Below are 46,187 nucleotides of genomic sequence, written 5' to 3' on the forward strand. Positions count from 1 at the left end.
GTCGCGGCCGCGAACAAGAAGTAGCCGCACGCACGACGACGCCGGGCCGGCCCGAGGAATCGGGCCCGCCCGGCGTCCGGGGAGCGTGAGCCTTACGCCAGGTCCGCCACGAGCTCGGCCACGGCCTTGCGGCGACCCGTGTAGAACGGGACCTCCTCGCGGACGTGCATGCGCGCCTCGGACGCCCGCAGGTGACGCATGAGGTCCACGATGCGGTAGAGGTCGTTCGCCTCGAAGGCGAGGATCCACTCGTAGTCGCCCAGCGAGAAGGACGCCACCGTGTTGGCCCGCACGTCGGGGTAGCCGCGCGCCATCTTGCCGTGGTCCGCGAGCATCCGGCGGCGGTCCTCGTCGGGCAGCAGGTACCAGTCGTAGCTGCGGACGAAAGGGTAGACGCTGACGTAGTCGCGCGCCGTCTCGTCGGCGAGGAACGCCGGGATGTGCGACTTGTTGAACTCCGCCGGGCGGTGCAGGGCCATGTTGGACCACACCGGCTCCAGCGCGCGGCCCAGCCGGGTGCGGCGGAAGCGGTTGTACGCGTCCTGGAGGGCGTCCGAGGTCTCGGAGTGCCACCAGATCATCACGTCGGCGTCGGCCCGCAGACCCGAGAGGTCGTAGGTGCCACGCACGGTGACGTCCTTCTCGGCGAGCTGCGCGAACAGCTCCTCCACCTCGTCGGCGTAGCCGGAGCGGTCCTGGGGCAGGACGTCGCGGAGCTTGAACACCGACCAGAGGGTGTAGCGGATGACCTCGTTGAGGTCCTTGGCCTTCTTGCCGGCGTTCGGGATCTTCTCGGGGGCGTCAGTCATGTCCCTATTGTCACTCGCCGCTTCCGGGGCCCTGAGCCAGGGGGGTCAAGGCCGCCAGGATCTCGTCGGCCGCCCGGTGCGCGCTGGAGACGCACGCCGGGATGCCCACGCCGTCGTAGGCGGCACCGCACACCCGCAGGCCGGGGAGGGCCGCGACGTGCTCGCGGATCCGGGCGACGCGGGCGAGGTGGCCGACCGGGTACTGCGGCAGGCCGCCGTCCCACCGGTCGACCCGGGCCTGAAGCGGAGCCGCGGACAGGCCGACGGCGTCACCGAGGTCCTTCAGCGACATGGCGACCAGCTCGGCGTCGTCGCGCTCCAGGTCGGCCTCCTCCTCGAACCGGCCGATCGAGGTGCGCAGCACGAACGTCCCGGGACCGGCGTCCGCGATCCAGCCCCACTTGTTGCTCGCGAAGGTGGATGCCTTGATCTTCCGGCCGTCGACCGGCGGCACGAGGAAGCCGCTGCCGGACGGCAGCCCCTCGGCGTCCGCGCGGCGGAAGGCCATGGTGACCAGGGCCATGGAGGCGTACCGCACGCTCGCGAGCTCCCCGGCCGCGGCGGGCGCCAGGTCGTCCAGGAGGCGGGTCGCGGCGGGCGCCGGGGTGGCGACGACGACCGCGTCGGCCGCGAGCCGTTCCGCGCCGAGGCCGACCCACCAGCCGTCGGCGTCGCGGCCGATCGCGCTCACCGGGGTGTCCGTGCGGATCTCGCCGCCCGCCGCGCGCACCGCGTCCGCGACCGCGAGCGGCAGCCGCCCGATCCCGCCGGCGATGCCCATGAAGACCGGCCCGGGCTGCTGCCGTCCGGCGGCCCGCTGCTGGGTCTCGTGCACGCCGTCGAGCAACGACCGGTGCGTACGGGCGAGTTCGAAGAGCTGCGGCACGGCGGCGCGCATCGAGATGCGGTACGGGTCGCCCGCGTAGACGCCGCCGAGCAGGGGCTCCACCAGCCGGTCCACGAGCTCGCGGCCCATGCGCTCCGCGACGTAGGTGCCGATCGCGACGTCGTCGCCGATCTCGGTGGGCGGCAGTTCGGCGTCCCTGGCCACCCGGGCGAGGCCCTCGTCCGAGAGCACGCCGGAGGCGGCCAGCGGGGCGAGGTCGCCGGGCACGCCCATCATGTGTCCCTTGGGCATCAGCCGCAGGCTGCCGCGCGTCCAGATGCCCGCCGTGGCGGTGGCCGGTGGCTGGAGGCGGTCCGCGAGGCCGACCGCGCGGGCCAGTTCGACCGCCTCGGGCCGCCGGGCCAGCATCGATTCGGCGCCCAGGTCGACGGGGACGCCGGCGATCTCGCCCGCGCGGAGCTTGCCGCCGAGCCGCCCTGACGCCTCCAGGAGCGTGACCCGCGCACCGCCCGTCACCAGCCGGTGGGCCGCCGCGAGACCGGAGATCCCGCCGCCGATGACCACCACGTGACGGCCCGGTCGCCGCCTGGGAATGTCGCTCATGCCCCCACTCTCTCAAACGCTCCCCCGGCACCGGGGGCCCGGTCAGCCGATGGGCAGAGCGCGGTGCGTCGAGGCCGTGCGCAGGTCCGCCTCGATGCGGGCGGCGGTGTCGCGGAGCGCGGGCAGGACATCCCGGCGAAGGCCGTCGACGGTGCCGCGGGAGGCGTGGGTGGCGACGTTGAGCGCGGCGACGACATTCCCGAGGCCGTCCCTGACGGGCACCGCGATCGAGCGCAGCCCTTCCTCCAGCTCCTGGTCGACGAGCGCGTACCCCTCCCGCGCCACCTCGGCGAGGAGGGCGGTGAGCTCGGCGGGGGACGTCACGGTGTACGGGGTCAGGGCCCGGGGCGCGGGCCGCGCCCCGCCCCGGTCGGTCCCGGCGAGCAGCACCCGGCCCATGGAGGTGGCGTGCGCGGGGAAGCGTGTGCCGATGGTGATGTCGACGCTCATGATGCGCACGGTGGGGACGCGCGCGACGTAGCGGATGTCGTCGCCGTCGAGCACCGCCATGGACGCCGACTCGCCGACGCGCCGGACGAGTTCGCGCAGGTGGGGCCGGACGAGGTCGGTGAACGTGAGCTCGCCGAGCGGGGCGTGGCCAAGAGCCAGGACGCTCGGGAGCGGCCGGAAGCGGCTGCCCTCGGCCGTGACGTGGCCCAGCGCGGTGAGGGTGAGGAGCGCGCGGCGGGCGGTGGCCCGCGCGAGCCCGGTGGCGGCGGCGAGCTCGGCGAGGGTGGCGCCCCGCCGCGGTGCCTCGCCCGCGACGCCGAAGGCCCGCAGGACGGCGAGCCCGCGGGCGAGCGACTGGAGGTAGGCACTGCCGAGTTCGCGCTTGGCCGCGGGCGAGGGGTCCTCGGCGGGCGCGGCCCGGGGCCGGGTGCCGGGCGGTGCGGCCAGTGCCGCCTCCAGCGCGGGGAGCGCGGCCCGCAGCCGGGGCAGCGCCGTCTCCCGCAGCGAGTCGGCGGAGTGCCGGCCGGCGTGGCTGGTGACGGTGACGGCGCAGGCCGGGTGCCCGTCGGGGCCGTGGACGGGCACGGCCACGGCGACCAGGCCGGGTTCGGCGCCCTGGTCGTCGACGGCCCATCCGGCCGGGCCCTGCGGGGCGGCGGCGAGGAGGGCACCGGCGGCGCAGCGGTCGCCGGGGAGGAGGTCGCCGATCCGGACGGCGAGGGAGACGGTCCGGGGCCGTCCGCAGCGGGCGACGACGCGGACGCCCCCGGCGTCGGCCACCCCGACCGAGACGGGCTCGTCCAGCTCGGCGGCCAGCCGCTCGATGTGCGGGCCGAGCGCGTCGGGCACCCCGCTCGCCGTGAGATAGGCGTTGCCGAGCTCCATCAGCCCCACGGCGAGGCCGACGTCCCGGCCCTCGAACCGTACGTGGCCGAGGTGTTCGAGCGTGGCGAGTACCCGGTCGACGACGGAGCGGGCGAGGCCGGTGGTGCGGGCGAGGTCGGCGGGGCGCACCCGGGCCGTGGCGTCGTGCTCGGCGAGGGCGCGCAGCACCGCGAGTCCGCGCGCGAGCGGGCCCGTGCCGGGAGAGGCCGCGGTGATCGGTGCGGGGCCGTTGACAGCGGATGGCGGCGGCCCGAGACTCGGCATGAGTTCGATTATGAACGAAAGTTCACCGGGCGAACGCCCCTGGGAGCGCCGAGGAGCAGCCATGAACGACCGGGTCCGTGATGTGTTCGTCGTGGATGCCGTGCGCACCCCGGTCGGCAAGTACGGCGGCGCTCTCGCCTCCGTGCGCCCCGACGACCTCGCGGCGCACGTCGTGAAGGCCGTGGTCGGCCGCTCGCCCGGCCTGGACCCGGCCCGCGTCGACGACGTGGTGCTCGGCAACGCCAACGGCGCGGGTGAGGAGAACCGCGACGTGGCCCGGATGGCGGTGCTGCTGGCCGGGCTGCCGGTGTCCGTGCCGGGCGTGACGGTCAACCGGCTGTGCGCCTCCGGTCTCGAGGCGGTGGTGCAGGCGTATCGCGCCATCGCGCTCGGGGACGCGTCGGTGGTGGTCGCGGGCGGCGTCGAGTCGATGAGCCGGGCCCCCTTCGTGCTGCCCAAGCCCGAACGGGCCTTTCCCGCCGGCCACCAGGAGCTGTTCTCCACGACCCTGGGCTGGCGGATGACCAATCCGGCCATGCCCCGGCGGTGGACGACCCCGCTGGGCGAGGGCGCCGAGCTGATCGCCGACAAGCACGGCATCACCCGGGAGCGGCAGGACGCCTTCGCGCTCGCCAGCCACCGGAAGGCGGCGCGGGCGTGGAAGGAAGGCGCGTACGACGCCGAGGTCGTGCCCCTGCCGGATGTGGTGCTGCCGCGTGACGAGACCATCCGGGACAACACCTCCGCCGAGGCGCTCGCCCGGCTCAGGCCCGCCTTCCGCAAGGAGAACGGCACGGTCACCGCGGGCAACTCCTCGCCGCTGAACGACGGCGCGGCGGCCCTGCTGCTGTGCGACGAGGAGGGCCTGCGGGAGATCGGCCGGGAGCCGCTGGCGCGCGTGCGGGCCTCGGCCGTCACGGGCATCGAGCCGGATCTGTACGGCCTCGGGCCGGTCGAGGCGGTGCGGCGCGTCCTCGCCAAGGCGGGCCGGACGTTCGCGGATGTGACGCACTTCGAGCTCAACGAGGCGTACGCGGCGCAGGTGCTGGGGTGCTTCGCGGAGTGGCCGGAGCTCGATCCCGGTGTGGTCAACCCGCGCGGCGGGGCGATCGCGATCGGCCATCCTCTGGGGTGCTCCGGCGCCCGGCTGGTGGGGTCGGTCGCCCATCAACTGGCGGCGGCCGGCACGGGCGTGGGGCTGGCGGCGCTGTGCATCGGGGTGGGGCAGGGGCAGGCGCTGGTCCTCGAACGCTGAGCCCGCCCCGTGGCCGGGAATCATCCACAGGCGGAACCGGTCCGACCGGGCGGCCGACAGGCAGGGATCACCCGTGATCCCGTGGGGTAGGGGTTGCCCATGGCATCAGAACCCCTCCAGGAACAACTGAGCCGTCCGATAACCGACTTGACCGATCTCTCGGCCGCGGCCCCTGCGAACGGCGCGCCCGCGTACGACTCCGCCCCCTACCGGGGCCTGCCGCTGCGGCAGCCCGCCCGGCCTCCCGTGCCCGTCGTCGAGCCCGGCGCCGTCGAGCTGACCGGCCCCGTCTTCGGACCGGCCGACGTCGGCCCGCTGGACTCCGATCTGACCCGGCAGCACCGCGGCGAGCCACTGGGCGAGCGCATCACCGTCTCCGGCCGGATCCTGGACCGCCACGGGCGTCCGGTGCGCGGCCAGCTCGTGGAGATGTGGCAGGCCAACGCGGCCGGCCGCTACGCGCACCGCGCCGACCGGCATGACGCGCCCCTGGACCCGAACTTCTCCGGTACGGGCCGCTGTCTCACCGACGACGAGGGCCGCTACCACTTCACCACCGTCCGCCCCGGCGCCTACCCCTGGAACCACCACCGCAACGCCTGGCGCCCGTCGCACCTGCACTTCTCCCTCTTCGGGACGGCGTTCGCCCAGCGCCTCGTCACACAGATGTACTTCCCGGGCGACCCGCTGGTGCCGTACGACGCGCTGTGGCGCGCCATCGACGACCCCGCGCGGGCCCGGGTGATCGCCGCCTACGACCCGGCTCTCAACATTCCCGAGTGGTCGCTCGGCTACCACTGGGACATCGTCCTGGACGGCCCCGCCGCCACCCCGGCCGAAGGAGGCCGCTGATGTCGTCGCTGCCCGTCACGCCCTCGCAGACCATCGGCCCGTTCTACGGCGAGGCGCTGCCGGTGCCGGGCGGCAGTGAACTCGCGCCCGCCGGGCACCCGGACACCGTCACCTTGCACGGGCGGGTGTACGACGGCGGGGGCACGCCCGTGCCCAACGCGCTGCTTGAGTTCTGGCAGGCGGCCCCGGACGGCTCGCTCGCGGGCGCGCCCGGCAGCCTGGCCCGCGACGGTGTCGCCTTCACGGGCTTCGCCCGTGTGCCCACCGGCAGGGACGGCCGTTACGTCCTGCGGACGCTGCCGCCCGGCGGTGCGCCGTACCTGTCCCTGTGCGTCTTCGCGCCCGGCCTGAGCCGGCACCTGTTCACCCGGGTCTACTTCGCCCTCCCCGAGGACGACCCCCTGCTCTCGGCCCTCCCGGCCGGGCTCCGGGCGACGCTCCTGGCGACGGAGGACCCGGGGACACACCGGGGGTACCGCTTCGACTTACGCCTGAGCGGCGAACGGGAAACGGTCTTCCTGGAGTTCCCCTGCGCCGGGCGTACGGAAGAATCGCGCCCGTCCGGAAGTTGAGGACACGAGGGCAGACGAGAGGGGACACGGTGGTCGCGAACACGCGCATGGTGGTCATCGGCGGGGACGCCGCCGGCATGTCGGCCGCCTCACGGGCCCGGCGGTACCGGAAGCCCGACGACCTGGAGATCACCGCCTTCGAGCGCGGCCACTTCACCTCCTTCTCCGCCTGCGGCATCCCCTACTGGGCGGGCGGGGAGGTCGACGGCCCGGACGCCCTGATCGCCCGCACGGCAGAGGAGCACCGAAGGCGCGGCATCGACCTGCGGATGCGCACCGAGGTGACCGAGATCGACCTGGCGGGGCAGCGCGTGCGGGCCCGCGACCTGGAGGGCGGCACGGACCGCTGGCACGGCTTCGACCACCTGGTCGTGGCGACGGGCGCCCGCCCGGTGCGCCCGCCCCTGGACGGCATCGACGCCCCCGGCGTGTACGGCGTGCAGACCCTGGACGACGGGCAGGCCCTCATCGACGGGCTCACCGGGACGGACGGCCGCCGGGCCGTGGTCATCGGCGCCGGGTACATCGGCGTGGAGATGGCGGAAGCGCTCGTGCGCCGCGGCTTCCAGGTCACCGTGGTCGACCGCTCCCCGCAGCCGATGACGACGCTCGACCCGGACATGGGCACGCTGGTGCACGAGGCGATGTGCGGGATGGGCATCGAGGTGGTGACGGGGGCCGAGGTCACCGGGATCGTCACCGGCCCGGACGGCCGGGTCGCCGCGGTCGCGACCGCGGCGAAGGAGTTCCCGGCGGACGTGGTCGTGCTGGGCCTGGGCGTACGCCCCGGGACGGCGCTCGCCGAGGCGGCCGGGCTCCCCCTCGGCGAGTCGGGCGGGCTGCTGACGGACCTCGCGATGCGGGTGCGCGGCCACGAAAACGTCTGGGCGGGCGGCGACTGCGTGGAGGTGCTGGACCTCGTCTCCGGCCGCACCCGGCATATCGCGCTGGGCACGCACGCGAACAAGCACGGCCAGGTCATCGGCACCAACATCGGCGGCGGCTACGCCACGTTCCCCGGAGTGGTGGGCACGGCCGTCAGCAAGGTGTGCGACCTGGAGATCGCCCGCACGGGCCTGCTGGAGGCGCAGGCGACGGCGGTCGGCCTGCGCTTCGTGACGGCCACGATCGAGTCGACCAGCCGGGCGGGCTACTACCCCGGCGCGCGGCCCATGCGCGTGAAGATGCTGGCCGAGCGCGGTACGGGGCGGCTGCTCGGGGCGCAGATCGTCGGCCGGGAGGGCGCCGCGAAGCGGGTGGACGTGGCGGCGGTCGCCCTGACGGCCCGGATGACGGTGGATCAGATGACGGCGCTGGACCTGGGGTACGCGCCGCCGTTCTCGCCGGTGTGGGATCCGGTGCTCGTCGCCGCGCGCAAGGCCGCCGCCGCGGTGCGGGACGCGGGGGCGTAGCTCCTCCGCGTCCCGGTGCCCGGGCTAGCGGGCCGTCTGCTCGTGGACGAACTCCACGAGGCGGGTCAGGGCCTCCGGGTCCGTCGTCGGCAGGACGCCGTGGCCCAGGTTGAAGACGTGGCCCTCCAGGTCGCGGGCCGCGGTGAGGACCTCGCGGGTCTTGGCCTCGACCGCCTCGCGGCCGGCGAAGAGGACCGCCGGGTCCAGGTTGCCCTGGAGCGCCTTGCCGGGGCCGACGCGGCGCGCGGCCTCGTCCATGGGGATCCGCCAGTCGACGCCGACGACGTCCGCGCCGGCCTCGCCCATGAGGCCGAGCAGCTCGCCCGTGCCGACACCGAAGTGGATGCGCGGCACGCCGAGGCCGGCGACGGCGTCGAAGACCTTGGTGGAGGAGGGCATGACCGAGCGGCGGTAGTCCGCGGGGGCGAGCGCGCCGACCCAGGAGTCGAAGAGCTGCACGGCCGAGGCGCCCGCGGCGATCTGCACCTTCAGGAAGGAAGCGGTGATGTCCGCGAGCCGGTCGAGGAGGTCGGCCCACAGCTCGGGGTCGCCGTACATGAGCGCCTTGGTGTGCTCGTGGTTGCGCGAGGGCCCGCCCTCGACCAGATAGCTGGCCAGGGTGAAGGGCGCCCCGGCGAAGCCGATGAGCGGGGTGGCGCCGAGCTCGGCGGTGAGCATGCCGATGGCCTCGGTGACGTAGGGCACGTCGGAGGCGTCGAGCGGGCGCAGCCGCTCCAGGTCGGCGCGGGTGCGGATCGGCTCGGCGACGACCGGGCCGACGCCGGGCTTGATGTCCAGGTCGATCCCGATGGCCTTCAGCGGGACGACGATGTCGCTGAAGAAGATCGCGGCGTCGACGTTGTGGCGCCGGACCGGCTGGAGGGTGATCTCGGTGACGAGGTCGGGCCGCATGCAGGAATCGAGCATGGGGATGCCCTCGCGGAGCTTGCGGTACTCCGGCAGCGAGCGCCCCGCCTGGCGCATGAACCAGACCGGTGTATGTGGCACGGGCTCGCGTCGGCACGCCCTCAGGAAGGCCGAGTCGTACGCCGCGGTGCGGCCGGTCTGCTGCTGGCTGGCGGGCTGGCTGGGCTCCCTGCGCTCACTCATGCCCCAAATCTTCGCACGGGCCGAACGAGTGACCCGCCCATGTGGGTGTCCTACCCGGAACGGGGCCACCTTCCGCCTAGTCTTCCGGGCATGGTTGCGGCGCAGGGACACCTCTCGGACGGTCCGGACGACGAGGATGGGGAGGGCTCCCCGTCCGTCTTCCGGCAAGCGGTCGCGGGACTGCAAGGAGTGCGCCTGCGGCCGGAGATCGAGCTGGACGCGACCCCGCCGCCCCAGCGGCTCGCCCCCTTCTCGTACGCGCTGGAGGCCGCGGTCGTCGTGGACGACGAGGAGCTGGCGGACGGCCGGCTGATCCTGCTGCACGACCCTGCGGGCCACGAGGCATGGGGCGGTACGTTCCGGCTGGTCACGCTGGTGCACGCCGATCTGGAGCCGGAGATGGCGGCGGACCCGCTGCTGCCGGAGGTGTGCTGGTCCTGGCTGACGGGCGCGCTGGAGGCCCGGCGGGTGCCGTACGGGGCGCCGAGCGGGACGGTGACCCGGGCGAGCTCGCACTACTTCGGGGGGCTGCGGGACCGGGAGCCGTCGACCCGCATCGAGATCCGGGCGTCGTGGTCGCCGGCGGAGCCGCCCGCGGGCCCGGCGGGGCAGGCCGCGGCGGGGTCCGGCGGCGGGGTGCCGGACACGGCGGCACACCTCGCCGCCTGGTGCGACCTGCTGTGTCAGATCGCGGGGCTGCCGCCGGGCGGGGGCCCGGAGGCCGGGGTGGTGACGCTTCCCCAGCGGCGCGATCCGCAGAGTCGTTGATCGACCAACCTTCCGAATTGTCCGAATTGTTACTCATCAATTCGTGATCATTCCCTAAAGCCGGGACGCTTCGCTGCCGAAGAGGCTTGTGACCCTTCCCATACGGATCGCCCCGGCTTACCCCCCACGCCGGCACCCGTCCCCCGCCACTCCCCCATGGAGGCTTGGTGTCCGTTCTCCTCGAGCAACCTGCGAGCCTCGCCTACCGCCCCAACAAACCGACGGCCATGGTCGTCGTCGCCGACCCCCGTGTCCGCTCCACCGTCACCCGCCACCTGTGGGCGCTCGGCGTGCGAGATGTGATCGAGGCGTCGTCCATCGCGGAGGCCCGCCCCCGCGTCGGCAACCCGCGCGACATCTGCGTGGCCGACGTCCACCTTCCCGACGGCTCGGGGCTCACCCTGCTGTCCGAGACCCGCGCCGCGGGCTGGCCCAACGGCCTGGCCCTGTCCGCCGCCGATGACATCGGCGCCGTGCGCAACGCCCTCGCAGGAGGCGTCAAGGGCTATGTCGTCACCGGCACCCGCACCAACCTGGGCCTCCCCGGCCGCCCCGGCGCGGCACCCATCGGCTCCGCCGCCGCGGCCCGGATGCACCGCCGCCCGCCCGGCGCCCCCGGTCACCCCGGCGGCTACCGCGAGCTCTCCGGCCGGGAGGTCGAGGTGCTGCGACTGGTCGCGGAGGGTCAGTCCAACAAGGCCATCGGCGTCTCGATGGGCCTGTCCGCGCTCACCGTCAAGAGCCACCTCGCCCGGATCGCCCGCAAGCTCGGCACCGGCGACCGCGCCGGGATGGTCGCCGTCGCCCTGCGCACGGGCATCATCCACTGACCGCTCCCAGCGGGCGCTGCACGCCCCTGGAAACGGCACCACGCCCGTCGAGGGGACATACCGTCGGCGGGCGCTTGCCATACACAGATACCCTTGACCGGTGACCGACGCCCAAGAGACCGCAGAAGACACGACACTGCGAACCACCGGGGGCGCTCCCCCGGACGACGTCGATTCGGCGCCGATCCCCCTGCTGGAACCACGCGAAGGCATCCCGCCGGTCGTCGCTGACAACGATGCCCTGGCCGAGATCGTCGCGGCGTTCGCAGCGGGTACGGGCCCCGTCGCCGTCGACGCCGAGCGCGCCTCCGGCTACCGCTACGGCCAGCGCGCCTACCTCGTGCAGCTCCGCCGCGAAGGCGCGGGCTCCACGCTCATCGACCCCGTCGGCTGCCCCGACCTGTCCACCCTCGACGCCGCCATCGGCGACGCCGAGTGGGTGCTGCACGCCGCCACACAGGACCTGCCGTGCCTGCGCGAGATAGGGATGACGCCGTCGCGGCTCTTCGACACGGAGCTGGCGGGACGGCTCGCCGGATTCGCCCGGGTCGGGCTCGGCGCCATGGTCGAGAACGTCCTCGGCTACGCCCTGGAGAAGGGCCACTCCGCCGTCGACTGGTCCACCCGCCCGCTGCCCGACCCCTGGCTGCGCTACGCCGCGCTCGACGTGGAACTGCTCGTCGACCTGCGGGACGCCCTGGAGGAGGAGCTGGACCGGCAGGGCAAGCTGGAGTGGGCCCGCGAGGAGTTCGCGGCCATCGCCGCCGCGCCGCCCGCGCCGCCGCGCAAGGATCCGTGGCGCCGCACGTCCGGCATGCACAAGGTCCGGCGCCGCCGGCAGATGGCCGTGGTCCGCGAGCTGTGGACCGCGCGCGACCTGATCGCGCAGCGGCGCGACGTCTCGCCCGGCAAGGTGCTCGGCGACGCCGCGATCATCGAGGCAGCCCTGAACACGCCGGCCAACGCGCACGCCCTCGCGGCGCTCCCCGGCTTCGGGCACCGCATGAGCCGCAAGCAGCTCGAACAGTGGCAGGCGGCGGTCGACCGCGCCCGTGCGATCCCCGACGCCGAACTGCCGCAGCCCGGCCAGCCCCTGACGGGCCCGCCGCCGCCCCGCGCGTGGGCGGACAAGGACCCCGCGGCCGCGGCCCGCCTCTCGGCGGCGCGCACGGCGGTCTCCGCGCTGGCGGAGAGCCTCAACATGCCGCAGGAGAACCTGATCGCCCCGGACACGGTGCGGCGCCTGTGCTGGGAGCCGCCGCGGGTCGCGACGCCGGAGTCGGTGGCGGAGATCCTCACCGCGCACGGCGCCCGCCACTGGCAGATCGAACAAGTCGCTTCGCGCTTGGCGGAGGCCCTCGACGCCCCGACGGCCTGAGGTCTCCTATTCCGTCACCGGGGGCTGTGCCCCCGGGCCCACGGGCTGGATTCACGGACAACGGTCCGCGAATCCAGCCCGTCCGGCGTTTGAGGACACGCCCGGAGGGCGCCCCGCCGCAGGCGGCAACGGCGCCGCGCCCGGCAACGGACCGCACCCCGGATGTGATGTTCGCCGCCATGCGGAGGGACTGGGCAGCATGGTTACCCGCAAGTAGCATGACGGTATGAGTCCGCGCCGCGGCGGAGCCGTATCGGCATGCCCGCGCGGCAGCGATCCGCACCTGGAGGAGAGCCAACGTGCCTCGTACCGCTAGGGACGTCGTGTTTGTCGACGGCGTCCGCACCCCGTTCGGCAAGGCGGGCCCGAAGGGCATCTACCACGAGACCCGCGCCGACGATCTCGTCATCAAGTGCATCCGGGAGCTGCTGCGCCGCAACCCGAACCTGGATCCCGCCAGGATCGACGAGGTCGCCATCGCCGCGACCACGCAGATCGGTGACCAGGGTCTGACCCTGGGCCGCACGGCCGGCATGCTCGCGGGCCTGCCGCAGACGGTGCCCGGCATGTCCATCGACCGCATGTGCGCCGGCGCGATGACCGCCGTGACGACCGTCGCCGGTGGCGTCTCCTTCGGCGCGTACGACATCGCCCTCGCGGGCGGCGTCGAGCACATGGGCCGCCACCCCATGGGCGAGGGCGTGGACCCGAACCCGCGCTTCCTCTCGGAGCGGCTGGTCGACGACTCCGCGCTCGTCATGGGTATGACGGCGGAGAACCTGCACGACCGCTACCCGCACCTCACCAAGGAGCGCGCGGACGCCTACGCGGTCCGCAGCCAGGAGAAGGCCGCCAAGGCGTACGCCGACGGCAAGATCCAGGCCGACCTGGTGCCGATCTCCATCCGCCGGACCTCGCCCGAGGGCGGCGAGCTCGGCTGGGGCCTGGCCACGGCCGACGAGCCGATGCGCCCGGGCACCACCATGGAGGGTCTGGCCAACCTCAAGACCCCCTTCCGCCCGCACGGCCGGGTCACCCCGGGCAACGCCTCCGGCCTCAACGACGGCGCCACCGCCTCGCTGATCGCCGCCGAGGACGTGGCGCGCGAGCTGGGCCTGCCGGTCAGGATGCGCCTGGTGTCGTACGCCTTCGTGGGCGTCGAGCCCGAGGTGATGGGCTACGGCCCGATCCCGGCGACGGAGAAGGCACTGGCCAAGGCGGGCCTGTCCATCGAGGACATCGGCCTGTTCGAGCTGAACGAGGCGTACGCGGTGCAGGTGCTCGCGCTCCTGGACCACTACGGCATCGCGGACGACGACCCGCGCGTCAACCAGTACGGCGGCGCGATCGCCTTCGGCCACCCCCTCGCCTCCTCCGGCGTGCGTCTGATGACGCAGCTGGCCCGGCAGTTCGAGGAGCAGCCGCACGTCCGCTACGGCCTCACCTCGATGTGCGTCGGCCTGGGCATGGGCGGAACGGTCATCTGGGAGAACCCGCACTTCGAGGGGGACAAGTGAACACCACCACCGAGCTTCTGAAGGGTGCGGCCGAGCTGTTCCCGGACGAGGTCGTCACCCAGGCGCACGTGCGCCACTTCGACCTCCCCCTGGGCGCGGGCGTCTTCGCGCTCATCACGCTGGACAACGGCCTGGACCACACCAAGCCGACCACCTTCGGCCCGCAGTCGCTGGCGAACCTCGACGCCGCCCTCGACCAGGTCGAGGCGGAGGCCGCGGCCGGGAAGATCGTCGGTGTCGGTGTCACCGGCAAGCCGTTCATCTTCGCCGTGGGCGCGGACCTCAAGGGCGTGGAGCTGCTGGGGCGCCACGAGGACGCGGTGGCCATCGGCAAGGGCGGCCACGACGTCTTCAAGCGCCTGTCGGCGCTGGCCGTCCCGACGTTCGCGTACTACAACGGCGCGGCGATGGGCGGTGGCGTCGAGGTCGGTCTGCACTGCTCCTACCGCACGGTGTCCAAGGCGATCCCCGCCTTCTCGCTGCCCGAGGTCTTCCTCGGTCTGGTCCCGGGCTGGGGCGGCTGCGCGCTGCTGCCGAACCTGATCGGCGCGGACCGCGCGGTCTCGGTCATCATCGAGAACTCGCTCAGCCAGAACCGGCAGTTGAAGGGCAAGCAGGTCTTCGAGCTCGGCATCGCCGACGCGATCTTCGAGGGCGCGGACTTCCTGGAGCAGTCGCTGCTGTGGACGGCGTCCGTCCTCAAGGGCGAGACCGAGGTCGTGCGCCAGGAGATCGACCGCGGCGAGGGCTGGGACCGGGCGGTCGAGCGCGGCCGGGCGATCGCGGACTCCAAGGTGCACGGCGCGGCCCCGGCCGCCTACCGCGCGCTGGACATCATCGCCGCCGCCAAGAACGGCGACCTGCGCCAGGGCTTCGACGCCGAGACCCAGGCCCTCGCGGACCTGATCATGGGCGGCGAGCTGCGCAGCGGCATCTACTCCTTCAACCTGGTGCAGAAGCGTGCCAAGCGCCCGGCCGGTGCGCCGGACCGCTCGCTGGCCCGCCCGGTCACCAAGGTGGGCGTCGTCGGCGCCGGCCTGATGGCCTCTCAGCTCGCGCTGCTGTTCGCGCGCCGCCTGGAGGTGCCGGTCGTGCTGACCGACATCGACCAGGAGCGGATCGACAAGGGCGTGGGCTACGTCCACGGCGAGATCGACAAGCTGCTCGCCAAGGGCCGGATCGGCCAGGACAAGGCGAACCGCCTGAAGGCCGCGGTCACCGGCTCCCTCGACAAGGCCGCCGCCTTCGGCGACGCGGACTTCGTCATCGAGGCCGTGTTCGAGGAGATGGGCGTCAAGCAGCAGGTGTTCGCCGAGGTCGAGGCGGTCGTCCCGGCCCACACGATCCTGGCGACCAACACCTCCTCGCTGTCGGTGAGCGAGATGGCGTCGAAGCTGAAGCACCCCGAGCGGGTCGTCGGCTTCCACTTCTTCAACCCGGTCGCGATCCTGCCGCTGCTGGAGATCGTGCGCGGCGAGCGGACGGACGACGCGGCGCTGGCCACGGCCTTCGGCGTGGCGAAGAAGCTGAAGAAGACCGCGGTCCTGGTGAAGGACGCCCCGGCGTTCGTCGTCAACCGCATCCTCACCCGCTTCATGGGCGAGATCCAGAACGTCATCGACGAGGGCACCCCGGTCGCGACGGCCGAGAAGGCCGTCGAGCCGCTCGGCCTGCCGATGTCGCCGCTGGTGCTCCTGGAGCTGGTGGGCCCGGCGATCGGTCTGCACGTCTCCGAGACCCTCAACCGCGCCTTCCCGGACCGCTTCACGGTCTCGGCGAACCTGGCCGCGGTGGTCAAGGCCGGCAAGCGCGGCTTCTACGTCTACGACTCCGGCAAGCCGGAGCTGGACCCCGAGGTGGCGGCCCTCCTGGTGCAGGGCGACTCCGTCCTCACCGAGGAGCAGGTGCGCGACCGGGTCCTGGACGCCGTCGCGCAGGAGATCGGCCTGATGCTGGACGAGGGCGTCGTCGCCGAGGCGCAGGACATCGACCTGTGCCTCATCACCGGCGCGGGCTGGCCGTTCCACCTGGGCGGGATCACGCCGTACCTGGACCGGTCGGGCGTGTCCGAGCGGGTCCTCGGCAAGAGGTTCCTCGCCGAGGGGATCGCCAGCGTTCCGGCGTAACACGGCATACGCCGAAGGGCCGCGCGGTGGGGTTCCCCGACCGCGCGGCCCTTCGGCGTCGCCCGCCGGGCTACGGCATGACCTGACCCGCTTCCAGGCGGCGGAGCGCCGCGCGGGTGGCCCCGGCGAAATTCCAGAACTCCTCCGTGGTGCTGGTCCTGCGGCCGGCCCGGGTGTTGACCGTGAACATCGCCGTGCGCAGCGCAGTGGTCATCTCCAGCTGCGCGCCCATGCCGAGCAGGGTGCGGTTGACGATGTTGTCCGGCTGGACGCCGCCGAGGGAGGCGTGGTCGGAGGCATCGACCGCCCGGATGCCCGCCGCCTTGTACTCGGCGAGCAGATTCTGCCGCAGGGCCGCGTTGCGCCCGCCGACGAGCACCGCCTCGGCCTTGTCCTCCAGGCCCGCCTGGGAGGACGTGCACCCGTGCAGGCTCAAGGCGTTGAGGCTGCCCGCGCACAGCGCACGGGCGACTCCGTCGTGGCAGCATAGTCGGACCGTGCGGCGAGGTCGTCGTCGAACCTGGCGTGACGCCGGTAGCGGCGCCCGTAGTCCTTGCCCTCCACGAGGGAGGAATCGGCGTAGAGGGCGCTGTTGGAGGGGTACGCGTCGGACGCCCCGGCGGACGCCTTCGCGCTCGCTCCGGCGGCGCTGCCGAATCCGAGCAGGACCGGCGAGGCCACGGCGGTGGTGGCCAGGAAGGCCCTCCTGCTGAAGCGGGACATGGTGATGTCCTTTACCGGGACGCGGCGGCCGGCGACCGTTCGGCCGACAGTTCCGTGGCGGCGAATTCACGGAGCCAGGCACGGAACTCCGGTCCGAGGTCCTCGCGTTCGCAGGCCAGCCGGACCGTGGCGCGCAGGTACTCGCCCCGGTCCCCGGTGTCGTAGCGGCGGCCGCGGAAGACGACTCCGTGCACCGGACCGCCGACTCCCGTGGTCGCCAACGTGTGCAGCGCATCGGTGAGCTGGATCTCTCCGCCCCGGCCCGGCGCGGTGCGCCGCAGGACGTCGAAGACGGCGGGGTCGAGCACATAGCGGCCGATGACCGCGTAGTTGCTCGGGGCCGTGCCGGGCGCGGGCTTCTCCACCAGCCCGGTGACCCGCAGCGCCTCCTCGTCCCCCGTCGACGGCTCCACCACGGCGCAGCCGTAGAGGTGGATACGGTCGGCGGGCACCTCGGTGAGAGCGATCACGCTGCCACCCAGCCGCTCCCGCACCGCGATCATGTGCGACAGGAGCGGGTCGCGGGGGTCGATGAGGTCGTCGCCCAGCAGGACCGCGAAGGGGCTCTGCCCGACGTGGGCCTCGGCGGCCAGCACCGCGTGCCCCAGGCCCAGCGGGTCGCCCTGGCGGGCGTAGTGCAGGGTGGCCAGGGTGCTGGACTCGCGCACGAGCGAGAGGCGTTCACGGTCGCCCTTGGCCTCGAGCACGGTCTCCAGCTCGTGGGCCCGGTCGAAGTGGTCCTCCAGAGCGCGCTTGTTGCGCCCGGTGATCATGAGGACGTCGGTGAGCCCCGCCGTCGCCGCTTCCTCCACGACGTACTGAATGGCCGGCTTGTCGACGACGGGCAGCATCTCCTTGGGCGTGGCCTTGGTGGCGGGCAGGAAACGTGTGCCCATGCCCGCGGCGGGGATGACGGCCTTGACCACGGGGGTGGTGGGTGTCTGCATGACGGGGCGTGGCCGAGGCCACTCCTCTCTCGTGTGGAATCTGCGCGGGGTCAGCGCCGCGAGGTCGGGTGCCGGAGTGTGTCCGGCCGGCGGCTGCGGGTCCGCAGCCCCCTTCACGGGGCGGCCTTGAACGCGCCGGGGGCGCGGCCCAGTGAGTGGAAGTCCCAGCCGGCGTCGGTCCAGGCGGCGGCGTCCAGGGCGCCGCGGCCGTCCACGATCCGCGGGTGGTGCGCCAGCGGCGCCAGCGCCGCGGGGTCCAGCTCCCGGAACTCCCGCCACTCGGTCAGGTGCAGGACGACTTCCGCTCCGCGCACGGCGTCCTCGGCCGACAGCGCGTAGCCCAGCAGCGGGTGGGACTTGCGGGCGTTATCCATGGCCTTCGGGTCGTACACGCTCACATCCGCGCCGTCGAGCCGGAGGCGGGCGGCGACGTTCAGGGACGGCGAGTCACGGATGTCGTCGGACTCCGGCTTGAACGCGGCACCGAGCACCCCGACGCGCTTGCCGAGGAGCGAGCCGCCGCACAGCTCACGGGCCAGCTCGACCACGCGGTCGCGCCGCCGCAGGTTGATCGCGTCGACCTCGCGGAGAAAGGCCAGCGAACGGCCGGTGCCCAGCTCCTCCGCGCGCGCCACGAAGGCCCGGATGTCCTTGGGCAGACAGCCTCCGCCGAAGCCGACCCCGGCGCGCAGGAACCGGGCGCCGATGCGCTCGTCGTGGCCGATGGCCCGCGCCAGCACGGACACGTCCGCGTCCGCCGCCTCGCAGACCTCCGCCATGGCGTTGATGAAGGAGATCTTGGTGGCGAGGAAGGCGTTGGCGGCGGTCTTGACCAGCTCGGCCGTGGGGAAGTCGGTGGTGACCACGGGAGTCCCGGCGGCGATGACGGGTGCGTAGACCTCGCGCAGCAGCGCTTCGGCGGCGGCGGAACGCACCCCGAGGACCAGCCGGTCGGGCCGGAGCGTGTCCTGCACGGCGAATCCCTCTCGCAGGAACTCGGGATTCCACGCCAGCTCCGCGCGGGCGCCGGCCGGAGCCAGTTCCGCGAGCCGCCGGGCCAGCCGGGCCGCGGTGCCCACCGGCACCGTGGACTTTCCGGCCACCAGCGCGGGCCGGGTCAGGTGCGGGCCGAGGGCCTCGACAACCGCGTCCACGTAGGTGAGGTCGGCGGCGTCGGAGCCCTTGCGCTGCGGGGTGCCGACGCACAGGAAGTGCACCTGCCCGAACTCCGCCGCCTCTTCGTAGGAGGTGGTGAAGCGCAGCCGGCCGGACGCGGTGTGTTTGGCCAGCAGCTGCTCCAGCTCCGGCTCGTAGAAGGGGACCCGTCCCGCGCGCAGCGCGCCGATCTTGTCCGGATCGACGTCGACCCCGAGCACCTCGTGCCCGAGCTCCGCCATGCAGACGGCATGGGTGGCACCGAGATAGCCGGTACCGATGACAGTGAGCCGCAATGACACGGCTTCTCCTTGTGACGATTCCTCGGGAGCGGACAGCCCCCTGGACGCGGACAGATCGCTAGCGCTTGACCCACACGCGGTAGGCCCCGGTGCCGGACGAGTTCTCGAAGGGGATGGTGGTCAGCAGCCGGTAGCGCGCGTTCGCCTTGAGGTTGTCGGCGATGAGGGCGTCGGTGCCGCCGGTGGCGAGCCCGTCGAGCACGACGAGGTCGAACCACCCGTCGTCGAGCGCCCGCTTGTACCCGTCCTCGCCGGTGTGCGTGGCGCCGCGGGAGTCCTGGTAGCTGATGTTGTCGGTCGGGGTCCACTGCCGCTGGCTGGTCTGCTCGCGGAGGTAGTACACGGCCACTTCGTGCGTGCCGCCGAGGTAGCGTCCCTTGTCGTTCACGTACGGGCGGAGCACGTCGACCAGCTGCGTGGAGTTCGGCCAGACCCCGAAGCGCCAGGTCGACTGGGCCAGCCCCACGCAGAGCATCACGACCCAGAGCAGGATGCCCAGTTGCGGATACCGGAAGTGCGCGCCGACCAGGCGGCTCACGCCGATTCCCGCCATGGGGGCCGCGAAGAGCAGTCCGAACCCCACGTGCTTGAACAGCGACACCCCGGTGCCCAGGTACATCTGGTAGGCGGGGGCCAGCAGGGCCGTGCAGCAGAGCAGGAGGCCGATCATGACCCGTCGGCGCCGGCCGGGCCCGCTCATGCTCAGGGACCGGGGCGACTCGTTCATGCGGCCGCGGCGTGCGTAGGAGATGGCCCCCACGCATGCGGTGGCGAACAGCAGCCCGCCCCACCCGGCCGACCTCTGCAGGAGGGCGAAGGCGCTCTCCGTGCCGTGCTCACGGCTGGTCGTGGTCTTCTGGATGCCGGCGAGCACGTCGGAGGCGAGCAGCGCGATGCCGAGCAGCGCGACGGTGCCCGCGGCCAGTGCCACGCCCCGCCACAGGGACCGCCTGCCCCGGTGCGGCCAGGCGGTGAGCACGGCGAGCACGATGATCGTCGGCAGATAGAGGGCGGCGGCGTATTTCACTCCGACGGCCAGGGCCGCGACGGGGGCCGCGAGCAGCACGGCGGCGACAGGCGCCCGGTCCGTCCTCACGACGATCCAGGTGGCCAGCGTGAGGAGGAAGAGCGCCGCGGCGTCGTACGTCGCGAAGTTGCCCAGCACGATCGTGGACTGGGTGACGGCGAACAGGGCCGCCGCCGCGAGCGCCACCCGTTCGTTGAACATCCGCCGGGTGAAGGAGTAGAGCAGCGCCGTGGTGCCCAGCATGCAGGCGAGGCTGAGGGCGCGCGCTCCGGCCAGCCCGAACGCGGAGTCGGCGAGTGCCGCCAGCACGGGGTACAGCGACGACGAGCCGGAGAAGTACGCGTTGTAGTCGACCGGGAGCTCGGCGCCGTGGAGCAGGTGGTCGAGCTCCATGTGGCCCGCGTAGAGGTAGAGCGCCTCGTCCTGGAAGGCGGTGTTGCTCAGCCGCAGGGAGAGCACCGCCTGGATGGCCAGGATGCACAGCAGCACGGCCCGGCTGACCCACCCGCGGCGCCTGCTGTGGGCCATGTCCCAGCCGGCGTCGGGAGTCTGCGGGATGCGGTACGCCGGCTCGGGGTCGGCGGTGCGCTGTCCGTGCTCGGCGGGCGAGGAGTCCTGCGGCAACTGCCACTGCGGAACCTGCGCCCCCTGGTGGGCCTGCTGCTCCTCGTACGGGGCGGGGTACTGCGCGTACGGCGCGGCGGCTGTCGCTTGCCCGCCGGTGTGGGCCGCGGGACCGGGAGCGGCGTACTGCGCCGCCGGGTACGGCTCTGTGACCGGGGTGGTGTACGGGTCGTACGTCTGCTGCTCGGGCCCGGTGACCTGCCCGCCGGCCCAGCCCATGTCGTAGTACGGGTCGTTGTGGTCGGGCCCGTGGCCGTCCTGCTGCTCCGGCACTCGGTACCCGCGTCCCCTGGGGTCGTTGATCGAAGGCTCCATCACGGTTTCCGCACGTCGAAGCCGAAGGCGTCATCGGCTGCCAGTCGTTTGAACTCGGCCAGCGCCAACGGGCTGACCTCCAGCCGCCAGTCGGCGCGCTTGTTGTGGTCGAACCAGACGAAGCCGATGATGTCGTCCCGGTCGGTGACGCCCTTGAAGAGGTTCTGCACGTCGGCCCGGCGGCGTGCGCCCGGCTCCGCCGCGGTTTCGAGGATGAGCAAGGGCTTGTTGCTGAAGGTGCGGACCTTCTTGATGGTCGGGCCGAAGACGTAGTCGAAGGCGTTGCTCTCGTTCGTGGTGAAGTAGCCGACCATGCCCACCCAGTCGACGTAGGCGTCACCGGGGTAGTACTGCTCGATGTCGACGCTCTTGACCGAGTTGACGATGTTCGGCGACCAGGCCCAGATGACGTTGGTGGCACCGGCCTCGTCGAAGACCTCGTGGAGGTGCTTCCAGGCCCGGACGTAGTCGGCGGGCTTGACGTGCTTGGTTCCCCACGTCTCCCAGTGGCCGTTCATCTCGTCCGCGAAGCTGATGGCGATGGGCAGGCCGACCTTCCGCACGGCCCCCGCGTACTTCTTGAGGTAGTCGTCGGACTTGCCGTCGGCGATGTCGGCGATGGTGGTGTCGGCAGGCTCCCAGGACACCACCGTCAGGGCACCGGTCTGCCAGGCGTTGCGCACGCCCGCGGCGTTGAACTCGTCGCCCCAGGCGGCGTAGTACTCCAGCAGGTTCGGCTTCTTGCCCACCATGTCGGTGTATTTGTCCACCAGGGCCATGGAGGTCGGCGCCTTCTCCACCGCGGCACCGAAGTACTTCTTGCGTGGCTGGATCAGGGGGCGGAGGTCATGGGGCTTGACGAACTCCTCGGTCGCCTTGGCCTCGGGCCGCGCCCCCCGTGCCCCGGCACCGGATTCCGCGGCGGAACAGCCGACCAGGGCCACGACTGCGGCGAACAGCGCCGCAGTCGTGGCGGTACGGGATATACGAGGTCTCATGCGGCGTTCTCCGCTCGGGGCTGGACCAGGACCCGGCCGACGACCAGGGCATAGAACAGGCCGGAGGACAGAATCAGGGCGAAGTCGGGGGCGTACATGCTGAACATGCGCCAGACGGCGGCGCCCACCCAGATGAGCGCGGTGCCACCGCTCCACACCCACATCCCGATCCAGAAACGCCGGGTCTTGTTCTTCTTTGCACCGGAGGAGCCGGTCGGCTGCCATCCCATGCGGTTCTTGCGGAGGATGTCCCAGATGGCGAAGACGTGCGCCCAGCCGTACATCATGCGGGCCGACCACGCCTCCAGCCGGTAGGGCGCCTTGTGCCAGAGCGGGAAGATGATGGTGGTGTACACGATGCTGGGCAGGACGAGCAGCAGATGCTCGACCTTCAGCTTGTCCGGCATGGCCAGCAGCAGCACGATGGGGATGACCGGTGCCGCGAAGGTGAACAGTGCCGTGTGGATGTAGTAGAAGAAACCGGACAGGTAACAGAGCCGACTGGAGAGCCGGATCTTCGCCTTCCAGAATTTCCGGCTGGACATCAGGCTCATCGACCCGGAACACCAGCGGTACTGCTGGTTGAAGAACGCTCCGGCGGTGTCCGGGCACACCCCGGTCGACACCGCGATCGGCACATAGCGCAGGTCCCAGCCCAGGCCCCGGAGATCGAAGCCGGTGTGCACGTCCTCGGAGTGCTCGATCAGCGTGGTGCCGCCGTTGGTGTCGAGAGCCGCCCGCCGGTAGACCGCGCAACTGCCCACGCAGATGGCACCGTCGCTGCCCTGTCGCGAGACCTGCACCGATCGGTAGAACAGCTCCTGGACGGCTCCCGCGCCTCGTTCGATCCAGTTCTGCGAGTCGAGCACCCGGAAGTACTGAGGCGACTGGACGATCCCGATCCGCTCGTCGTCCTCCATATACGGAAGCAATTCTTCCAGGAGGTCGGCACGAGGCGCGAAATCGGCATCGAGAATGAGGATGTACTTTCCGTCGGACTGCCCGTAGCCGAAATGCATGTTTCCGGCCTTCTTGAACCAGCCACGGTTCGGCCGGGTGCCGTAGCGGAACCCGAAGTCGGCCGCCATGGCGGCCAGTTCGGGGTTGGCGGCGTCATCCATGACGAACGGCACGCAAACACCCGGATAGCGGTCGGCCAGGGCACGCACATGGGTCCACGTGTTGTGCAGCACCTCGATGGGCTCGCCGCACACGGGGAGGAAGACGTCGACCGAAGGGTATTCGGCAGGCCGCCAGCCCCGGACCAGGCGCTTATGGTTCTCGATGTCGAAATCACGGGTGACAGCGTTCACCCGCAGCGAAATCAAGTAGTAGACGACGGTAAAGACCAGCAGCGGGACGTAGATCCACAGCAGTGGCGTGGAGGCCGCCAGTTTGAACTGGCTGAGCACGAGACAGATGAAGCTGACCAGTGAACTCAGAGTCAGCACCCACAGGTGCCGCTTCACGTACGCATACTTCTCGCGATCCGTGGGCGGCTGCGGCAACAACCCGCCGTGCGCGACCCCTCCGCGTGCGGCGCGCCGCCGGCCCCCACCGGAACGCGCCCGATGCCCGCCCGTACGGGCGGGCCGAACTGAACTCATCTGAACCCCTCCGGGCCGACCGGCCCGACTCGTCCCCACCCCGACACCAAAACGCCCACTGGTCTGAGCCAATGGACGATGAAAGTATATAACTCGTAAAGAGGTGTCAAAGTTGCAGCAGCGGAGCAACCGATTCCTCTTCGTCGGTATCCATGATCGTCGCCCATGACAGACATGGCAGACTTGTCGGGTTCATGGATCGGGCAAGGGGAGGTGGCTGCGTGTCAGGCCAGGTGAAGCCCTCGGCGACGAGGCCGGCGGCACGGAGCGCGGCCGGGCGGCGGATCGCCCGGCTGGCGCGTGGCGCCCGCGGACGGCTGTGGTCCACACGCAGGCGCCGGCTGGCGACAGTGGGAACCTCCGGCGGCCTGCTCGTGGCCGTGATCGCCGGATGCCTCCATCTCTGGTTCCAGGACCCCGGCGCCCAGCCCGGCGGCAAGGGTGCGCGCAAGCTGGTCATCGCGTACATCGACGCGCTGGCCGACGGCGACATGGACGAGGCATGCCATCTGATGCACCCCCGGGTCACCGCGTCCATGGACCGGGCGGACGGCGGGTGCCCGGGGGCGATGCGCGCCCAGGTCGGCGACCGGCTGAGCGGCAAGGAGCGCGGCCGGGTCGCCGACATCGACGTCGGCCCGGCCCGGGTCGAGGGCAGGATCGCACGCGTCGAGGTGCACTCCGGGGCGGACGGCGCCAAGAAGAGCACGGTCGTCGTGGAGCGGGTCGGCGACCGCTGGCGGGTCCTCGAGGACTGAGCGAAGGGGGGTGGGCAGGCGTGTGCCGTGCCCACCCCCTTGCTCATGTCCTGCTCACGCCGCCGTACAAGCGCTACCGCATCGCCAATCGGCCGGCGCGGCCGCCTACTTGGTGGCGGTGTTCGCGGTCGGCCTGCCCGCGCCCTGCTTGGCCGTGGGACCACCGGTGAACCGCGACTCGGGCTCGATGCTGCGCTTCGTCCTCGCACCCGGGGCCGCCAGGGCCGTCGAGCCGTTGGCCGCCGAGAGCCAGTACATGCGCTCCACCCCCTCGGTGTCGAGGAAGAAGACGCCCCAACGGCCGTCGCCGAGCTGGACGATCGAGGGATCGGTGGCCGCCTTCCCGGACCAGACCAGGGACCAGCCGCCGAAGGACCCGTCCGGGCGCTGAGCGGCGTAGCGGACGTAGCCCTTGTCGTCGCGGACGACAACGCCGAGCGTCTTGTCCTTGTTGACGACGACCACGGGGGACCCGTCGGTCTTCACGCCCGGGATCACGGCTCCGTCGCCGAAGAAGCCGTTGAGGGTCTTGCCGCCGGACGAGCGGGCGGACTCGTTCGCCACCCAGATCTCCCCGTCCTTGTTCCGGGCGAACGCCATCATCCTGCCGTCCGCGCCACGGGCCGCGACGGGGGTGCCGGTGAGCCCGGTGACGTCGGAGACGCCCCACACCCACCAGCCGTTGCGCTGGTCATCGGCGCGGTTCACGCCGAGACGGCCCTGCTTGTCGATGCCCAGGACGAACGGACGGTCGCTCTCCCCGTCCACCACGGTCGCCTGGCTCGCCCCGGCGAACGTCGCCCGCTCATAGCCGGCGGCTACCGGGGAGTAGGCGTCCTGGGTACGCCACGGGATGAAGTCCTCGCTGTTGGCGGCGCGCTGGTTCAAGTACCAGAGCTTGCCGTCGCGGCCGAAGGCGTGCACCGCCACCATGCCCTTGGAGTTGCGGAGGACGGTCGGGGCGGCGGCGAAGTTTCCGCCGAGGTCCGTGAGCGGGGACCAGGTCGCGCCCGGCTGGCGCTTGGTCATGTAGATGTGGCCGTCCTTGCCCAGGACGAAGGCCATCGGGGTGCCGTCCGCCTGCTCGGTGACGACGGGCTGGTCGATCATGTTCTGCGCGCCCGGCACGACGGTGTAGACCACGGTGCCGATGTCGTTGATCTCACGCTGTGTGCCCTGGATGAGCCAGCCGCGTTCGTCGACGTAGAACTGCTGGATGAGCTGGTCCTTGCCCTGGCGCACGGCGGCGGGAATGCGGGGGCGCGGGGTGACGGGGGCCGGCTCCGGCTGCGCGGGGGCGTGGCAGGCGTCCGTGCGCATGGCGATGCCCTGGAACACCTGGAAGCCCCACCCGCTCTTGCGGCGGGAGGTGTCAACCCAGGCGCCGGCGTTCTGGTCCCAGCGGTACCAGAAGAGCGTGCCGTCCTGATGCAGGGCGTAGAGGGTGCCACCGCCGGCCGAGCGGATCTCCCGCAGGTTCTGCCAGCCGACCGCCCACGCCGGGACCTTCACGTCCAGCCACTGCTGCCGGTCGACGTCGAAGCGGTAGCGGTAGAGGTCGCCGCCCTTGCGGGCGAAGATCAGGCCGTCGCCCGCGGCGACGATGAGGTCGTACTCGCCCCAGCCGACCGGGTCGATGATGCGGCCGCGGCCGGGCAGGACCGCTCCCGTCTTCTGGTCGTACTGGTAGAAGCGCAGGGAGCCGTCGTCGAAGACGGCGAAGATGTTGCCGCGGTCGTCGACGGTGACGCGGTTGCGCCGGGCGGGGGCGATGAAGGCACCCCAGCCGTCGTCGATCTTCTCGCCACGGTCGTGCTCCCCGCTGTTGGCGGCCGGGTCGTAGCGATAGCGGAAGAGGTTGCCCTCGGAGTTGATGCTGTAGAACCAGCCGCCCGCCCCGCCGAGGGTGAGGCGAGGGGCCTGCCAACCGCCGCCGCCGATCTGCTTGTTGATCACGGGCCAGTTGAACGAACCGTTGGCCGGATCGGCGTGCGCGTAGTACTTCAGCGGGCCGTCGGTGGCCGCTCCGTACAGCTCGGTCTGGGGGCGGCAGCTCACCTGCGCGGACGGCGCCGCGGTGGCGGGTATCGAGTCCGCCGAGGCCGTGGGCGCGCACACCAGGCCCAGGGGCAGGGCCGTGACGGCGGCGAGAGTGAGGGCTGCCGCACGGGAGGCAGACGGGCGGAAACGGCTCTTCGGCATGCGGGAGCGCTTTCATGACGGGGAGACAGGGGCCGGTCGGGACCCGAGGCCCGGCCGAGAACGAGGCCGGGCGACATGCATGGTAACCACACCCTTTACCTCCAATTGGCAGGGCAATTACGCTGGATCACCGAATGTTGGACAAATGGCCCACGGGTTCTCATTTATGAGCGCGGAGCGTAATCGTTCACCATAGATCGACTTATCGACCCGTAACGAACACCCCATCACCTTGCAATGTCGATCTTTATTCAGATAAAACATCAACCCATGCCCGCCATCTCGTGGTTGTGGCTGTTTGTGGCAACCCCTGTCGTTTCGCAGGGGTTAGTCGCGTTTTGAGACGACGCTTGGGGTGGAGTACTTCGTGATTCCTGGCAGTCGGCGCACCGGTCCCGGTGCGCGTCGCCGCCGCGGTGGTTTCAGACACCGCTCGTTCCTCAGTCGACGGCCCGGCCTGAGCCGGGCCGTCGCGCTGACCGCCGCGATGCTGGTCTTCGCCGGCGCCGCGCCCTCCGAGGCGGTGGGGCGGCCCGAGTCCGGGCCCGAGCTTCCCGGCGTCAAGGGGCATACGAAACGTCCCGACGGGCAGCGCTGGGGAAGCGCTGCCGACCGGGACCACCTCGACGGCACGGCGAAGCCCGTCAAGGCCACCGGGCCACAGACGATGCACGGCAAGTACGCCGTGGAGCGCCCCGACGTCGCCACTCCGTCGGCCCGCAACGAGGTCAAGGTCGAGGAGGCACCGGCCAAGGACGTCAAGGGCTACGACCCCAGGAGCAGCACCGAAGCGGCCGACAAGCGGGGGGAGTTCGAGCGCACCTTCACGAACAAGGACGGCTCGCAGACCACCCAGTTCTCCAAGGAACGACTGAACTACCGGCGGTCCGACGGCAGCTGGCAGCCCATCGATGCCCGCCTGGTCCCCCAGGGCAAGGACACCGGCGGCTGGCGCAACGCCGCGGACAGCCTCGGCATCGACCTTGCGGCCCGGGCCGACAGCGAGGATCTGGCCCGGCTCGTCGTCGACGCCGACCACGAGGTCGCGTTCGGTCTGCAAGGCGCACAGCGCTCGGCCGGCCGCGCCGACGAGAAGAATCCCTTCTCCGTCACCTACCCCGATGTCCTCAAGGACTCCGACCTGGAGCTGATATCCAAGCCGGGCGGCCTCAAGGAGGTCATGGTCCTTCGTTCGGCGAACGCGCCACGCAGCTGGACCTTCCCGCTGCGGACCAAGGGGCTGACGGCCTCCGTCGACAACGGCGACGTGGTCCTGAAGGACTCGGACGGCAAGCAGCGCGTCCGCATCCCGCACGGGTACATGGAGGACTCCAAGGTCAATCCGGAGTCCGGTGACGGCGCGATATCCACCAGGGTCGACTACCGGATCGTCGAGCAGGGCGGCGGCCAAGCGCTGCGCGTGGAGCTCGACAGCGCCTGGCTCGCCGCTCCGGAGCGCACCTTCCCCGTCCGCGTCGACCCGCCCATGGTGGAGCCCGTCGGCGCCTCCTCGAGCATGTACGTGGAAAAGTCCGGTGGGAACAACTGGAGTTCGGCCTCCGAGGACACCCTGAAGCTGGGCTCGGTCACCGACGGTGGTACCACCAGCCAGGCCGCCAGTTACCTGGCCTTCCCCGGCGTGGCGTCCAAGCTGCGCAACCACAAGATCTTCGGTGCCTCGCTCACCATGCTGAACTATTGGTCGGCCTCCTGCCGCCCACGCGAGGTGAACGTCCACCCGGTCACCGAGGCATGGACCGCGGGCAAGGGATACTCCTACCCCGGGCCCAGGTACGGCTCCAAGATCGCCGGTTCCTCCTTCGCGCACGGCTTCATCGGCGAGGGCCAGTCCAGCTCTTCCTGCCCGGCCGCCTGGGAGGCCATCGATCTCGGCACCAAGGGCCGCGACCTGGTCGAGGGCTGGGCCGACGGAAGCCGCCCCAACTACGGTCTGGCGCTGCGCGGTGCGGACTCCGAGTCGGCGAACTGGAAGAAGTTCTCCAGCACCAGCAGCTCCAACCCGCCGTCGCTGTACGTGACCCACACGCCGTACAACGCCAAGTACGCCGTCGAGCGCTCGACGCCGCAGCCGCCGGTCAGCCGCGGCACGGACGGCAAGGTCAAGATCAAGGTCACCAACCTCGGTGCCGAGACCTGGACGCCCGCCACCTATGAACTGGGCTACCGCTCCTACAAGGACGGCCGTCTGGTCAAGCAGGCGGTCGCCGCCCAGCTGCCCAAGGACGTGCCCCGGGGCGCGAGCGTCTCCCTCGACGCCGTGGTCCACAAGGCCGACGCGGGCCAGTACCTCTTCGACTTCTCCATGGTCCGCAAGGGCAAGGCCGTCTTCACGGATGAGGGCATTCCCCCGGTCCGCATCGCGCTGAACGTGGTGGCCATCCCGCCGGTGGTCGACGCCTTCCACCCGGCCAACGGCTACCAGTCCCCGACGCTGTCCCCCGAGCTGTGGGCCAACGCGCGGGACATGGACAACACCGGTCAGAAGCTGCAGTACCGCTACGAGGTCTGCGAGGCCGGCAAGGACAACAAGCCGAAGGACTGCTTCTTCTCCGACTGGTCCCCCGACCGCAGCTGGGTCGTACCCGCCGACAAGCTCTCCTGGTCCAAGACGTACCTGTGGCGCCCCTGGAGCAAGGACAACGCCGCCACCAGCCCCGAGCTGCCCTACACCACGTTCCTGACCTCGGTCCCCCAGCCGGTCGTGACCTCGCACCTGGCGGGCTCGCCCTACGGCTCCTCCGACAAGCCCTTCGACCCGCAGATCGGCAACTTCGCCAGCTCGGCCGTCGACGCCTCGGTACCCACCGTCGGTCCGGACCTCACCGTCGCCCGGACCTACAACAGCCTCGACCCCGGCACGGGCCACATCTTCGGCGCCGGCTGGGCCTCACGCCTCGACATGCGTGTGACCCCCGACGACGACGGCACCGGCAACGTGGTCGTCACCTACCCCGACGGCCAGCAGGTCCGCTTCGGCCGCAACGCCAACGGCTCCTTCGCCCCGCCGCAGGGCCGTGACGCCGTCTTCACGGCGGCCAAGGACGGCGGCTGGCAGCTGACCGACAAGAACGGTGTGCGTTACCTCTTCCGCACCGACGGCCGGCTCGGCACGGTCACGGACGCGAGCGGGCTCACGCAGACCCTCACGTACACGGACGGCAAGCTCGTCCAGGTCGCCAACGACACCAGCAAGCGGAGTCTGTTCTTCCAGTGGTCGGGCGGCCACGTCACCGCCGTCGGCACCGACCCCCTCGGGACCAAGCCGCTGACCTGGACGTACGAATACGAGGGCGACAAGCTGACCAAGGTCTGCTCGCCCGAGAAGACCTGCACCACCTACGAGTACGCGGCCGGCTCGCACTACCGCAGCGTGGCCCTGGACTCGGGTCCGTACGCCTACTGGCGGTTCGGCGAGGACTCCGGCGACGACGCCGTCAGCCAGGTCACCGTCAACCAGGGCAAGGACCAGGCCCAGTACGTGAACGTCGGCCACGACGCCACCGGACCGCTCAGCGGCACGGAGGACAACGCGGCCACCTTCAACGGCACCTCCTCGCGCGTCGACCTGCCGGAGAACCTGCTGAACCTGCAGCGCAACCTCACGGTCAGCATGTGGTTCCGCACCACCGGCAGCGGCGTACTGCTGAACTACCGTTCCGACAAGCACTCCGATGCCTCCGCCGGCTCGAGCGCGCCCGTCCTGTACGTCGGCGCCGACGGGAAGCTCCGCGGTCAGTTCCGCACCGGCCAGATCACGCCCATCACCGCCGCCACCCCCGTCAACGACGGCAACTGGCACCAGGCCGTGCTCAGTTCGGACGGAGGCCGGCAGACGCTCTTCGTCGACGGCAAGAGCAACGGCACCCTCGTCGCGCCGGTCGACCACAGCGCTCAGCGCTTCGCCGAGATCGGCACCGGCTGGGCCTACTCCTGGCCGTCCGCCCCGGCCAAGGGCACCGCGTACTTCAAGGGTGACATCGACGAGGTCGCCGTCCACCACAAGCCGCTCGGCACCTCCGCGGTGCAGTCGCTCCACGCCGCGCGCAACCAGGCCGACCAGCTGACCAAGGTGACGACGCCCAACGGCCGCACGGCCGTCGAGGTCGCCTACGACACCAACGTGGACCGCGTCAGCAAGCTGACCGACGTCAACGGCGGACAGTGGAAACTCGGTGTCCCGGTCACCGGCCTGTACGGCAAGGAGCTCATCCGCACGGTCCAGGTGACGGACCCGAAGGACCGCCGCCACTTCTACGACTACGACCCGCTCGCGGGCCGCATCATCCGCTACGTCTCCCCGCTGCGCGACAACCCGAAGGAGACCGAGAAGCCCGGGCCCAGCGGCTCCGCGGAGCCCGGCGTCGCCGAGGGCGGTCTCTTCGAGGGCGGCCAGACAGGCACCGGCCAGCCTCCCGTCGACTACCCCGACCCCGAGTTCGTCGGCGGCGCAGTGAACGCCATGGGCGTGCGCGGCTTCGGCTACGACGACAAGGGTCTGCAGAACCGCGTCGTGGACGAGCTCGGCCACGCGGTGGACATGGCCTACGACGGCCAGGGCAACGTCGCCACCCGGACGACCTGCCGCGCCGTGGGCCAGTGCCAGACGACCTACTACAGCTACTACCTCAACGACCAGGACCCGGTCGATCCCCGCAACGGCAAGCTCACCGAGTCCCGTGACGCCCGGTCGAAGGACGCCTCGGACAACACCTACCGGACGACGTACTCCTACGACGCCCGGGGCCAGCTGACCGAGCAGACCGCCCCGGACAGCCGCAAGGCGATCCGGACCTTCACCACGGGCGGCGAGTCCGCCTTCGACGGCCATGGCACCATGCCGGCCGGGCTGCTCGCGTCGATGACCGACGCCAAGGGCAAGACGACCCGGTACCGCTACTTCGCGAACGGCGATCTCGCCGAGGCCACCGACCCGGCGGGGTTGATCACCCGCTTCACGTACGACCGGCTCGGCCGCAAGCTCACCGAGACCGACATCAGCGACTCCCAGCCCAAGGGCGTGACCGTCGCCTTCACCTATGACGGCGTCAACCGGATGGTCACCACCACCAAGCCCGGGGTCAAGAACGAGGTCACCGGCGTCACGCACACCCAGCGCACGGCCGTCGAGTACGACAAGGACGGCCTGCAGGTCCGCTCCGAGGTCACCGACCTCACCGGTGGCGACCCCGCGCGCGAGACCCGTACCGAGTACGACGACTCGGCGCGCCCGGTGCGGGTGACGGACGCCCAGGGCGCCGAGAGCAGCTACGGCTACGACGTGCTGGGCAACCGCGTGTGGGAGGTCGACCCGAACGGCACCCGCTCCGAGACCGTCTACACCCCGCGCAACAGCGTGGCCGAGGTGCGGGTGCGCGACTGGCGCGGCGACCCGCAGGAGGCACCCAAGGACTCCTCGGGCGAGGAAAAGGTCCTGGTGACGGACTCCTACGCGTACGACATGGCCGGCCGGCTCACCCGCCACACCGATGCCATGGGCCGCACGCGCGAGTTCAGTTACTACGACGACGGTCTGCAGAAGACCGTTCGCGCCCTCGACGTGCCGCAGCCGGACGGCTCCACCCGCGACATCGACCTGGAGCGCAACACCTACGACGCGCTCGGCAACGTGACGCGCAAGGTCACCGGCAACGGCACGGTCACCACCGAGTACGGCTACGACGTGTCGGGCCGTACGCAGAGCATCACCACGGACCCGGGCAAGCTGGACCGCAAGGTCTCCTACACCTACGACGACGCGGACAACGTGACCCGTGTCGTCCATACCGGCCAGTCCTCCAACATCCCGTTCAGCAGCAGCAACTCCGAGGTCGTCGACTACACCTACGACGCCGTCGGCCGCGAGCTGAGCGAGACCACCCAGAACGGCAAGCAGCGCCTGACCACCACCTTCACGTGGGACCAGCGCGGTCTGCTGCTCGCCGAGACCGAGCCGCGCGGCAACGCCGAGGGCGCCAACGCGGAGGAGTTCACCACCACCCACGCCTATGACGCGCTCGGCCGCCAGATCTCGGTCACCGAGCCCGCGGCGGACGTGGAGACCGGCCAGGAAGGCGACACCGGCAAGCCCGTCAAGCTGCGCCCGACCACGGTCACCGGCTACAACGCCTTCGACGAGGCGACCCAGACCAAGGACCCGCAGGGCAAGCTGACCTCGGTCACCTTCGACAAGTCCGGCCGGCCCACGTCGAGTACCTCCCCCTCCTACACCCCGCCCGGCGCCGCCGAGCCCATCACCCCCGTCAGCCGCAACGAGTACGACGCGGCGGGCCGGGTCACCGCGACCACGGACGCGCTCGGCAACACCAAGCGCTTCAGCTACGACCAGCTGGGCCGCATGGTCCAGCGGGAGGAGCCGCGCTCCTCGAAGCTGCTCGGTCTCGTCACCGAGCCCGGCAAGAGCGTGCCCTCCGGCGCGGGCGCCGTGTGGTCGTACACCTACAGCCATACCGGCGAGCAGCTCTCGGAGACCGACCCGACCGGGGCGCGCACCGAGAGCACGTACGACGGTCTCGGCCGGATCGCCACGGCGACCCAGGTGGAGCGGAAGTCCGGACAGACCCGGTACTTCACTTCCACCTTCGCTTACGACGACGCCGACCGCATGGTCTCCAGGACCACGCCCGCCGGTGACACCACTCGCTACACCTACGATGCCCTGGGCCAGCTCACCGGCACCGAGGACCCGTCCGGAGTGAGGACCAGCACCGGCTACGACATGGCCGGGCGGGTCATCAGCAACACCGACGCCCTGGGCCGTTCGGTGCGGCAGACCTACGACCAGGCCGGCCGGATGACCGGCCAGCTCTGGCTGGACAAGGACGACAACCCGCTGCGCGACCGCAGCTTCCGCTACGACTTCGCGGGCAACGTCGCCGCCTCGACCGATGCCAAGGGCAAGACCACCAGCTTCTCCTTCGACGCGCAGAACCAGCTCGTCCGGCAGGTGGAGCCGGTCGGCTCCGGCAAGTCCATCACCACGACCTTCGGCTACGACGCGAACGGCAACCGCACGCGCTACACCGACGGCCGTGGCAACGCCACCCGTTACACCTTCAACACCCTCGGCCTGCCCGAGTCGGTGATCGAGCCGGAGACCAAGGAGTTCCCGGCCGCCGCCGACCGTACGTGGACCACGGGCTACGACGCTGTCGGCAACCCGGTCAGACTGACCGAGCCCGGCAAGGTCGAACGGCTGCGCACGTACGACCCGAGCGGTCTGCTGCTGCGCGAGACCGGCACCGGTGCGGAGGTCTCGACCCCGGACCGCGCCTACGAGTACGACGCCAACGGCCGGGTCGTCTCGGCCAGTGCACCGAAGGGTGTCAACAGCTACGAGTACAACGACCGCGGTCTGCTCACCGCCGCACACGGCCGCTCCGGCGAGGCCGGCTTCGGCTACGACGAGGACGGGCGGCTGCTCACCCGCGTCGACGGCGCCGGCACCGCGGTGTTCGGCTACGAGAAGGGCCGGCTGAAGTCGGTCAAGGACGCCCAGTCGCAGCAGCTGTTCGGCTACCGCTACGACAGGACGGGTGCCCTGGAGGGCATCGACTCGCCCGGCGTCAGCCGCAGCTTCGGCTATGACTCGCTGGGCCGGCAGACCTCCGACGTCACCAAGTCGTCCGCCTCGGGGGCGGTGCTGGCCACGGCCGAGTACGGCTTCGACGACAACGACCGCCTGATATCGAAGAAGACGACCGGTACGGCGGACGCGGGCGAGCAGAAGTACGCGTACGACGACGCCGGACGTCTGACCTCGTGGACCGACAAGGGCGGCAGGACCACCGGCTACACGTGGGACGACGCCGGCAACCGCGTCCAGTCCGGCGAGCGCAAGGCGACGTACGACGCGCGCAACCGGCTGCAGACGGACGGCGATTCGACGTACACGTACAGTCCGCGAGGCACCCGGAAGTCCTCGTCGTCCTCCGGTCTCGCGGAGGAGAGCCGCTTCGACGCCTTCGGCCAGCTGGCCAAGCAGGGGGACATCTCCTACGAGTACGACGCGTTCGGCCGCCTGGTCGACCGTGACGGCACGGAGCACACGTACTCGGGTCTGGGCGACGATGTCGTCGCCGACGGGCGCGGTGTCTACAGCCGTGGTCTGACGGGCGAGCTGATCTCCGTCACGCAGGGCGGCACGACGCGCCTCGCGATGGACGACCGCCACGGCGACGTCGTCGGCACGGTGGACGCGAAGGACTCCGACCCGAAGCAGCTCGCCTCGTCGGTGGGCTTCGACCCGTTCGGCAAGGTGACGGACACCGCCGGCGAGCAGATCTCCATCGGCTACCAGGGCGACTGGACGGACCCGTCGTCCAAGCAGGTCGACATGGCCGCGCGGTGGTACGACTCGGGGACCGGGGCGTTCACGTCGCGCGACTCGATGACGCTCGACCCCAAGCCGTCCGTACAGGCGAACCGCTACACGTACGCGAACGCGGATCCGATGGACAACACGGATCCGACGGGCCACTGGCCGAAGTGGCTCAAGAAGGCCGCGAACAAGGTCAAGAACGTGGCCACCTCGACCTACCACTACGTGGAGAAGAAGGTCACCTCGGCCTACCACTACGTGGAGAGGAAGATCACTTCGGCCTACCACTACGTGGAGAACAAGGTCCGCTCGGCGGTCAACTGGGTGTCCGAGAAGGTCTCGTCCGGAGCCAGATGGCTGGGCAACAAGGTCTCGTCCGCGGGCCGTTACCTACGGAACCAGTCCACCAGGGTCTATAAATCCGCGGCACAGATCTACCGCGAGAGCAAGAGGTACATCAGCGACAAGGCCCGCTCCGCGAAGAAGTACATCGCGACGCACAACCCGCTGCCGGTCCTGGCCAAGGCCCTTCGTCCGGTCTACGCCGGCATGAAGACGGCGGTGTCCGCGGCGGTCAATCTGCCGGCGATGATCGTCCAGGAGACCAAGCAGGTCGTCCAGGACGTCGCCAAGGTGGCCACCGAGGTCACGAAGATCGTGTCCGACGTGAGCGCCAAGATGGTCTCCGCGGTCGACACCGCGATCACGGCGGTATCCGAGTTCGCCCAGACCGCCGCGCCCTACCTGAAGGCGGCGTGGGACTTCACGGCTGAGGTCACCGGCATCAACGACGCCGTCGCATGCGCCACGAAGGGCGACGTCGAGGCGTGCCTGTGGACGGCGGTGACGGTCGCGAGCATCTTCGTTCCGGGTTCCACCGGGGCGGTGCGCGGGGCGAAGGCCGTACGGACGGCCGGCAAGGTCGAGCATGCTGCCGCCGGCGGCTCGAAGACGGTCAAGAAGGCCGAAAAGGTCCTGGAGGAAGCCGCCGGAGGCACGTGCCCCGTCCCGAACAGCTTCACCCCGGAAACCCTGGTGGTGATGGCCGACGGATCCACAAAGCCGATCAGGGACATCCAGATCGGCGAAAAGGTCCTCGCGACCGACCCGACCACGGGCAGGACCGAAGCCCGCCCGGTGGAGGACGTCATCGTCGGCAACGGCGAGAAGCACCTGGTGAAGCTCACCGTCGACACGGACGGCGACAAGGGCGACGCCACCGACACCATCACGGCCACCGAAGGCCACCCCTTCTGGCTGGAGGACCAGCACACCTGGGCCAAGGCCGCCGACATCAAGCCGGGCTCACTGCTCCGCACCTCGACGGGCACCTGGGTCAAGGTCACGGCGACGCGCGCGTGGACCGCGGTCCAGCAGGTGTTCAACCTCTCGGTCAGCGGGATCCATACGTACTATGTGCAGGCGGGCGCGGCGCCGGTGCTGGTTCACAATGCCCGACCGCCGCGTCAGCGGCCTCATCCGGATGCGGAAGGGCCACACACAACCTTCATGCGGGACAACGCCACCGGCGAGGTCAAGAAATACGCGGAATGGACGCCCAACACCAACCCCCGGGACCCGAGGTCATTCGACTTGGCCAAGAGGTTCGACCGCTTCGGCCCTTCACACACCAATGCGGACGGATCGGTTGTACCGACCCCGCATATCAACGAAGCGGACGGAAGCGCCAGGGCGTTGCAGGATTGGGAGAAGCCGATGGGATGCCCGTGATCACATGAACGCACTGCACTTTCTCCAGTTCTGGTACGAATCCCAATGCGACGAGGACTGGGAACACGAGTTCGGCGTCCGGATCGCAACTCTGGACAATCCGGGATGGACCATCGAGATTGACCTGATCGGAACCACCATCGAAGGGCGCGAGCTTCGGAAGTCGAAGCAAGAGTCCCAGGATGGCCGATGGATTTGGTCATGGTCCGATGGCGAGAAATACCATTCGTCCTGCGACCCGTTCTCCCTGGAGGACGCCGTTCTCCGGTTCAAGGAGTTCGCCGAGAGAGAGACGGAAGGCGCGTAGTGAATGCCTGAAGGGGGGCCCGCAGTGCGGGCCCCCCTTCGGGTTGATTCCGATCAGCGGCTCCGGCCGCGGGCCGGGGAAGCTCCGGGCCTTACACCCGCACCCAATCCCCCAGCGCGAGCCCCGGCTCGTCGGTCTGCTGGCGGGCCACCCGCAGATGACCGTCCGCACCGAGCACCGCGAGCGTCACCCGGCCGAGCGCGTCGACGGCCAGCGCCGGCGCCCCCGCGAAGTCCTCGCCCGTCTCCGACCACTGGCCGCCGACCGTCTCGTCCCCGCTGGGGAAGACGGCGACGGCCGGCAGGCCGGAGAGCGCGCGCTGTGCGAGGACCGTGCAGTCGTGGCCGTCGAGGACCGTGCGGAGCGCGGCGACGGGGCCGGTGCCTACGGCGCCCAGGGAAGCGCCGGCCGGCTCGTCGTCGGCGGCGGGCAGGGCCGTGTGCAGGGCCGAATCCGCCGCTTCCCGCCAGAAGTGGGTGATCCGGTCGTCGGCGGTGGCGACGGACGCGGCCGTCGCGGCCGCCGGCTTCGCGGGGATGTTGCGCAGGCGCCGGAACGCGCCACCGGGCTCGTCCTGCTGCCAGCGCAGCACGAACTCGGCCGCGGGAGCGAGGAGTTCGGCCCGGCCGGTGGAGGTCACGGCCGCGGCCATGCCGTCGAGGACGTGGCTGCCCTTCAGGTCGGTCCAGGGGCCCCAGATGCCGCGCGCGTCCATCTGGCGGCCGCACACCCCGCCACCGGCGTTGCGCACGAAGACGTGGAGGCCCGCGGAGTCCACGACCGCCGTCGGGGCGCCGATCTGCGCCGCGCGGTCCCAGTCCTGGCCGTGGGGCGTGCCGATCGACCGCCAGTTCGTGACCGGGCGGCCCGACTGGAGCTGTGTGGCATAGACCACTTCGGTCGCGGTCCAGTCGCCCTCGTCGCCGGGGACGGTGCGGCGTCGCACGCCGACCAGATACATATAGCCCTGGTCGTTGCGCGCTATGGACAGGTGCGGGTCCAGGCCCGGCGCGGGCAGCAGCTCCGGGCCGGTCCACCCGGGCCCGCCGGGCCGGGTCTCGGTCCAGCGCGCGACACCGCCTTCGGCCGGCGCATAGGCGGTGAGACGGCCGTCCCTGCCTCGCAGTAGCCAGCCGGTTACCGGGGTGGCGGTACGCACTGCCATGACTCGCTGCCAGCCTTTCTCGCACTCGGGCATATCCGCACTCGGGCTCAATTGCGCGCTGCGCGGACCCCTTTTGTAGACCCTCGACAATAACATCGTGCGCGCCGCCGAATTCCGCCGGGAATTGACGTGGGAGGCTGTCGGCATGACCCCTCTCCTCGTCGTGGACGGCGCGAATGTCGTCGGTTCGGTTCCCGACGGCTGGTGGCGCGACCGCCGCGGCGCGGCCGAGCGGCTGCGGGACCTGCTCGTCGCCCACGCGGCGGAGGGCGGCGGCGCGGGCCTGCCGCCGGGGGCCGTCGAGCCGCCGCTGACGTCCCCGCCGGAGATCGTACTGGTGGTGGAGGGCGCGGCCCGCGGCGTGGCGCCGGTGCCGGGGGTCCGGGTGGCGGAGGCGGCGGGCAGCGGCGACGACCGCATCGTTCAGGTGGTGGCGGACCGGGCGCCGGGGCGGCGCTGCGTGGTCGTCACCGCGGACCGCGGACTGCGCGAGCGCGTCAAGGCCCTGGGCGCCGAGGTCACGGGGCCGCGCGCGGTGCGTCCGTGAGCCCCGCCGCCGGGGCGTAGAGGACCGCGCCATCGGCCGTGCCCACCCGCTCGTACCCCCGGTCCAGGACCGCCCGCAGCGACGGCAGCCGGGCCGGGCCGTACGGCTTGCCGCGTGAGTCGTCGACGATGAGCGCGGGCGGGCGGCGGGTCAGTTCGCGCCGGAAGACGGGCCAGGAGCCCGGCACGCCGTACGCCTCGCCGACGTGTGAAGGGCCGCGCCCGCCGCTGTAGTTGGTGAGCAGCCCGGCGGTCAGGAAGCGCCCGGCGGGCGGGCGGTCGGCGAGCCAGTACGTCTCGGGGTGCATGCCCCAGCACAGCACGCGGGCGGTGGGCGCGGTGCGCTCGCGGACGGCGCGGGCCACCTTCAGGGTGTGCGGCAGGTCGGGCGGCTGGTCGGCGAGCCCCCAGCCCAGGAAGAACGCGCAGGAGAGCGCGGAGAGCGCGAGCGAGGTGCCCAGCAGCCGCCCGTCGAGGGCGGCCAGCGCCGAGGTGCCCAGCAGGGTGAGCGGCGGGATCAGCTGGAGGTAGTAGTGGCCGAAGAAGTGGAAGCCGGTGGCGACGGCCACGGCCGAGGCGGCGAGCCACAGCCACAGCTCGGGCGGTGCGGCGCGGCGGCCCTGGAGCAGCCGGCGGCCGACCGGCAGGAGCAGCCCGGCGCAGCCCACGGCGAGGGTGCTCGTGTTGGACGCCGCCTGGCCGACGGCGAGCGCGACGGCGCCTGCCGCGGAGGCGTACGTGCCGGAGCCGGTCACGGACCAGAACAGCAGCCGGGCGGGCCCGGTGGCGCAGGCGACGGCGGCGGTGGGGAGCAGTGCGCCGAGGGCCAGGGCGGCGGCGCCGGCGGTCCTGCGGCGCGCGGTCCACAGCATCAGCAGGACGGGGGCGAGGACCGCTCCCCCGGTCTGTTTGGTGAGCACGGCGGCGGCGACGGCGAGCCCGGCGGCGCCCCAACGGCGGCGGTCCGCACACCACATGGCGGCCACCGTCCACGGCACCATGAACACTTCGAAGGCGGCGGCCTGGGTGTCCTCGGGGGCGAGGGCGATGGACACCAGGAGGTAGAGCGCGCCCGCCGCGCGCCCGGCCCGCTCGCCCCAGCGGCGGCGGGCGAGCGAGGCGAGCAGGACGGCGGTGAGCAGCTGGGCGAGGACCGCGAGGGCCTTCAGGGGCAGCAGCGAGCGGTCGCCGAAGAGCGCGAAGCACAGTTCGTAGAGCCAGGGCAGCACGGGTGGCTTGCGGTCGACGACGGTGCGGTAGAGGACGGCGCCGTGGGCGAGCATGCGGGCCTCGGTGGCGAGGAAGCCCTCGTCGGGGTTCCACAGGGGGCGCAGGAAGGACGGCAGCCGGGTGACGAGGGCGAGGGCCGCCAGGACGGGCAGCAGGCGCGGCCAGAAGGCGTCGCGGTTCCCCGGCGGGGCCGCGGGCCCGCGCGGGGTCCGGGCGTGCGGTACGGGGGCGGCGGCCGGGGCGGCCGCGCGCTGCGCGACGGGCATGCGGGTCAACCTAGGGGTACGTCCTCGGGGCGGCGCGGTCCGTGGGCACCGGGCGGGCACGTGGTCCGTGCCCGCCCGGCGGGCGCCCTCAGGGCACGCGGCTGTGCCGGCGCCCGTAGACGAAGTAGATGACGAAGCCCAGCGCCATCCAGACCGCGAACCTGAGCCAGGTCTCGGCGGTCAGGTTGAGCATCAGCCAGAGCGAGGCCAGGACGGACAGCACGGGCACCAGGGGGACGAGCGGGGTGCGGAAGGCCCGGGGCAGGTCGGGGCGGTTGCGGCGGAGGAGGATCACGCCGAGGGCGACGACGACGAAGGCGAAGAGCGTGCCGATGTTGACGAGTTCGGCGAGGACGTCGATCGAGGTGAAGCCCGCGAGCACGGCGACGACGGCGCCCAGCAGGATCGTGGAGCGGTAGGGCGTGCCGTAGCGGGGGTGGACCCGGGAGAAGATCCTGGGCAGCAGCCCGTCCCGGCTCATCGCGAAGAAGACCCGGCTCTGGCCGAGCAGCAGGATCATGCAGACGGTGGTGAGGCCGACGGCCGCGCCGAAGCTGATCAGTCCGGCCCAGAAGGGGTGCCCGGTGGCCTTGAAGGCGTCGGCGAGGGGGGCGTCGGTGGAGAGCTGGTCGTAGCGCTGCATGCCGGTGACGACGACGGAGACGGCCACGTAGAGGACCGTGCAGATGGCGAGCGAGCCGAGGATGCCGCGGGGCACGTCGCGCTGGGGGTTGCGGGTCTCCTCGGCGGCGGTGGCGACGATGTCGAAGCCGATGAACGCGAAGAAGACCACGGCGGCGGCCGAGAAGATGCCCATGAGGCCGAAGTTCGACGGCGCGAAGCCGAACATCAGCTGCACCAGCGGGGCCTTGATGTCGCCGCCGGCCTTGGTGCCGACGGAATGGGGGATGAACGGGTGGTAGTTGGCGCCGGTGACGAAGAAGCCCCCGACGACGATCACGATCAGGACGACGGTGACCTTGATGGCGACGACGACGGTCGTCACCCGGGAGGACAGCTTCATCCCGAGGACCAGGATCGCGGTGAGCACGAGGACGAGCGCGCAGGCGAGGATGTCGAAGCCGAAGTGGCCCGCGTGGGTGCCCTGGAGGCCCGTCGGCAGGTGCCAGCCCGCGTTGTCCAGCAGCGAGCGGATGTAGCCGGACCAGCCGACGGCGACGACCGCGCAGCCCAGGGCCAGCTCCAGGATCAGGTCCCAGCCGATGATCCAGGCGGGCAGCTCGCCGAGGGAGGCGTACGAGAAGGTGTACGCGGAGCCGGCGACCGGCACGGTGGAGGCGAACTCGGCGTAGCACAGCGCCGCGAGCCCGCACACGACGCCGGCGAGGACGAAGGCGAGGGCCACCGAGGGGCCCGCGTTCTCCTTGGCGACCTTGCCGGTGAGCACGAAGATGCCGGTGCCGATGACGACACCGACGCCGAAGACGGTGAGATCGAGTGCGGTGAGGGACTTCCGGAGCGCGTGTTCGGGTTCCTCGGTGTCCCGGATGGACTGCTCCACCGTCTTGGTCCGGAAGACGCCGCGCCTTCCGGGGCTGTTCCTGAGGGGTTGTTCCGTACTCATCGGCCCACCTCCTGCTCGACCCGTCGCTCATCCGTGAACTGAGCGAGTGTCCGCGATGTTCGGGCCCACGCGGGGGCGGGCCCGGCCACCGTCGTCAGGATTCACCCGATGGGACGCGCCCCGCGATATGCGGACGGGGCGCGTTTCCACTCGGATAGGTGGGTTGTGCGGGACGGGGTCCCGGGAGGGTGCTTCAGTCGCGCACCGGCTCGGCGGCCGGCTCCGGCTCCTCGTAACGGCCGTCGATCTTCGAGACCAGCCCCGTCACCTGGCGCGCGATGTCCGGCGCCGTCAGCCCGATCTCCGCCATGACCTCCTTGCGCGACGCGTGGTCGAGGAAGCGCGGCGGGATGCCGAAGTCGCGCAGCGGCAGGTCGACGTCCGCGTCGCGCAGCGCCTGGGCGACGGCCGAACCGACGCCGCCCACACGGCTGTTGTCCTCGACGGTGACCACGACCCGGTGCCGCGCGGCGAGCCCGGGCAGGGCCTCGTCGACGGGCTTGACCCAGCGCGGGTCGACGACGGTCGAGGAGATGCCCTGCTGGTCGAGCAGCGTGGCGATCTCCAGGCACATGGGGGCGAGGGCGCCCACGGAGACGATCAGGACGTCGGGACGGTCCGTGCCGGCGGCGGGCTCGCGCAGGACGTCCATGCCGCCGATCCGGCCGACGGCCTCGACGGCGGGGCCGACCGCGCCCTTGGAGTAGCGCACGACGGTCGGCGCGTCCTTGACCTCGACGGCCTCGCGCAGCTGGGCGCGGACCTGGTCGGCGTCGCGCGGGGCGGCGATCCGCAGGGTCGGGACGACCTGGAGGATCGACATGTCCCACATGCCGTTGTGGGAGGCGCCGTCGGTGCCGGTGACCCCGGCCCGGTCCAGGACGAAGGTCACGCCGCACTTGTGCAGGGCCACGTCCATCAGCACCTGATCGAAGGCGCGGTTGAGGAAGGTCGCGTAGACCGCGAAGACCGGGTGCAGGCCACCGGTCGCCAGACCCGCGGCCGAGGTCGCCGCGTGCTGCTCGGCGATCCCCACGTCGTAGACGCGGTCGGGGAACGCCTTGGCGAACTTCTCCAGGCCGACCGGCTGGAGCATGGCCGCGGTGATCGCGACGATGTCCTCGCGCTCGCGGCCGAGCTCGACCATCTCGTCGCCGAAGACGGAGGTCCAGTCGGCGCCGCCCGAGGAGACCGGCAGGCCGGTGTCGGGGTGGATGACGCCGATGCCGTGGAAGCGGTCGCCCTCGTGCTGCTCGGCGGGCTTGTAGCCGCGGCCCTTCTGGGTGAGGCAGTGCACGATGACGGGTCCGCCGAAGCGCTTGGCGCGCTGGAGGGCGGATTCGAGTGCCTCGATGTCGTGGCCGTCGATCGGGCCGATGTACTTCAGGCCCAGGTCCTCGAACATGCCCTGCGGGGCGATGAAGTCCTTGAGGCCCTTCTTGGCGCCGTGCAGCGTCTCGTAGAGCGGCTTGCCGAGGACCGGGGTGCGCTCCAGCAGGTCCTTGCCGCGGGCCAGGAAGCGCTCGTAGCCGTCGGTGGTGCGGAGCGTGGCCAGGTGGTTGGCGAGGCCGCCGATGGTCGGGGCGTAGGAGCGCTCGTTGTCGTTGACGACGATGACCAGCGGGCGGTCCTTGGCCACGGCGATGTTGTTGAGCGCCTCCCAGGCCATGCCGCCGGTCAGCGCGCCGTCACCGATGACGGCGACGACGTGGTCGTCCGTGCGGCGGACCTGGTTGGCCTTGGCGAGGCCGTCGGCCCAGCCGAGGACGGTGGAGGCGTGGCTGTTCTCGATGACGTCGTGCTCGGACTCGGCGCGCGAGGGGTAGCCGGACAGGCCGTCCTTGGCGCGCAGCCTGGAGAAGTCCTGGCGGCCGGTGAGCAGCTTGTGCACGTAGCTCTGGTGCCCGGTGTCGAAGAGGACCTTGTCCTTCGGCGACTCGAAGACCCGGTGCAGGGCGATGGTGAGCTCGACCACGCCGAGGTTGGGTCCGAGGTGGCCGCCGGTCTTGGCCACGGCGTCGACGAGGAAGGAGCGGATCTCCGCGGCCAGCCGGTCGAGCTGCTCCGGGCTCAGCCGGTCCAGATCGCGCGGTCCCCTGATGCGGGTCAGCAGCGCCACCCGTGCCTCCTTCATCGAGCTGTACGAGCCTGTCGGGCTTGCCGGTCTGTCGAGTCTAATGTTCCGCCCGCTATGGCGGTGAACGGGTGGTGCGAGCTAAGTCACGCGATCGGCGTAGCAAGGTCACAAACCGCCCGAAAAAGCGGCCAGGGACGGGCAAGCGGATCAAGAGATTCCGCCCCATCGGCCCCTTTCCGCCCGGTGCCGGAACGGCGGCGGAACAGCGGCGGGCCCATACCGCCGATAGGAAGCCTTTGCTGTTCGCTCGGTTGTTCCTTGGGAACGGGCGTCGCTACGTTCGACGCGTGCCACCACCCACCGGGGTGGCATTTTCCCGAGGGGGAATTTGTCATGCACTCGACATTTCCCATGGAATCGGCGACCCGCCGGCACCTCCTCGGCCTCTTCCGTTCACGGGCGACATCCGACCCCCCATGGAGGGCTGTTCCGTGCAAGCCAAAAGACGGCAGACGAAGAGATCCTTCCGCTCCAGACGGCCGGCGGGCCGTGCCACCACCGCGCTGCTCTCGCTCGCGGCACTCGTCACCGGCGGCCTGATAGCCGCCTCCCCCGCCGCCACCGCGGCCCCGCACACCACCGCCGCCGCCCACACCAAGCGGCTCTGCTCCGAGGCCACCGCGCCCGGCAGGATGGCCTGCCTCGCCCTGGCCCGTACGGACGTCCAGCAGCACCGGGGCATCGCGGCCGACATCACGCCCTCCGGCTACGGCCCGGGCGACCTGCGCAGCGCGTACGCCCTGCCGGCCAACGCGGGCTCCGGCACCACCGTGGCCATCGTCGACGCCTACGACGACCCCAACGCGGAAACGGACCTGGCCACCTACCGCTCGCAGTACGGCCTGCCCGCGTGCACCACCGCCAACGGCTGCTTCAAGAAGGCCGACCAGAACGGCGGCACCTCCTACCCGACGGCCGACTCCGGCTGGGCCGGGGAGATCTCGCTCGACGTCGACATGGTCAGCGCCGTCTGCCCGCAGTGCCACATCCTGCTGGTCGAGGCGAACAGCGCGAGCATGGACGACCTCGGCGCCGCGGTGAACCGCGCCGTGACCATGGGTGCCAAGTACGTCTCCAACAGCTACGGCGGCAGCGAGGACGCGACCGACCCGACGTCCGACTCCTCCTACTTCGACCACCCCGGCGTCGCGATCACCGTCAGCTCCGGCGACAGCGGCTACGGCGTCGAGTACCCCGCGGCCTCGCGGTTCGTGACCTCGGTGGGCGGCACCTCGCTCAGCCGGTCGGGCAACGCGCGCGGCTGGACCGAATCGGTGTGGGGATCGAGCGCGGGCGGCCAGGGCGCCGGTTCCGGCTGCTCCGCCTACGACGACAAGCCCGCCTGGCAGCACGACACCGGCTGCGCGAAGCGGACCGTCGCGGACGTCTCGGCCGTCGCCGACCCCGCCACCGGGCTCGCGGTCTACGACACGTACCAGGCCGGCGGCTGGAACGTCTACGGCGGCACCAGCGCCTCCTCGCCCATCATCGCCGCGGTCTACGCCCTCGCGGGCACACCCGCAGCGGGCAGCTACCCGGCCTCGTACCCCTACGCGCACCCCTCCGCGCTCAACGACGTCACCAGCGGCGCCAACGGCAGCTGCAGCCCGTCCTACCTGTGCACCGCGGGCACCGGCTACGACGGCCCGACCGGGCTCGGCACCCCCAACGGCACCGGTGCCTTCGTCTCCTACTCGACCGGCGGCAACACCGTCTCGGTGAGCAGCCCCGGCGACCAGACCGGCACGGTCGGCACGGCCGTCTCCCTGCCGGTCAGGGCCACCGACTCCGACTCCGCCCAGTCGCTCTCCTACAGCGCCACCGGGCTGCCCGCCGGGCTGTCGATCGACGCGAAGACCGGCGTCGTCAGCGGCACGCCGACCACCGCCGGCACGTCGAACGTCACGGTGACCGCCCAGGACTCCACCAAAGCCACCGGGAGCGCGTCCTTCACCTGGACCGTCAACGCGACGGGCGGCGGCTGCACAGCGGCCCAGCTGCTGGGCAACGCGGGCTTCGAGACCGGCACGGCCGCGCCCTGGACCGCCAGCTCGGGCGTGATCGACAACAGCGCGTCACAGCCCGCGCACTCCGGCTCCTGGAAGGCCTGGCTCGACGGCTACGGCAGCGCCCACACCGACACGCTCGCGCAGAGCGTGACCATCCCGGCGGGCTGCCACGCCACGCTCAGCGTCTGGCTGCACATCGACACGAAGGAGACGGGGAGCACGGCCTACGACACGCTGACGCTGCAGGCGGGGACGGCGAAGCTGGGTAGCTGGTCGAACCTCGACAGCGGCAATGGCTATGTGCAGAAGTCTTTCGACGTCTCCGCGTACGCGGGGAAGACGGTGACGTTCACCTTCACCGGCACGGAGGACTCGTCGCTCGCGACGGACTTCGTCATCGATGACACTGCGGTGAATGTGAGCTGAGAGGAGTGGGAGCGGGATTTTTCCCCGATCCCGCCCCTTCCCGAAACCGGGGGCAAGCCCCCGGACCCCCTTTGGCCTCAATCGCCGGCC

Annotated in this window: 30 protein-coding genes; 14 read left to right on the forward strand and 16 right to left on the reverse strand. The window is 71.5% G+C overall.

Annotation, left to right across the window (positions count from 1 at the left end; genetic code table 11):
- Window positions 1-92: 92 nt before the first annotated feature.
- Genes hemQ through ABD269_RS27230 form a run of 3 tightly spaced genes read right to left on the reverse strand, consistent with a single transcriptional unit; the run spans window position 93 to window position 3,858 of the window.
- Window positions 93-809, reverse strand: a complete 717-nt coding sequence (gene hemQ / locus ABD269_RS27220) for a hydrogen peroxide-dependent heme synthase (RefSeq protein WP_301891659.1) — start codon at window positions 807-809, stop codon at window positions 93-95.
- A 10-nt stretch (window positions 810-819) separates the two neighbouring features.
- Window positions 820-2,259, reverse strand: coding sequence for a protoporphyrinogen oxidase (gene hemG / locus ABD269_RS27225; RefSeq protein WP_344121961.1), 1,440 nt, complete (start codon window positions 2,257-2,259; stop codon window positions 820-822).
- A 42-nt stretch (window positions 2,260-2,301) separates the two neighbouring features.
- Window positions 2,302-3,858: an IclR family transcriptional regulator domain-containing protein gene (locus tag ABD269_RS27230; RefSeq protein WP_344121963.1), complete on the reverse strand. Its 1,557-nt coding sequence runs from the start codon at window positions 3,856-3,858 to the stop codon at window positions 2,302-2,304.
- Window positions 3,859-3,919: 61 nt separating this feature from the next.
- Here ABD269_RS27230 and ABD269_RS27235 point away from each other — a divergent pair, with 61 nt between their 5' ends.
- The 4 genes from ABD269_RS27235 (at window position 3,920) to ABD269_RS27250 (ending at window position 7,949) form a co-directional block, all read left to right on the forward strand.
- Window positions 3,920-5,113, forward strand: a complete 1,194-nt coding sequence (locus ABD269_RS27235) for a thiolase family protein (protein WP_344121965.1) — start codon at window positions 3,920-3,922, stop codon at window positions 5,111-5,113.
- A gap of 99 nt (window positions 5,114-5,212) precedes the next feature.
- The gene (gene pcaH, locus ABD269_RS27240; RefSeq protein WP_344121968.1) at window positions 5,213-5,965 is read left to right on the forward strand and encodes a protocatechuate 3,4-dioxygenase subunit beta; all 753 of its coding nucleotides are present in this window, start codon (window positions 5,213-5,215) and stop codon (window positions 5,963-5,965) included.
- On the forward strand, window positions 5,965-6,537 hold the full coding sequence (gene pcaG / locus ABD269_RS27245) for a protocatechuate 3,4-dioxygenase subunit alpha (RefSeq protein WP_344121970.1): 573 nt from the start codon (window positions 5,965-5,967) through the stop codon (window positions 6,535-6,537). The genes pcaH and pcaG overlap by 1 nt, the downstream gene beginning before the upstream one ends.
- A gap of 47 nt (window positions 6,538-6,584) precedes the next feature.
- The gene (locus ABD269_RS27250; RefSeq protein WP_344122106.1) at window positions 6,585-7,949 is read left to right on the forward strand and encodes an FAD-dependent oxidoreductase; all 1,365 of its coding nucleotides are present in this window, start codon (window positions 6,585-6,587) and stop codon (window positions 7,947-7,949) included.
- A 24-nt stretch (window positions 7,950-7,973) separates the two neighbouring features.
- Here the strand turns inward: ABD269_RS27250 and hemE are convergent, their stop codons facing one another.
- Entirely contained in the window at window positions 7,974-9,059 is a 1,086-nt protein-coding gene (hemE, locus tag ABD269_RS27255; RefSeq protein ID WP_344121973.1) for a uroporphyrinogen decarboxylase, read from the reverse strand.
- 90 nt (window positions 9,060-9,149) lie between these two features.
- Here hemE and ABD269_RS27260 point away from each other — a divergent pair, with 90 nt between their 5' ends.
- From ABD269_RS27260 to ABD269_RS27280, 5 genes are all read left to right on the forward strand, one after another.
- Window positions 9,150-9,827 carry a DUF3000 domain-containing protein gene (locus ABD269_RS27260; protein WP_301891651.1) on the forward strand — a complete coding sequence of 226 codons (678 nt, stop codon included), beginning with the start codon at window positions 9,150-9,152 and terminating at the stop codon, window positions 9,825-9,827.
- Between the two features lie 167 nt (window positions 9,828-9,994).
- Complete coding sequence (locus ABD269_RS27265) at window positions 9,995-10,657, forward strand: response regulator transcription factor (protein ID WP_116214433.1); 663 nt, start codon at window positions 9,995-9,997, stop codon at window positions 10,655-10,657.
- 100 nt (window positions 10,658-10,757) lie between these two features.
- Window positions 10,758-12,035, forward strand: coding sequence for an HRDC domain-containing protein (locus ABD269_RS27270; RefSeq protein ID WP_344121976.1), 1,278 nt, complete (start codon window positions 10,758-10,760; stop codon window positions 12,033-12,035).
- Between the two features lie 299 nt (window positions 12,036-12,334).
- On the forward strand, window positions 12,335-13,552 hold the full coding sequence (locus ABD269_RS27275) for a thiolase family protein (protein WP_301891649.1): 1,218 nt from the start codon (window positions 12,335-12,337) through the stop codon (window positions 13,550-13,552).
- Window positions 13,549-15,678 carry a 3-hydroxyacyl-CoA dehydrogenase NAD-binding domain-containing protein gene (locus ABD269_RS27280; RefSeq protein WP_344121978.1) on the forward strand — a complete coding sequence of 710 codons (2,130 nt, stop codon included), beginning with the start codon at window positions 13,549-13,551 and terminating at the stop codon, window positions 15,676-15,678. Before ABD269_RS27275 ends, ABD269_RS27280 begins: the two co-directional genes overlap by 4 nt.
- A gap of 70 nt (window positions 15,679-15,748) precedes the next feature.
- On the opposite strand, the gene ABD269_RS27285 is transcribed toward ABD269_RS27280, so the two are convergent.
- The 7 genes from ABD269_RS27285 to ABD269_RS27315 form a co-directional block, all read right to left on the reverse strand.
- Window positions 15,749-16,114: a poly-gamma-glutamate hydrolase family protein gene (locus ABD269_RS27285; protein ID WP_344121980.1), complete on the reverse strand. Its 366-nt coding sequence runs from the start codon at window positions 16,112-16,114 to the stop codon at window positions 15,749-15,751.
- Entirely contained in the window at window positions 16,111-16,401 is a 291-nt protein-coding gene (locus ABD269_RS27290; protein WP_344121982.1) for a hypothetical protein, read from the reverse strand. The genes ABD269_RS27285 and ABD269_RS27290 overlap by 4 nt, the downstream gene beginning before the upstream one ends.
- An 11-nt stretch (window positions 16,402-16,412) precedes the next feature.
- Entirely contained in the window at window positions 16,413-17,348 is a 936-nt protein-coding gene (locus ABD269_RS27295) for a UTP--glucose-1-phosphate uridylyltransferase (protein WP_344121984.1), read from the reverse strand.
- Between the two features lie 113 nt (window positions 17,349-17,461).
- The gene (locus ABD269_RS27300; protein ID WP_344121986.1) at window positions 17,462-18,805 is read right to left on the reverse strand and encodes a UDP-glucose dehydrogenase family protein; all 1,344 of its coding nucleotides are present in this window, start codon (window positions 18,803-18,805) and stop codon (window positions 17,462-17,464) included.
- Between the two features lie 58 nt (window positions 18,806-18,863).
- Window positions 18,864-20,771, reverse strand: coding sequence for a glycosyltransferase family 39 protein (locus tag ABD269_RS27305; protein ID WP_344121988.1), 1,908 nt, complete (start codon window positions 20,769-20,771; stop codon window positions 18,864-18,866).
- Window positions 20,771-21,769: a glycoside hydrolase family 26 protein gene (locus ABD269_RS27310; protein ID WP_301891644.1), complete on the reverse strand. Its 999-nt coding sequence runs from the start codon at window positions 21,767-21,769 to the stop codon at window positions 20,771-20,773. Before ABD269_RS27310 ends, ABD269_RS27305 begins: the two co-directional genes overlap by 1 nt.
- Entirely contained in the window at window positions 21,766-23,181 is a 1,416-nt protein-coding gene (locus tag ABD269_RS27315) for a glycosyltransferase family 2 protein (protein WP_301894277.1), read from the reverse strand. The genes ABD269_RS27310 and ABD269_RS27315 overlap by 4 nt, the downstream gene beginning before the upstream one ends.
- Before the next feature lie 416 nt (window positions 23,182-23,597).
- On the opposite strand from ABD269_RS27315, the gene ABD269_RS27320 reads away from it, so the two are divergent.
- On the forward strand, window positions 23,598-24,134 hold the full coding sequence (locus ABD269_RS27320; RefSeq protein WP_344121990.1) for a hypothetical protein: 537 nt from the start codon (window positions 23,598-23,600) through the stop codon (window positions 24,132-24,134).
- 105 nt (window positions 24,135-24,239) lie between these two features.
- Here ABD269_RS27320 and ABD269_RS27325 read toward each other — a convergent pair whose 3' ends face one another.
- Window positions 24,240-26,336: a tachylectin-related carbohydrate-binding protein gene (locus ABD269_RS27325; RefSeq protein WP_344121992.1), complete on the reverse strand. Its 2,097-nt coding sequence runs from the start codon at window positions 26,334-26,336 to the stop codon at window positions 24,240-24,242.
- Window positions 26,337-26,703: 367 nt separating this feature from the next.
- On the opposite strand from ABD269_RS27325, the gene ABD269_RS27330 reads away from it, so the two are divergent.
- Both ABD269_RS27330 and ABD269_RS27335 read left to right on the forward strand, forming a co-directional pair.
- Window positions 26,704-36,426 carry a DNRLRE domain-containing protein gene (locus ABD269_RS27330; protein ID WP_344121994.1) on the forward strand — a complete coding sequence of 3,241 codons (9,723 nt, stop codon included), beginning with the start codon at window positions 26,704-26,706 and terminating at the stop codon, window positions 36,424-36,426.
- A gap of 4 nt (window positions 36,427-36,430) precedes the next feature.
- Window positions 36,431-36,733, forward strand: a complete 303-nt coding sequence (locus ABD269_RS27335; RefSeq protein WP_301891665.1) for an Imm53 family immunity protein — start codon at window positions 36,431-36,433, stop codon at window positions 36,731-36,733.
- Window positions 36,734-36,824: 91 nt separating this feature from the next.
- Here ABD269_RS27335 and ABD269_RS27340 read toward each other — a convergent pair whose 3' ends face one another.
- Window positions 36,825-37,898 (reverse strand): hypothetical protein, encoded by a 1,074-nt coding sequence (locus tag ABD269_RS27340; protein WP_344121997.1) that lies wholly within the window; start codon window positions 37,896-37,898, stop codon window positions 36,825-36,827.
- 145 nt (window positions 37,899-38,043) lie between these two features.
- On the opposite strand from ABD269_RS27340, the gene ABD269_RS27345 reads away from it, so the two are divergent.
- Window positions 38,044-38,445, forward strand: a complete 402-nt coding sequence (locus tag ABD269_RS27345) for an NTP pyrophosphohydrolase (RefSeq protein WP_344121999.1) — start codon at window positions 38,044-38,046, stop codon at window positions 38,443-38,445.
- On the opposite strand, the gene ABD269_RS27350 is transcribed toward ABD269_RS27345, so the two are convergent.
- The 3 genes from ABD269_RS27350 to dxs all read right to left on the reverse strand — a co-directional run bounded on the left by ABD269_RS27350 (window position 38,417) and on the right by dxs (window position 43,644).
- Window positions 38,417-39,940 carry an ArnT family glycosyltransferase gene (locus ABD269_RS27350; protein ID WP_344122001.1) on the reverse strand — a complete coding sequence of 508 codons (1,524 nt, stop codon included), beginning with the start codon at window positions 39,938-39,940 and terminating at the stop codon, window positions 38,417-38,419. The two genes, ABD269_RS27345 and ABD269_RS27350, sit on opposite strands and share 29 nt — an antisense overlap.
- Window positions 39,941-40,028: 88 nt before the next feature.
- Window positions 40,029-41,525 carry an amino acid permease gene (locus tag ABD269_RS27355; protein WP_344122003.1) on the reverse strand — a complete coding sequence of 499 codons (1,497 nt, stop codon included), beginning with the start codon at window positions 41,523-41,525 and terminating at the stop codon, window positions 40,029-40,031.
- A gap of 193 nt (window positions 41,526-41,718) precedes the next feature.
- Window positions 41,719-43,644 carry a 1-deoxy-D-xylulose-5-phosphate synthase gene (dxs, locus tag ABD269_RS27360; protein WP_344122005.1) on the reverse strand — a complete coding sequence of 642 codons (1,926 nt, stop codon included), beginning with the start codon at window positions 43,642-43,644 and terminating at the stop codon, window positions 41,719-41,721.
- A 434-nt stretch (window positions 43,645-44,078) separates the two neighbouring features.
- Between dxs and ABD269_RS27365 the strand changes: the two genes are divergently transcribed.
- Window positions 44,079-46,097: a putative Ig domain-containing protein gene (locus ABD269_RS27365; protein ID WP_425572980.1), complete on the forward strand. Its 2,019-nt coding sequence runs from the start codon at window positions 44,079-44,081 to the stop codon at window positions 46,095-46,097.
- Window positions 46,098-46,187 lie beyond the last annotated feature (90 nt).

Origin of the sequence: Streptomyces blastmyceticus, assembly GCF_039521185.1 — a bacterium.
Classification (GTDB): domain Bacteria; phylum Actinomycetota; class Actinomycetes; order Streptomycetales; family Streptomycetaceae; genus Streptomyces; species Streptomyces blastmyceticus.

Excerpts from the sequence above, each read along its gene's own strand:
- ABD269_RS27310 (WP_301891644.1), bottom strand. The coding sequence starts at position 21,769 with ATGAGACCTCGTATATCCCGTACCGCCACGACTGCGGCGCTGTTCGCC.
- ABD269_RS27365 (WP_425572980.1), top strand. The coding sequence starts at position 44,079 with ATGGAGGGCTGTTCCGTGCAAGCCAAAAGACGGCAGACGAAGAGATCC.
- ABD269_RS27340 (WP_344121997.1), bottom strand. The coding sequence starts at position 37,898 with ATGGCAGTGCGTACCGCCACCCCGGTAACCGGCTGGCTACTGCGAGGC.
- hemG (WP_344121961.1), bottom strand. The coding sequence starts at position 2,259 with ATGAGCGACATTCCCAGGCGGCGACCGGGCCGTCACGTGGTGGTCATC.
- hemE (WP_344121973.1), bottom strand. The coding sequence starts at position 9,059 with ATGAGTGAGCGCAGGGAGCCCAGCCAGCCCGCCAGCCAGCAGCAGACC.
- ABD269_RS27230 (WP_344121963.1), bottom strand. The coding sequence starts at position 3,858 with ATGCCGAGTCTCGGGCCGCCGCCATCCGCTGTCAACGGCCCCGCACCG.
- ABD269_RS27355 (WP_344122003.1), bottom strand. The coding sequence starts at position 41,525 with ATGAGTACGGAACAACCCCTCAGGAACAGCCCCGGAAGGCGCGGCGTC.
- ABD269_RS27325 (WP_344121992.1), bottom strand. The coding sequence starts at position 26,336 with ATGCCGAAGAGCCGTTTCCGCCCGTCTGCCTCCCGTGCGGCAGCCCTC.
- ABD269_RS27260 (WP_301891651.1), top strand. The coding sequence starts at position 9,150 with ATGGTTGCGGCGCAGGGACACCTCTCGGACGGTCCGGACGACGAGGAT.
- ABD269_RS27335 (WP_301891665.1), top strand. The coding sequence starts at position 36,431 with ATGAACGCACTGCACTTTCTCCAGTTCTGGTACGAATCCCAATGCGAC.
- ABD269_RS27345 (WP_344121999.1), top strand. The coding sequence starts at position 38,044 with ATGACCCCTCTCCTCGTCGTGGACGGCGCGAATGTCGTCGGTTCGGTT.
- ABD269_RS27235 (WP_344121965.1), top strand. The coding sequence starts at position 3,920 with ATGAACGACCGGGTCCGTGATGTGTTCGTCGTGGATGCCGTGCGCACC.
- pcaH (WP_344121968.1), top strand. The coding sequence starts at position 5,213 with ATGGCATCAGAACCCCTCCAGGAACAACTGAGCCGTCCGATAACCGAC.
- ABD269_RS27290 (WP_344121982.1), bottom strand. The coding sequence starts at position 16,401 with ATGTCCCGCTTCAGCAGGAGGGCCTTCCTGGCCACCACCGCCGTGGCC.
- ABD269_RS27305 (WP_344121988.1), bottom strand. The coding sequence starts at position 20,771 with ATGGAGCCTTCGATCAACGACCCCAGGGGACGCGGGTACCGAGTGCCG.
- ABD269_RS27350 (WP_344122001.1), bottom strand. The coding sequence starts at position 39,940 with ATGCCCGTCGCGCAGCGCGCGGCCGCCCCGGCCGCCGCCCCCGTACCG.
- pcaG (WP_344121970.1), top strand. The coding sequence starts at position 5,965 with ATGTCGTCGCTGCCCGTCACGCCCTCGCAGACCATCGGCCCGTTCTAC.
- ABD269_RS27250 (WP_344122106.1), top strand. The coding sequence starts at position 6,585 with ATGGTGGTCATCGGCGGGGACGCCGCCGGCATGTCGGCCGCCTCACGG.
- hemQ (WP_301891659.1), bottom strand. The coding sequence starts at position 809 with ATGACTGACGCCCCCGAGAAGATCCCGAACGCCGGCAAGAAGGCCAAG.
- ABD269_RS27295 (WP_344121984.1), bottom strand. The coding sequence starts at position 17,348 with ATGCAGACACCCACCACCCCCGTGGTCAAGGCCGTCATCCCCGCCGCG.